Genomic DNA, 57,671 nt, shown 5'->3' with positions numbered 1-57,671 from the left:
TGGACGAAACCACTTCTTTTCCGAATCAAAAATGTTTCTATAACTTTGTGAACGTTTTGAAAATATGGTTTCATCGTTGCCATTTCCCAAAGCCCGGGCGAGCCGGGAGAGACACCAGTCGGAATAGGCGTATTCCAATGTTTTTGAAATGGATCCGGGGGTGAATCCTTTTTCTCCATTACCAAATTTTTCACAGGATTGACGAGCAAATTTATATCCTTTGATGATATCGAAATTTCTGATTCCTTTGGCATAGGCATCTGCTATAACAGATACGGCAGGATTGCCGATCATGCAACCGCTGTAGGCATTTAAAAATTCCCAGCGTTCCAAGTATCCCTTATCACTTTCATCGGCCAGTTCTACAAGTGAATTAATGGAGTCATTGACAATTTCAGGGTTTATGATTGTCTGTAGGGGGTATTGACTTCTAAAGACATCCCAACCGCTAAAAATAGTTCTTTTAACAAACCGATTATTTTTGCGCACTCTGCTATCTCCTCCAAGGTAGGAACCATTTACATCGGAAAAATTGCGAGGATCTATCATGGTATGGTAGAGGGCCGTATAAAAAACGGTCTTATCATCTTCCGTACCTCCTTGGACGATGATTTTATCCAGAACATCATTCCATAAGTTGCGGGCATTATTTCGGATATGATCAAAATCAAAATTTTTGATTTCTGACTGCAGGTTTTCTTCTGCTGCTTGCATGGATGTAAATGAGATTCCTGCTTTGATGAGAATTTGTTCTCCCTCTGCTGTTTGAAATTCAGAATAGAATCCTAGATGTTTACCTTGTTTTTCCCTACATCCTTTTTCGATTTCGGCTTGAGAAACGAGTTTCTGATAGGCTTTCGTTTCAACATTGTGACGTCTTCGTTCCATATCTTCGGAAATTTCCGCCTGCCAAACGCCGAATGATTGGAATGGTTTACTGAATTGGGCATAGAAATAAACGGTGTAATTAGGGTGACCGGCTCCATTGCCCCAGCCACCTCCTTCAGGCGTACATTTCATCCATCCTTTGATTGTGTGATCGTTAATGACTTGAATGTATTGCTCTGTGGATGTTCCTCCTACCCGTCTGGCCAAGTCAATCTGAATGCGGGAAGAGGAATTTTTCGGGAATGTAAACCTGAGGATGCCGCTATGTGGAGCTGCCGTTGCTTCTGCTCGAATTCCGTAATCCGTCAGGCTTGCTGCATAATAACCGGCTTGTGCTACTTCATCTTTTTTTGAAAATCGGGAACGATATCCCTCATTGGGTGATTGAGGTGTTCCGGCTACCGTATGCAATCTCCCTGTTGTCGGCATAACCAGAAAATTGCCGAGGTCTCCATACCATCCCACTCCACTCATCTGGGTGAATGCGAATCCTTCAATCGTGTTGTTTTCGTAACTATATCCGGATCCATTATCTCCTCCTGTAACCGTATTTGGACTGATTTGAGTCAATCCAAAAGGAGTGGTGGCTCCGGGAAACGTTTTGCCCAGACCGTGGCTGGATCTGGCTTGGGTCACACTTGTACTTGCTCCTATGAAGGGATTAACATAATCGACAGAAGGTTTTGCATATCCTGAAGGTAGATTACCAATAACTAGGGGAAACAATAGTAAATATTTTAGTGTTATGAAATTATGTTGTAGAGGAAAAACGATTAAAGTATCGGTGGCGATTCTTTTTTGAAATGGTGAATTCATGAAATGATACAAAAAATGTGATTCTAAACTAAGTATAAATCGCGAAAAGCAATAGATTCCTTTCATTTTTTTTACTATGAAAATGTCATGAAATGTCGCCCGATCATGGTGAGTCGGAATCTTGACATGATTGAGTCGGGAGGGGTGTCTTTTCCTCTGTCTCTTGTTCAAGAAGAGACAAAAGTGTAGGAAGGTGGGAAATAGGGTGAATCGACCTACCAGTCCCACCGGGTCATGGCACGGTATTCTGTGAGACGCTCATCGAAACGTTTTCTGTCCATTGTGAACAAGGCGGCGGCAGAGAAGGATTCACAGGTGAAGGAGGCTGCTACCGTGGCGTGGACAATGCCTCGCTTGATGTCGTCGAACGTAGGGGCAAGGCCCGGCAGGCAGGCAAGGTAGCCGGAAAGGGCGCCGAGAAACGTGTCGCCGGCTCCGGTGGGATCGACGACGGATCTCAAAGGCCAGGCCGGACAACGGAACATGCGCAGGCCGTCGCGTGCATTCCGGGCAAAGAGGCTTGCCCCGTATTCCCCCTGCTTGATGATGGCGTAGGCGGGGCCCAGGGAAAGGATGTGTTCTCCGGCTTCAAGAAGACTGTCGGTATGGGCGTACCCCTTGGCTTCATCTTCGTTCATCAGCGCGATGTGGGAGCGCTTCATGACGGCGTCGAGCATTTCCGGCTGACGCGTAATCCACTTGTCCATGGAGTCCGTCAGGACGAGTCGGGGATTACGGCACTGGTTCAGGAACTGGAGCTGGCGGGCGGGTACCATGCAACTTGCGACGATGACCGGGTGATCGCGCAGGACTTCCGGGACATCTACTTCCCAGTTGACCATAACTTCATCTTTGGCTGACACGGTACGCCGTTTGTTCATATTGTCGTAGTATTCTCCTGTCCAGGCGAAAGACGGGCCCTGGTAGCGGACGACATGGTCGAGATTGACGTGTTGCCGTTCGAGGGATTCCATCCAGTCTCCGGGAAAGTCGTTGCCGATGATACTGAGGATGTCCACCGAGTCGGCAAAGAGCCGTGCCGCAACTCCGGCGAAACAAGCGGAACCACCCAGGACGGAGTCCGCCCGGTCGGTAGGCGTAATAATCGTATCAATGCCGATGGTGCCGGAGAGAAGAATGCGGGCTGACATGGAAACAAAAAAAGCGGGAACGGCTTGCAACCGTTCCCGTCGGGTTGGTGAATGGATTACTTGTAGGATTTTTTGAGGATTTCCACTACGTCATCAATGGTGAAGCGGGGCACGTCGATGGCGAACAGGCTGCCCATGGTATCAAATGCCGTCTTGGCATAAGTACGGAATTTTTCCGGTACCAGTTTGTAGTCCGACATTTTCAGGGAATCCACTCCGCAGGCCTTTTGGAGGGCGACTAGCGCGCGGATGAAACCATCGACGGAGGGTTCTTCTCCCATGGCTACAGCCATTTGGGCATAGCGTTCCGGACTGGAGGGGCCGTAGGTTTCATGATAAGCCTTGGAGATCATGATGAGTCCGGCGCCATGGGGCAGGGAGGGATCATAGGCGCTCAGGGCATGTTCGATGGAGTGTTCGGACGAGCAGCAGGACGCGGTTTCTACAATGCCGGAGTAGGTGTTGGCCAGGGCGACATAGCTGCGGGCTTCAATGTTGCCTCCGTCGCGGACGGCCGTGGGGAGATACTTGGCAAGGTATTCGATAGCTTTGAGGGCGAACATGTCGCTGATGGGAGAGGCGATTTTGACGATGTAGCCTTCAACGGAGTGGAACAGGGCATCGAACCCCTGGTAGGCCGTCAGATGCGGAGGAACGGTTGTCATAAGTTCCGGATCGACAATGGATATTGTCGGGAACGTACCTTTGTAGCCGAAGCCTATTTTCTCATGAGTATCTTCCTTGGTGATCACCGTCCAGGGGTCGGACTCCGTGCCGGTCCCAGCTGTCGTGGTGATACAAATAATGGGCAGAGGTTTGTTCGGAACCGGGAGCGCCTTGCCGCTTCCTCCGCTGATGTAATCCCAGTAATGGCCGGGATTGGTTGCCATGACGGCGATGGATTTGGCGGAGTCCATGCTGCTGCCTCCTCCGAGGCCGATGACGAAATCGCATTTTTCCTCACAGGCGATGGCGGCGGCTTCCATCACGTGTTCCACGATGGGGTTGGGCTGGATTTTATCGTATACGATGGAGTCGGCGCCGTTTTCCTTGAGGAGGGCGCGCACCCGGTCGAGATAACCGAGCCTCTTGACGGAGGAACCGCCGATAACAATCATGGCTTTCGTACCGGGGAGTTCGATCTCGGCAAGTTTGTTCAGGGAACCGGGACCAAAATGAATATCCGCGGGCATCAAGAATTGAAAATTTTCGAACATGGACCAACCCTAGCAAGGCCTGCTGCAGTCGTCAAGCAGCCAGCCTGCCCGGTCGGTTCAGGGGGTGCAGGATGATGCGGACATGATTAATCGTGATTTCACAAGTCTTGTAGTTGATATGGGAAATGAATTGTGGCACAAATGCGCAAGGAAACTTAACGACTGGCTCCATGGGACATACGAAGATACACGTAGGATTGGAAATAGGGACTAGCAAGACTTGCATGGTCGTCGGGGAAGTGAAGCCCGACGCCACCGTGACGATCATTGGCGTGGGGGAGGTCAAGAGCTCCGGTGTGATCAAGGGCGAAATAGCCGATCCGGCAAAAGCCATCCAAAGCATTTACGATGCCTGGGTGCTTGCCCAGGATCATGCTGATGTGGACATTATGACGGTTTACCTCTCTGTGACCGGCTCCCACATCGTGGGAAAAACGAACCGCGGCACGTTCCGTCTTCCGGAGGATGAAAGTATCATTAGCCGCGAGCATATGGATGAGGTGACGGACATTGCCAAGGACTGTCCCCTTGGCCCGGATCAGTTTGTCCTGCACCGCGTGCCGGGACTTTTCTCCGTGGACGGGCAGGAGAATCTCAGCAATCCGGAAGGCTTGTCCGGACGGACTCTTGACATCGACTGCCATATTATTCACGGCATGAAGACTCGTATCACCAATTCCCTGCGTTGCGTGCGGGAAGTCCCTCTGGAAGTCGAGGATGTCGTTTTCGCGCCTCTGGCTACGGCTCAATACGTGCTGAGTCGCCAGAGCAAGCAGGCGGGAGCCCTCCTCATCGACATGGGGGGAGGTACGACCGATTATGCCTTGTACATCGAAGGCCAGCTTACCGCCTCCGGTTGCGTGCCGCTCGGCGGAGATCACATTACCAATGATATCCGCCAGTATACGGGTATTCCCTGGGTCAAGTCGGAGTTGCTTAAAAAGACGGAAGGAGATGCCTACGGCAGTCCCGGACGTTCGAGCGATATGGCTCGTTTGGTCGGCGACCCCGGCATGAAAGATTTCTCCGTTTCACGGACGGTTCTCAATGAGTTGATTCAGAACCGCCTTGTGGAAACCTTCAAGGTTCTCAAGAAATGCTTGCCCGACGATGTATTCAAGAAACACCGTTGCAGCGAGGTGTACCTGTGCGGAGGCGCCAGCCTGATGAGAGGCGTCGGCGAATTGGCTTCCCGTATGTTCGGAGTGCCGATTAACCAGCCGAGCATGTCCGAAGATCAGGGTTCGGCTACCTATCTGGACGATCCACGTTATGCGACGGCTATCGGCCTGATTCGGTATGCGCAGATTCTTGATGCGGAACTGCCTCGCAAAACCGGTTTTCTGGGATCCCTTAAAAATTTGATTATGAAGAAAAAACGTTGAACGGCAAACTCCTTCAAATGTTCCATTCTTTAGTTCTATCGATTTCATGCTGACTTATTCTCCTAGCGACGAACCGACTACTCCCCCTCGCGTTGCGATCATCGGGCTGGGTGGTGCGGGAAGCAATGTCCTTCACCTGATGGAAAAGAAGGAATTGCCGGGGTGTTCCCTCTATTCCGTCAATTTGGATATCCGTTTGCTGGAATCATCGGGCGCGCCTCATAAGATTCACCTCGGCAGCAGTGTGACGCACGGGCTCGGTTCCGGGGGCGATCCCCAGGTAGGCGCCCAGGCTGCCCGTGAAAGCGAAGCTTCGCTGGTGCGTGCGCTGGAAGGCTGTTCCCTGGCGGTGATGATCGCAGGGCTTGGAGGAGGTACCGGATCCGGTGCTGCTCCTGTCATTGCCCGCCTTGCCAAAGAACTGGGCGTATTTTTGGTGTCGGTCGTTACCATGCCTTTTGATTTTGAAGGCCCGCGCCGTTCCGAACAGGCTCGTGCCGCTTTGGCGGAATTAGCCCTGTATTCCGATATCCTGGTGCCGTTCGACAACGAAAAAATGGCGGATCTGGTCTCGGCGGACGGCAGTGTCCTCCGGGCGTTCGATGCATCCAACCGCCTGTTGATGCGTGCCGCCGAAGCTGTGCCGATGCTTCATGGCAATCCGGGGCTGGTCCGTTTGGGACTGGATGATTTGCGCACGGTGATGGCCGGTAGAAATCGCAGTTGCCTGTTCGGGTTCGGAACGGCTCGCGGCGGCAATAAGGCCGTCGAGGCTGCCCGCCAAGTCATGGAGTCACCTTTCCTAGCCGCGGCGGAATCCTTGCGTGGCGTCAGTGAAGTCCTTGTGCATGTGACGGGCGGTGAATTGCTGGGGCTGGATGACATCCGAAAGGCTATGGACGAAATGGCACGGCTTTTACCCGGAAGAATGCAGGTCCACTTCGGCGTATCCGTGTGCCCGGAAGCGGGCGATGAATTGCGGCTGGTACTCTTTGCCTCGACGGCGATGCGCGAGCATGTCCGCAAGCCATTGACCGAATCCGCGTTTTCCGCAGAAGCAACGGAGGTTGTCTCTCCGGTTCCTGCTCCCGTTTCCCTGCCGGCAGTGCCGGAAGATGCATTGTCCCACTCCGTCGTTGCCGAACTCCCCGCCGATGAACCGGTTGTTCCCGAATCTCCTGTCCAGGAACCGGTTATAATCATTCATTCCGATATTGATCCTGGTGCGGAATTGGAGCTTCGACAAGAGGATCCCGAGCCTCCTTCCGATGTTTCGTCTGTTCTGCATGTCGAGGTGCCTGCCTTTTCCTTTGAACCGTCAAACCGGACGATGGCTCCTTCTCCTCGCAGTGCGCCCCAGTCCCGCCGTTCCCGTTTCGAGAAGAAAGTCGAGGCTCCAGCGGTTACTCCTCCGGTGGCAGAGCCTCTGCCTGTCGAAGAGGAGGAAGATCCCTTTGACAAGCTCAAGGAGATTTTTGTCGAAAAGTCGCCCGCGGAAATTTTTGCCGGCGATTCCGGCGACTCCACATCTTCCGATGAGGCAATCGATCCCCTTCTTCCGGAAGAAGAGGAGGACGAAGACGGCAAGGGGCTGTTTTCCAATGTCGATGCCTTTATCGTCGACGGAGAAGACCTCGATCTTCCCCCCTTTATGAGAAAGAAAAAATAGGCAGCCCTGGTGGGCTGCCTGATTCAGTCTTTTGTTGTTAACTTCGGATGGGAAGAGAACCCAGGACGGAATTATTTTTTATTTGCTTCCGGCAGCAATAATTCCTTGTACAAGGCGATGGGAGCAAGCCCTCCCCAACCGCAAAAATCATTGCCGGCTCTATCTTTGGGATGATCGCATTGCTCCGGGGAGATATTCTCGAAGACAGTACCTGTTTTGCGCCACAGTTGCGCATTGGCATTGTAGTACCGGCGGGCAATGTCCAGCGCCAGATCGCGTTCGCCCAGCTTCATGAGCCCCCGGATGGCGACATAGGTTGTCGGAGGCCAGACGGAACCGTGCCAATACCCGTGTTCCGGGTTGTATTCCGGTTCATTGGCGGCCAGGGTCGGCAGAGGGACGGGGCGGTTGAATGTCGCGGGATCTTTCAGGGTGGCAACGATTTTCGGAACCCGTTCCTTGGGGACGATTTCCGCAATGAGTGCCCAGAATGCTCCGGCATGGAGACGGGGAATGGTTTCTCCCTGGTAGTAGTCGCAATAGAATCCGAGCTTCTCGTCCCAGCATTTTTCATTGATGAGTTTGGCCATTTCGGCATGCTGGGCACGGTATCGGGCCGCGTCGTCCTTGTTGCCGAGGATATCCGCAATCCTGGAGAGATTCAGGGCATTGAAAGCCATTTGAGATGAAATGTCGATCCACCCCATCTGCTTGTTCCAGCAGTAGAGAGGATTGTTTTTGACGACATTCCACATGCCCTTGCTGTCTGCGGTAATATGTTTTTCTTCAATATGGATTCCCCCGGCCATCGAAAATCCGGGTTTTTTGGGAAGGCGGGGCAAGTCGTCCATGCCTCCGCCGAGGGCATCTCCGTAAAACAATCCGTCGTCCCGGCGGTAAGCCTTCCAACAGAAATCATGATGCTTTTTCAGGTGAGGATAAACTGTGTGGAGGCGGGCCTTGTCCGTAACACCTGATTCGAACAGTTCCCACTCGGCCCAGCATAAAATAGGAGGATTGAACGAGATGGGATGCTCCCGACTCCAGTAAGGCTTTCCATCGCGTTGGAATTCCCGGCAGATAAAACCGTCAGGCTCCTGGAGCATGTAAAAATTGTCAAGCGATGTCGTGATGGGGAAATGATCCGGTGCGTGCTTGGCCCAGAGCGTACAGAAAACCGTGTCCCACAGGAACAGACCGGAGAAGCCGCCTCCGGTGGCGAGACGGGGTTTCAGCGGCACTTTGGGAGGAGACTGTTTGTCGGCTTCCTCGACTTGAGCAATTTTCCGGTCGGCGATTTTCAAGGCGCCTTCGTAAAAGGCTTTCATGAATTCCGGGGTGAAATTGTCGTTGTTGATGGCTCCGGGTTGAGAACTTGCAGGAGGAGTCTCAGGTCTTCCGCCTGCTCCTTCCGCATGCGCTGGCAATAGCGGCAGAGAGGCAAGGGCCAGGCCGGAGCAAAGAGCCAGAATTTTGAAATCCGTGGGGTTCATGGAATATCTCATTTCCTATTCATACGGGAATGAGGAGTTTTTTCTTTCTTTCATTTCCAAAAGGCAAAAGGAACTGGCGGATATTTATTGTTTAATAGCCGCCCCGAGAGTGTCCAAAGGGGACTCTTCGAGGTGCAATTCGCGGACGACGACTTGGAAGATGAACAGGCTGGCCGCTGCGTCGAACAGGGCATTGTGCCAGGTTTTTCCGGGCAGGAGGGCAACCAGGTTATCCGAGATACCCAGTGCGTCCGCTACGCTACGGAGGGAGTAGTCCGGCAGACAGGGCAGGCACATGCGCGCGAGCGCGAGCGTGTCGATCCACGGGCCGAACCCGTGACCGGGGAAATGCCGCAGAAAACGTCTTTCCGTAGCCGGATTGTGGCCGATGACGACGGTGTCTGCGAGATGGTTTTGGATGGTGCCCCAGAGGCTCAGGAAGGATGGAGCCCCGGCGAGCATTTCTGTGGTGATGCCGTGTATTTTAGAGGCGCTCCAGAGGACGGGTTTATCCGTTGCGATGTAGGACTCCCACAACAAGGGCTCTTCCTGCCAGCTTCCGATGCGGGCAATGCCGATCTGGACAGGCTGATCGGTTTCTCCCGGGGCGGCTCCCGCCGATTCGAAATCGATGGCGGCGAAACGGCATTCCTGAATGATGCGGGAGAGGGGTAGACGCATGAATGGGGCTGAAAGTGGGGGCTGCTAGAATAATTCCAATTGGGCCTGTTCGGCACGGGGCAGCGTGTCGTCCATATCCGTATTTTTAGCGCGCGGTTCCTCTTGAAGACGGGGAGATTTCTGCTTTTTGGCCGGACGGGTGGAGTTCATTTCCAGGTGGGAGAGGATTGCCTTGGCCCTGTCCACGATGGAGGAAGGCATGCCGGCAAGGCGCGCGACCTGGATGCCGTATGATTTGTCGGCGGCTCCCGGGATGATTTTGCGAAGGAAGACGATCTCGTCGTGCCATTCCCTGACGGCGACATTGCAGTTGGCGACTCCCGGGCGCGATTGCTCCAGATCGGTTAGTTCGTGATAGTGAGTGGCAAAGAGCGTGCGGGATTGCAGTTTGTCGTGCAGATGCTCGGCGACAGCCCAGGCGATCGAGAGGCCGTCGAATGTGGCGGTTCCGCGACCGATTTCATCGAGGATGACCAGGGAGTTTTCCGTGGCATTGTTGAGAATGAGGGACGTTTCGCTCATTTCCACCATGAAGGTGGATTGTCCGCGAGCCAGGTCGTCGCTAGCTCCCACGCGGCAGAAGATTCTGTCCACCAGGCCGATAATTGCTTCATCGGCGGGTACGTAGGAACCTATCTGAGCCATGAGGGCAATCAGGGCTACCTGGCGGATGTACGTGCTTTTTCCGGCCATGTTGGGGCCGGTGATGAGGATGAGGCGGGAATCCTCCGGAGTCATGTCCGTATCGTTCGGTACGAAAGACTGGTTTGTCAGCGTCTGCTCGATGACGGGATGGCGACCGTTGACGATGTGCAGGCGGCGGCTTTGTTCCAGCACGGGGCGGCAGTAGCGGTTGCTTTGGGCGCATTCCGCAAGAGCCAGGAGGACATCCAGCTCGGCCAGAGCATCGGCAGTCGACTGGATCGGGTCGATGTAGGCGGAGAGGCTTTCGCGGAGACGGACGAATTCCTCGTATTCGAGTTGGCGGGAGCGTTCGTCGGCGCCGAGGATGGTATTCTCCATCTGCTTGAGTTCCGGAGTGACGAATCGTTCGGCATTGGCGAGTGTCTGCTTGCGGGTGTAATCGTCGGGGACCTTGTCGTAGTGGGACTTGGTCACCTCGATGTAGTAGCCGAACACATTGTTGAAGCGGATTTTGAGCGAGTCGATTCCCGTGCGGATGCGTTCCTTTTCCTGAAGTTCCGCAAGCCAGAGTTTGCCATCGCGCGATGCGAGGCGCAGTTCGTCCAGATTGGGCAGGTAGCCGTCCTTGAGGATGCCGCCTTCCTTGATCGTGACGGGAGGTTCGTCCTCAATGGCGCGGTCGAGCAGGGCGACGAGGTCGTCGAAACTTCCCAGGCGTTCCAGAATTTTCCGGAGCAGGATGCCCTCGCCGTTCAGAGCGGTAAGATCGTCCCTGACGTCGGGAATGCGGGCGAGGGAGCACCCCAGGGCCTTGAGGTCGCGGGCGTTGCCCGTTCCCTGGGCAAGCCGGCCGGTGAGACGTTCCATGTCGCGGATATTCTTGAGACTCTCCCGTAGTTTGCTCATCAGGAAAGGTTCCGCGAGCAGGTTGGCGATCATGTCCTGGCGGGAGTGTAATTCGTCCAGATCGCTGAGGGGATGCAGCACCCAGTCCCTCAGTTTGCGGGCTCCCATCGGCGTGGATGTTCTGTCCAGCGTACCGAGCAGGGACAACTTGACCCCGTTGCGCGAATCGACGAGGTCGAGGTTTCTCTGGCTGGCTTGGTCGATCAGGACGGTACCGGAACCGGCGCGGACGGACAATCGGCGCAGGTGCCCCGTCGGTCGGCGGAGCTGGTAGGAAAGATAGTGGAGGATGGCGCCTGCGGCACCAAGGGCGCGATCCATGCCGGAGCAGCCGTAGCCGTCGAGAGAATGGACGCCGAAGTGGTCCAGCAGGGCGGGGATGGCCGTCGTGGGCAGAAACGTATAAGCGTCGTAGTAAAGAGTGACGGCCACGCCGGGAAACATGTCCTTTTGTTCGTCGCTGATGAGGAGTTCGGATGGATTGATACGGGCGATTTCATCCAGAAGGAGATTGATGTCTTCGAATTCGGCCAGCGAGAATTCCCCCGTCGTATGGTCGGCGCAGGCAAGTCCGAACGTTTTTTTGTGCTTGAAGAGGGCGACAATATAATTGTGAACCGAACTGTCCAGCAGATTGAGATCGGCCAGCGTTCCGGCGGAGATGATCCGGGTGATCTCGCGTTCGACGAGTTTTCCGGGAACGGGTGTGCTCATTTGTTCGGCAATGGCAATGCGTTTGCCGGCTTTGACGAGCTTGCCGATATAGGCTTCCGCAGCATGGTGAGGAACGCCGCACATGGGGATGCTTTGCCGTTTGGTGAGTGTCAACCCCAGGATGCCGGCCCCTTCCTTGGCATCTTCGAAGAACATTTCATAAAAGTCTCCCATGCGGTAGAAGAGGAACACGTCTTCTGGCAGGCCCTTCTTCATGCGAAGGTACTGCTCCATCATCGGAGTTACGCTGGAGGGCTGGTCGGTCATGGAACGGGAAATAATGTAATACGAACTCTTCCCGATGGCAAGGGCTCGCGCCTCCCATTTTAGAAATCCCAGATGTTGCGGACAATCATGTATGTAACGGTCAGCATGCCGAATCCATAGTATGTCCGTGCCCGGACAAGTTGCCACCACCTGGGCTGCGTATTCCCCCGGATCATATACAGGAAGGAATGTATGTATTCAATCAATAGGACTCCTGCGGCAGGTATCCAAAATATATTGTACCGGATGGCTTGGAGATAATCGCCCTGCAGACAGGCAAAATACGCACGCGTCCCTCCACACCCCGGGCATTTGAGTCCGGTATAATGGGCCAGGGGACAAAAGGGTACCAGATCCCGTACCCATTGAATGGTTGCCGGGCTCTGGTGTTTGAGAACGATAAAGAAAGTGAAGGCAAAAAGTGCCAACCCTGTCAGGAGCAAGAAGTACTTGCTGCGACTCCACAGGAATTTTCGTGTTTGTACACAGCCGCCATCTCCGGTGGTTTTGAGAAAGTGCCCGAACAAAAGAGTAGTGGGATATCTTGTCCTTCGGCAAAAGGTTTGGGCCGATCTTAGACGGAAATAACGAATAGGGAGATACAGATCGCGATGCAGGCAACCCCAATAATGGCGCTGATGATGCTCCATTTCTTGGCTTCGTCGGCCTTTTCTCTTGCTTCTTGCATTTTTCCGGCGATGAGAAGGACATCTACTTTAGAGGCGCAGATAATGGCGTAAATACCGGTCGGCTTTCATCGGGGACGGGTGCCAGTTCCCGTGCGAGGCTTTCCGGGGCGGGGATGGCTTCCGGGATGTCCTTTTTGGCGGGGATGCCCAGTTCTCTCAGTTTTCGGGCGCGGGGAAGGAGGCGGCTTTCGTAGGAAGCGACGGCTTTGTTGAATTGGGCAACGGTTCTGTTGAGGCTTTGGCCGACAGAGCAAAAATGCTCCGTAAGAGTAATGCAGCTGTCGTAGAGGTCGGCTCCGGCCTTGGAGATGGCGCGGGCGTTTTCGGCGAGTTGTTCCTGGCGCCAACCGTAGGCAACGGCCCGCAGGAGGGCAATGAGCGTCGTAGGCGTAGCCAGAATGACCCGGTTGTCGACTCCGGTCTCGATCAGGGTGGGATCCGCTTCCATGGCCGCCTGAAAGAACGATTCCCCGGGCAGGAACATGACGACAAATTCCGGCGTGTTCTCAAACTGGGAAAAGTAGGATTTGGAACCCAGCCGCGTCAGGTGGTCGCGTACCTGGCGGGCATGGCGTACGAGGAGGCTGCTCCTCTGGTCGGGATCTTCGGTGGCCATGGCTTCCAGGTAGGCGTTCATCGGCGCTTTGGCATCAACGATGATGTGGCGGTTGCCCGGGAGGTTGACGACGAGGTCGGGACGGATGGACGACTGATCGTCGTTGCGGCTTGTCTGGACGGTAAAGTCGCAGTATTCGACCATGCCTGCCATTTCGACGACGCGCCGTAGTTGGAGTTCTCCCCATTTGCCGCGCATGTTGTTGTTGTGAAGTGCCTGGGAGAGTCGGCTCGTTTCCTTGCGGAGCGTCGTGTTGCTTTCAGTGATAAGCTTGATTTGTTCCCGGAGCGAGGCGTAGGTGAACTGGCGGTCTTTTTCCATGTCTCCGAGTTTGTTTTGCACCTGGCGCAGGGTGTCGCCGACAGGCTGGAGGAGAGATGAAATGGCTTGTTTTCGGGAATCGAGTTCGTGAACTGCCTGTTGCTGTTGAGCTTGGAAATGGGTTTGCGCGAGGGTGAGGAACTGTTCGTTGGAGGCTTTGAGGGCACGTGCGCCTACTTCGGCAAAAGATTCCCTGAGTGTTTCGCGCGCCTGGGCAAGCAGGGCGTCTGTCTGGACGGAGGTTTCGCGGACGGCGTTCAGCTCGGCTTCGGCACGGATGACGCGTTCCCTGGTCCGGAACAATTGCACGGCGAGGACGGCGGCCAGGACAAGAAGCAGGATGACGAGGCTCCAGGGAAGAAGTTGAAAGATGAGTGAATCCGGCATAGGAAATTAAGAGGAAGTGTAATGGAGAAGAGAGTATTTTCAAGACAAGATCGTTGATAGTGCGTGCAGGAGGATATTTTGTCCATAATTCAACAAAGTTTGATTATAGACGATTTTGCCTGTGGGAAATGCGTATGAATAGACAAGACATATCTATGTCTTTGGGAGGTACTCCTTAAAAAATTAAACGATCAACAACGGTATGAATCATCAAAAATGCTATACACGTCGGAATAAGGGGATGCCCGAGGGGGGCTTCCATCGGTTCTTCAGGTTTGCAACTCTTGTTTGTTGCTTATACGGAACCGGGATGGTTGTCGGAGCGAATGTCCCCTCCCAAACTGCTTTCTTGCTGGATGCCAACGCTCCTTCCGGGACGGTGCCATGGAATGGGGCGCAGGTTTATGAATATGGGGAGGATAAGGTTCAGGCTCCGGCGGATCAGCGGAAAGTGTTTTTTGGGGAGATGATCAATCTTGGTTTTGACCAATTGCCCCAAGGCCAGGATTGCATCGTCCGGGCTACGTTTTTGTCTGACCAGGAACGCATCCTGTTGATAGGAGCCAACGGCATTGCTCTGGATGATTGCTTCAAGCCGGAACCCGGAAAAGTTGTCGAACGGGAGTGGACGGTTCCGGGGAAATACCTGAACAAGGGTTACCTGAATTTGACGGTCTACGCGATGGCTGGGCCGAATGCCGTTTTACAGAAGCTGGAAATCCTGACGACGGATGGCAAAGCGTTGAAAATGATTACCGGCAAGGATATTGTCCGCCTGTCGGATGAGGATATTGATCGTCTGGTTTTACCTACTCCCAGAATAACACCCAGACCCGACCGTGTGGAAGGGGTGGAACAAGCTGTCCTGAGTCTGAACGGCGTGTGGGAATTCTCTCCTGCGGAAGGCAAGGCGTTTTCCCCGATTCAGGTGCCGGGGGAATGGAAGATGCAGGGATTCGATGTGGCTCCCTATGCAAAGGCCGTTTACAGGAAGTCGTTTTCCGTACCTCAGGATTGGAAAGGGAAACGGATTAGGCTTCGTTTTGATGCCGTACATTCCGATTGCCGCATTTTGTTGAATGGCAGGGAAGCGGGGGGGCATCGGGGAGGTATGGTTCCGTTTGAACTGGATGTGACCGATCTGGTTTCGGTGGGAAGCAATCAGCTGGAAGTCCTGGTGCAGTCGGAATCCGTAGCCGATTCGATGAGTTGTATTTCCGAGTATGCCGCTCATCGGGTGGGGGGAATCCTGCGCAAGGTGACCATCTTTTCCATTCCGGAGACTTGCGTTGTGGATGAGTCGTTCAAGACGGATGTCGATCCGGTAGCGGGTCGTGCAGCAGTGCATTACCAATCATGTCTGGAGAATGCCGGCAAGCAGCCGTGCAAGGTGGAATTGACGACGCTTCTCCGGGATCCCCAAGGGAACATTGCCGGAGAACGAACGGAGCATCTGGAGCTTCAGGCCGGGGAATCGAAGTCGGTCAATATCCGTCTTGATGTAGACAAGGCGCAGCTCTGGACTTCGGAAACTCCTTCGCTCTATAAGTTGGAAAGCCGGATCAAAACGAACGGCAAACCTGCGTACTCGAAAGTGGTGAAAGTGGGACTCAGAGAAGTCGAAGTGAAGGGCAACGAACTCTTCGTCAATGGAAAACCAGTGAAGCTGATGGGTGTCAACAGGCACGAAGTCCATCCTCTTTCCGGGCGTTCCTTGTCGGGTGAACTGTGCCGCAAGGATGCGCAGATGTACAAGGATGCCAACGTCAATTTGGTGCGTACGTCTCATTATCCGCCCAGTGAGGAGTTCTTGAATGCCTGCGATGAGCTGGGGCTTTTTGTGGAATGTGAATCGGCTCTTTGCTGGGTTGGGCAGAATGGGGTTTGGTATGGGAAGTTTGATGTGAATGATCCCTTGTTTTTCCGGTATGCGCACCTGCCCAATATGGAACAGATCGTTGCCTATAAATCCCACCCCAGCATTGTGATCTGGTCGATGGCCAATGAATCGAACTGGAATCAGTGGTGGGGCCGGGTTTTGAATGTGAACAAAAAATTGGACTCCAGCCGTCCCTATACTTTCCACCACCAAAACATGAAGGGGGAAAAACTCAGAATCTGGGGTGTGGATATTGCCAACCAGCACTATCCCTCAGAACACAATTCCGATGAATGGAGTTCTCACAAAGAACCGTTATGGTTTGGAGAATACGCCCATTTGCAGTGCTACAATCGCCGTGAGCTGATGACGGATCCTTCTATTCACGAGGATTGGAGCCGTCCTCTGCAGAGGATGGTAGACTTAATGTGGAAACAGAAAGGTTGCCTCGGAGGAGCTATTTGGAGCGGTATTGACGACATCTTCATCCTGCCCGACGGCTCGGAATGCGGCTACGGCAGCTGGGGGCCGATTGACGGATGGCGGCGGGAAAAGCCGGAATACCACGGCATGCGGATGGCCTATACGCCGATGAGGCTCTTTTCTTCCTCTGTGAACCAGGAGGGGAAACTTGTCTTGAATGTGCAAAACAGATTCAATTTCAAAAATCTTAATCAATTTTCCCTGCGTTGGGAATGCGGGGGAAAATCAGGGGAAATGAAGGCGGATATAGCTCCGCATGCCCAGGGTGAGATTGTCGTTGGTCAGGAGTTGCCGAAAGGTGCTTCGGTGGATATTGTCCTTCGGGATCTCCAGGGAAAAGAACTGGCTCGTGAACGCGTGGTGGTTCCCGGAGGCCCGGAACGGAAAGTCAATGAACAGATTGTGGACAATCTCGTTGCCGGACGCATTGACCCGGACGGGAAAAATATTGTTTCGCCTGTGATCCCGGAATTGCCTTTGCCGGTACCGTTGGTCCAGAGTGTCAATGGAGAAGGCGGTACCCAACTGGTTGGACAAAAGATTACTCCCCTGACCGATTTGGGGGACTGGACATGGACGGGACATGCTGTTTCCGGCAAAACTCACTGTTTCGAAGGAACCGGAGACATGGGGACGGGGACTCTGTTTCTGACTCCGGAAGATAACGGGATGGTGAAGGTTAAGTACGAATTGACCGTTCCCATTGATGTCAACCCCAGACAATGGGGTGTGGTGTTCACTTTGCCGGATTCTTTCGATACGATCGAATGGGATCGCAATCCTCATTGGGCATGGTATCCGGATGGTCACATCGGGCGTGCCTGCGGAGAGGCTCGTGCCAATGTTACGGCTCCCGATCGGGGAAGCAGGCCGTCCGGCCCGCCTGCCGCTTTGTGGAAGGATGATTCCAATGAATTGGGGAGTAACGATTTTCGCGGAACAAAACTCGACATCAATTATTGTCGTATGAAGTCGCCGGAAGGTGGTTCCCTAGTCATTGTACCTGTGTCCGGAGGACCCAGGCAATCCGTACGTGCCTGGAAGGACAAGGGGAAAACCCGTGTGCTGGTATCCGGCTTTACGACGGGAGGTTCCGACAGATTCTTCTGGATCCATTATCAGAATGAATACAAAAATATCAAGAAAGGCGATACTATTTCGTCGGAATTCATGATCGGTCTGAAGCAAAAAGATTGATTTTCCTGCTTTGTTCCACCCGCAGATTCTTTTCGTCAGACAGGCAGGGCGAGGGGAATGCGGGTGGCGTTGTTGTTTTCATCATAGTCCCCTTCATCTTCATCCAGAGGAATCGCCTGTGGGATGTCCTCGTCTCCTCCTTGACCGGATGGCCCGACGGGAAGAGCCAAAGGCGGTTCTTCCTCATTGGGAGAGGCGTTGCCGGCCGGCAGCGCCGAAGGGATGGACTCTTCCTCCAGAGGTATAGCCAGGGGAATATGCTTGGTACACATTTTCGAGGGAGGAGTGACGCCCGGCATAGTCTCGTAATAGGCGGTTCTGGCTGCGATGCACCCCGAATGGGCAATCTGCCCGGATTCCCGGCAGAGCTGGACGGCGCGATTGTGGGAACCGGGGGACGTGCGGATTTTTCCGCATGGGTAGCCTTCCTTTTCTGCATGGATCATGATATCCGCCCAGATGGGGAGAGCCAGCGTGCCGCCGTAGCCGCGGTCGACGATGGTTCTCTGGCGGTCGAACCCCACCCAGACACAGGCGGTGAGACTGGATGTGTATCCGGCGAACCAGGCGTTCATGTACTTGTTGGTCGTACCTGTTTTACCGCCGCACGGGGCTTTGAAACCAAGCGTTTTGAGTTGTCCGGCGGTGCCTCCCGGCTGTGTCACCTGCTGGAGCAGAGCGGACGTCATGTTGGCGGCTCTCTGGGAAAAGGCTCTGCGACTCGTCTTGCGCGAGTAAAACAGAGTCTGATCCTCCGAGTCGGAAATCGTCTCAATGATGTAGGGAGTAGGACGAATGCCTCCATTGGCAAAGACGGTGTAGGCACTGGCTACATCCAGTGGGGATGCCTCCCACGTGCCCAGGTAAGTGGCGGGAGTTACGGCAATTTTTCCCTGGAATCCTGCGAGACGGGCATGGTCGATGACATTGCGGAGACCGGCCATGTGACCGATGCGCACGGACATGGTGTTGCGTGATTTGATCAGGCCGTAGGAGGCTGGCTGCATACCGCGGAAGGAGTTGTCCGAATTGCGGGGCGACCACTTCCCGGCCCCGGGGATTTCTCCGGGACGAATCGGACCGTCGGAAACGACGGTTGATGGCGAATACCCTTTTTCAAAGAATGTCGTGTAGACAAACGGTTTGAACAGGGAACCGACCTGACGACGGGATTGAACGGCACGGTTGAAGCGCGATTCTTCCGCATCACGCCCTCCGACGACGACGAGAAGTGCGCCGTTGGCATTGTCGATCGTGACGCAAGCGGCCTGGACGTAGTCGGGCCGGGTTTTCTCCCGGGTTTCCTTCGGCAGGGCAAGGTATTGGGCCCGTGTAGGATTTTTGTATCCTTTGGCGGTTTCTAGTTTTCCGAGGTGTTTGTTGATGGAATCGATGGCGGTGTTCTGAAGGTCAAGATCCAGAGTGGTGCGGACGATGAGTCCTCCGAGGCGGATGTTTTCATCTTCCAGAATGTTGTCGAGCTCCCGGCGGATCAGTTCCATGGCGTAATTCTCTTCGGAACGGGATTGGGGCCGCCGGGTGACGATAGGTTCCTTCAATGCGCTCTGGTAGTCGTCTTCCGTGATTTTACCATGATCTTTTAACAACCGTAGGACGATGTTGCGTACTTCTTCGGCGCCTTTGGGGTTTTTGTAGGGAGAAAACTCATTGGGACCATAGATGATACCGGCGAGAAGCGCGCATTCCGACAGGGTGAGCTGGGATGGTACCTTGTCGAAGTAGCCTCGGGAGGCGGCGGCAATGCCCATGAAGGTATGTCCCCAGAAAATACGGTTGATGTAGGCTTCCAGAATCTCGTCCTTGGAGTAGGTTGCTTCGATGCGTTTGGCGAGGGCTATTTCCACCAGCTTGGTATTGATGTCGCGCTTCTGGTGGTTAAAGGTTGTCTTGGCCAGCTGCATGGTCAGGGTTGAGGCTCCCTGCGTGGCACGTTTGTGCTTGATCAGTTGCTGGAAGGCTCGTCCGACACCGATCCAGTCCACCCCTCCGTGCGAGTAGAAACGGCTGTCTTCACGGGCAAGCAGGGCCTGAATGAAGATCGGGGGGATTTCACTTAACTTGACGCGGACGCGGTTTTCTCCATGAAGCCTGCCGATTTCCCGGTTTTTCCGGTCGAGGACGATGGTACGTTCCGGCATTTTCTGAACTTCGGAAATATCGTAGCGGTTGGCGATGGTACCGTAGAGAAATACGAGGATGCCTCCGGCGAAACAGGCGACGAAACAGACGCTTAGCAGGATGCGCAACGGCCATATGAGGAACCATTTGGCATTGCGCGTGATTTTGTAGATGATCCGGAAGGGCAGGGAGACCAGGCTCCATATGAGAAACAGGATGATTCCGAACAGTGAGAATTTTTTACCTTTTCTGCGGGGCAGGGATTCTGGGAGCAGAGGTTCGTCTTCAAAACGGAGCCTGGGTTCCGGCTGTCGCGGGGGAGGTTCGGAGATCTGGCGCGGGGCCGTACGTCTGCGGGAACGAGGAGGAGGGGCATCGAATTCTTCCTCGTCATAGTAGCTTTTCCTTCTGCGGGAGACAGGAGGGCGTTCGTCGTCGTAGTCGTTGTCTTCGTTCCGGGGTGGAGTGCTGCGGCGAGGCGATCTTCTGGAGGGCGAGGCTTCGGCGTATTCGTCAGAGTCGGGATCAAGATCTCCGGGCTTCTTTTTACGGGGACGAACATGGGACCAGTCCAGTTCTCCATTGCTGTTGCGGCGGGAACTTCCCGAATTGCCCTGTGGACGCTTGCTGGCCATGCAGGCATGTATGTACCATATCTTGACAGGTGGGTCTAAGAAAAAGAATGTGCGCCCGAATTCCTGGTATGACACGGGCGCATTTTTGCATGAACATATTGAACAGACACGTAGTCCAAAGAAAAAGCAACTGTCTGATAAACTATCCATGACGTTTCGTTTCCCTTATTTATTGACGCTCGCATTACTGGGGTGCCTGATGGTTCCTTCGGCTTGGTCTGTACCCGCCGGGTCGCTGGCGGAGTTGAAGCAGATTCAGGAGGAAGTCCACCGGGTGGAACGCAAAGTGACACCGGCAACGGTGGCCCTGCTTTCCGATCGTGGCGATACAGGCAGCGGGGTTATTGTTAGCCGTGACGGCCTCGTTCTGACTGCAGCCCACGTTGTCCAGGGGGATGAGGTGATGCGGGTTATTTTTCCTGACGGTCGTATGGGCAAGGCTCGCGTATTGGGCGCCAATTACACGCGTGACGCGGCCATGGTGCAGATCGAAGACGGAAAGAACCTGCCTTTTGTGGAATTGGGCGATTCGGATTCCATCAGCGTCGGGGATTTTGTTGTCGCCCTGGGGCATGCCAAAGGTTATGACCCGGCTCGCCGAGCACCCATCCGCCTCGGCAGGATGAACACGGACGGCAAGCAACGCTTCATGATTTCGGAATGCACGCTGATTGGCGGTGATTCCGGCGGTCCCCTTTTCAATATGCAGGGCAGGCTGGTAGGTATCCATTCGTCCATAGGTCCGCTTCTGAAGGTCAATAACCATGTTCCGGTCAATGTGTTCAAACAAGACTGGAAACGCCTCCTCAAAGGCGAACAATGGGGGGTTCTGGGCTTGCATCCCATGGCCGACCCGGATACGCCTGTCCTGGGTTTTTCCATGGCCTATATGCAGGGAGTGGACGGTGTCATCGTGGATGGCATCGTGGCCGATTCTCCCGCTGACCAAGCCGGGCTTCAACTGGGCGATCTGGTGACTCACTTGGGGGAACGACGCGTCAGCAATCCCCGGGATATGCTTCGGGAGCTGGGACGCCACCATCCCGGAGAGAGCGTCGATCTCGTCGTCATCCGCAAAGGGACGACGTACAAGGCTCCCCTGAAGCTGGGGAGGAGGGGAGATCTCTTGCAACCTTATTACAGACAACGTTAACTTTTTTGCGATACCGATGTTTTCGAAATTAATCGTTCCGATGTTTCCTTTGGCTTTGGGCGTTGCCTGCTTCGCCCAAGAGATTGTGAGTCCGCTGCCTCCTGAAGATTTGATTGCCGAACAGGATAAGGCGGTTCTTGATCGTCAGGCTGGAGAGATTTTCAAGCAATGGGATACTCTTGCCAAACCTCTTGCCGGTTCGGTTGTCCACATTATTTCCGGCAACCGCCTCGTGGCGGTGGGTACGGTCGTGGCGCCGGGAAAGGTGATGAGCAAATTCAGCGACCTGAAACTTGCCCGCGGCTTGCTCGCCGTGATGGACGCTTCCGGGCATGTGTACGACATGCGCCCTCTGGCCCGCGTTCCGGAACATGATCTGGTTCTGCTGGATGTACCGGGATTGAAGGTTCCTCCGGTCAAGTTTGCCGACAAACCGTCCGCGTTGAACGAAGGCGACCTGGTGGCTGCCGTGATGCCCGGCGGTCGAGTGACTGATTTCGGTGTTGTCTCTGTTGCCGAGCGTAGTCTGCGGGAAGAGGATCTCCCCTATCTGGGACTTGTCGTAGATCCTTCCTGGGAAGGCAAAGGGGCTCGAGTGGCGGACGTGGAGGCTGGCGGCGGTTCCCATCTCGCCGGGTTGGGGCGTGGCGATGTCATTACGAAGGTGAACGGAACGGTACTGGACGGTATTTTTTCCCTGCGCAAAGCACTTAACGGAGTCAAGCCCGGCGATACGGTTCCAGTGGAATATTCCCACGGCGACAAAAATGTGAAAACGAGCATTCGTACCGCTTCCCGGCCGACCGACAGGATGCGTTTTCCTCAAAAGCGGCTGGAGTTGATGAATTCCATGGGCAACCGGATGAATGCCCGGCGGGATGGTTTTCCTTTGGTCGTGCAGACGGACATGACGATTGCTCCCGAATTTGCAGGCAGCCCGGTCATTAACTTGAACGGTGAAGTAGTCGGCATGGCTCTTTCGCGTGCGGGGCGCATGGAAACCTACATTTTGCCCGGATGGCTCTGGAAGGATCTTACCAAGAGCATTCTTACTCAGCTCGAAGAAGCAAGACTGGCTGCGGAACGGGAATCCATCCCTCTGGCCGAACCCGTGGAGGATGAAGACAAATCCGATGCCGGTACGATGCAACCTCGCTTGGATGATATCCGCAAATCCTTGCAGAAGAAGGGCTACCAGCCTAAGGATTATTGAAGCGACCGTTGAAAATAGGAAAGAACCGAGGCGGTTTTTACCAGAATAGGATGGCGCAGGTCAATACGGCGATGCCGTAGCAGATGCCGGCAATGCAGAAAGCGTTCCACCGTTTGACGGATGCCGTTAGCCAGTGGGTCATGTCGCGGTACAGGTAAGGTTTGCCTACCCAGAACAGGCAAAGAATGACGACGACATAGCCCCACAGGGGAATAAGGATTCGCGTGGCCGGTTCCTTGAGAAAGGCCGCTGTCATGAACGGACTGACAGCCAGTAGTCCCAGCATGCCTAGAGCCCGAGGGAAGAGCAGTTCTTTTACCTGGGTGGCCAGCAGGAAGAAAAAGACCGGACAGGCAAGCTGAAGGAGCCAGCGGATGCTTTCGAATTCGGACAAATTGACGCGCATTTTGCTGAATATACCCATGTTCTCCGGACCGATCAGAAGGAAGAACCAGATGATGGCTATCCCCAACGTGATCTGGGCCAGCATCGTGTTGCGCGCGGATTTCCGGGTGAATTCCATGAACGCCTTATTGTTGATAAGTGCCAACAAGTGGCTCAGAATCAAACCCGTGCCGAGGACGTAGCCGGCTACGGCCAGGGGGATCATCTGGTAGGCGTGGAGAGGGGCTTCGTTCATGTTGCGTTTTAGCCTAATGATTCCGCGCTCCGGGTAAAGGAGAATCTCGGCATGAACGGTTGTAATTTGAGCGCGGGGAACCGTTTGGGAGTCATAGCTGCATGCAGGAAAAAGAAACGAATAGATTGGCCTCGTGGCTGATGACTCTTGCCGGCGGCATGGCAGGCGCAATGGCTTTGGGTAACGAGGTACCGGTGGATATTCCTCCTCCGGTGGCGGACATGTCGAAAAAACCGTTGACTCCCGAGGAAAAGAGAGTGATCGAGCAAAAGGGAACGGAGCGACCCTTCACAGGTAAATACGTTGATTTTAACGAGAAAGGTATTTACATCTGCCGTAAATGCGGGACTCCGTTATACCGTTCCGAGTTCAAGTTCAAATCTTCCTGCGGCTGGCCCAGTTTCGATGATGAAATCCCCGGCGCCGTGAAACGCGTTCCGGATGCCGATGGCAAGCGAACGGAAATTCAGTGTGCCCGGTGTGGCGCTCACCTCGGCCATGTATTTCTCGGAGAAGGCTTTACGCAGAAGAATACGCGCCATTGTGTCAATTCCGTGTCGATGGTGTTCGTGCCTGAACGGAAGGAGAAAGATCAAGAGTAAGGCTTCTTTTTCCTATCTTGGTTTCCACTGTTTGCGTGATGAACAGTTCTCTGGGAGAAATTGGTTCTTGATTCAAAGAAGTGGGTGGGAAAGGGAAGATCTCGGGACCCCCCAAGACAAAACCGCCATCGGGGAAAACCCGATGGCGGTTGAATGAGATATTGCTTGTACGGCTTCCGGTAGATTACCAGAAGATAGCGTACAGGACGACTGTAGCGGCAATGACGAACCAGCCGAAGAACTTCGCTTTGGGAGAGCTTTCGAGGCTGACTTCGTTCTTGGCGGGCAGCACGATGGCTTCACCGCCGCGCGAGGCATTGATGATCGTGAAGATGAAGCCGATGATAACGATGGTCACAAAGCAGATGGACATGCGGTTCAGGAACGGCAGGGACGGCCAGAAATACTGCAGGGCACCATACATGGCCGCGTTAATTGCAATCCCGAGCCAACCGAAAATACGCGGGCACTTCGGCACGAAGAAGCCGAAGAGGAACACGCAAAGGGCTCCCGGGCTCAGGTATCCTTGGAATTCCTGAATGAAGGTAAAGATACCTCCAAAGATCGGATTGTCCAGGAACGGAGCAAGACTGGTAGCGATGAGTACGCAACCCAGGACGCCTAGTTTGCCGACCGTGACGAGTTCCGAGGACGTAGCGTCCTTGCGGAGCTTGTTGTAGATGTCCATCGTGAAAATAGTCGATGCCGAGTTCAACATGGAGGCCAGTGAGGAGACTACGGCTCCAAACAGGGCGGCCAGCACGAACCAGGTGAGGCCGGTACCGGGCATGAGATTCTTCAACAGAGTCGGGAAAGCGGCGTCATAATCGAAACCGACGATCTTTTTGGATGTTTCAATTTTCTTGTCCTTGGCTGCCTGGAGGATGACTTCGTTGGCTTGTACGACAGGCTTGATCAGGCGGATGCGTTCCGTCTTGATGGTGTTTTCGTTGTTGATGTCGTCCCTCAGGGTCTTGAGAGCGTTGACGAGGTTGATTGACGTCTTGGCTCCGTTTTCCCCGGCGACTTCGATATTGGTCGGATCCATTCCCACGAGCTTGGCGTTGTGGAGGATGGATTCTTCGGCAAATGCGATTTGGGTTGTGGTGCCTTCTCCGCGAAGCTTGATTTCCTTGGCTTCAGGTTCGGCAGCCATCAGAACACTGGCGTCAATAAAGAACACGGTCTTGTCTTTCTGCCCGTTATTGACGATATTTGCGATGACTTCTTTTTGGTTGCTGTAAGCGGATTCACGGAGGTCGTCACGGTAGAGGTTGTAGGCAAGGATGCCGGGAATGACGACGACGAACGGGATGAGCAACTTCAGGAAAGCGGCGAAGATAATGCCGAGCTGGCCTTCAGCCAGGGACTTGGACGCTAGCGTGCGCTGCATGATGTACTGGTTGAGGCCCCAGTAGAAGAAGTTGGGAATCCAGAGGCCGAGGCAAAGAGCCGTCCACGGAATGGCGGAATCGGTGGCCGGGCGGATCATGTGGAATTTACCGCCGGCGCTGTTGACTCCGTCCACGGCTTCACCGGAGTTCAACTGAAGGAATCGGTCGATGGCATCGGCATTTTTCAGGGAATCGACGGTAGCGTTGGATGTTGCGGAGGCGGATTCAATCAAATGATGCGGGTCGGCACTTCCAATACCTTGGATGACGAGGTAGCAGACAACGCCGCCGCCGACGATCAGGCCGGCGCCCCAGATGAGGTCCGTCCAGGCGCAGGCTTTGAGTCCGCCGATGTATACGTACACGGAAGCGCAGAAGGCAATGATGATACAGCCTACGGTGAGATTGCCGAAGTCGATGCCCGCCAGGTGATAACCGGCAAAGAAGACGGAGATGACCTTGGCCCCTGCAAAGATAACGCCTGCCGTCGGAACGCCGACGAGGATCAGGAGCGTGCAGATAGCCATGATGGAACGGGCGCCGATGTTGTAGCGGTATTCCAGGAATTCCGGGATTGTATAGACGCCTCCGCGAAGGAGTTTCGGCAGGAAACAGAAGGCGACGACGACTAGCGTGATGGCGGCCATCCACTCGTACGAGGCGATAGCCAGGCCTAGCCAGTCGGCTGCTTGTCCGGACATGCCGACGAATTGTTCGGTCGAAATATTGGCGGCAATCAGGGAGAAACCGACAAGCCACCAGGTTAGACCGCGACCGGCAAGGAAGTAGTCGGAAGCGCCTTTTTCCTTTTTCTCTTCTTCCGTTTCTTTCGGATCGCGGCTTTTCCAGATACCGAGGAAAATAACGCCGACGACTACGATGCAGAAGACGATGGCTTCCCACGTGTCGATGGGAGCGGGTTGCAATGCTTTTTGACCGGGTTGGTCGGCTTTGGCCTGGAGATCCAGATCGGCGGCGAGAACGGTTTCCCCGGCGGCGGTACTATCCAGAACGGCGTTGGCCGCTGCCGGCTGAACGACTGCGGCAGGTGTGGCTCCGGGGGCATCCTGCGCCCACGAGCCACATAACATCAGGGCGCCTGCCCCGAGAATCATAGCTAATTTTTTCATAATATCAGGTGGTGGAGAGAGAAAATTGACTAATCTCTGGAAAGTATCTGGGTATCATTACCATGCTCCGATTGCCGCAGAGAATGCTTCTCCGGAGTGTGTTTAAAGAGAACCCGTGCGCCATCGCCGGGTCGTGTAATCAGGTAAGTCGTGTCAATACCGGTTTCCTGGCGGTAGGCCTGGAGGAGTTCCTGTGCTACTTTGTCTACATCTTCGGTTTTGACGAGGGCGACGATGCATCCCCCGAATCCGCCTCCCGTCATGCGGGAACCGTACACGGATGAAGCGGAAGGAATGCGGTCGCAGAGTGAAACGAGTGTATCGACTTCGGCGCAGGACACCTCGTAATCGTCGCGCAGGGAGGCATGGCTGCTGCGCATGGCGGAGCCGGCTTTCTCCCAGTTCTTGTCGGCAAGAGCTTGGGCGAAGCTGGCGACGCGGACGTTTTCCCCGATGACGTGGCGGGCGCGGCGGTAGCGGACGTCGCCCAGTTTGTCCTTGGATTCTTCAAGCATGTCGAGGGTGGCTTCACGCAGGGAAGGGACGCCCATGATGGCGGAAGCTTCTTCGCACTGCTTGCGGCGCTGTCCGTAAGCTCCGTCGGCCAAGGAATGTTTGACGGCGCTGTCGAAGACGAGGACGGACACTGCGGGGTCGTCCATGGGGATCAACTCATAGTTCAACGAGGCGCAATCGAGCTTGAGAGCATGACCTTTACGACCGTTGGCGGAAATGAACTGATCCATGATACCGCAGGGGACGTTGACGAATTCGTGTTCGACGGATTGACCGATCAGGGCCACTTCCTTCGGGTCGATTTCAACTCCAGCGAAAGCAGCCAGGGCCGTGCAGACGGAAACTTCAAGGGCGGCGCTGGAGGAAAGCCCCCCTCCGCGGGGGACATTGCTGTCGATCAGCATGTCTACAGGGCCGATTTTAATGCCGCGGCGGTCTAGGAGGGCGAGTACTCCTCTCACGTAGTTGGACCAGAAGGGTTCGCCGATAGACAGGGCGTCCTGCACGGGAATTTCATAGATTTGGTCCCCGAGGGAGCCGCAAAACCTGTGGTTCCCGGTAGGAGACGGGGCAACAGCCACAACGGTGTGATTTTCCAAGGCCATGGGCATGACGAAACCATTGTTGTAGTCGGTATGTTCGCCAATAAGGTTGACTCGGCCGGGAGCCGCCGCGATGTGCGTCGGCTTGTGGCCGAAATATTCTTCAAAGTACGGTGTGATTGTTTCTGCCGTGATTTCGCGTTTCACCAAATCCATAGTAACACTACTCTCTGCCTGAAATTGACCGGCACCTCAAGAATAAAGTCACTTTTCGATCTGGAAGGAAGTTCAAATCGGCAAATGATTACCGAAAAAAACGCGCCCCGGGGATAAAACCGGGACGCGTTGCGTAAAATAGATAATCGGGGGGACAATCCTTATTTCTGTCCGCCTTGCTGCTGCTGCATGAGCTGCTGGAGCTGTTCGGGCGTCAGGGACATCGGGGAGTTCGATGTCTTCGGAGCTTCCTTGATACCTTGGAGTTCTACGTAAAAAATCAAAGCCTGATTGGGCTGGATCTTCGGGCTGGGAGACTGTTCGCCATAGGCGAGTTCCGCAGGGATGAAAATCTGCCACTTGGCGCCGATTGGCATAGCCTTGAGAGCTTCCGTGAAACCGGGGATAAGTTGTAGCGGAAAGTCGACTGCCTTGTCGCCGCTGTCGTCAAAGACGACGCCTTCAGGAGTCGTTCCCTTGTATTTCACGGTGAAAAGGGGTTCCTTGTATTCCTTTTCGTCATATTTCTTGTCACCGCCTTTTTCGATGACTTTGTACTGGAGGCCGCTATCCGTGGTGACGATGCCTTCTTTCTTGCCGTTTTCTTCCATGAACTTCTTGCTGGCTTCAAGATTGGTCTTGGCCAGTGCGGCAAGGCGTTCATCGATAACGGTCTGGAATTGCTTGAGCGAATTTTCAAGCTGAGCTTCGGGGACGGGGCATGGATCACCCTTCATCCCTTCGGCGAGAGCCTTCATGAAGATATCCATGTCGAGGTCTTCGATCTTGAGGGTGGGGATGGAAGACATTTGGCGCCCGTTCTGGAAACCGAGGAAATAACTGATATCTTTTTTAAGTTGGGCGGGATCCACGGGTTTGGCTGCTTCTTCTTTGAGTTGTTCCTGAGTTGGAGGAGTGTCTGTCGGCGTATCCTGTGCGGTGGAGAGTCCGGCAGTCATGGCTGCTGCTGCGAGCATCAGCGAGATGGAGGTTTTCTTTTTCATTGTCTTCTATTCTTTCGGAATATGGAGTTGGAGTAGAATGGCACTAAAATCGTTCAAAGGGCAAGCCCGGAGAACGCAATCGATGTCATGCAGGTATCGGGCGGATGTTTTCCAATGCCTTGACAATCATTGCGGGATATAGTTTATGTTCCTCAATTTGTATTCTGGCATGGAGGGATTCCGGTGTGTCATCGGGGAGAACGGGTACCCTGGCCTGTCCGAGAATGGGGCCGGTATCCATGCCGTCGTCTACGTAATGTACGGTGCATCCGCTTTCGGTGGCTCCGGCCCGGACGGCTTGCGCCCAGGCTTCCAGCCCCGGAAAAGCGGGCAGCAGAGCGGGATGGATGTTGATGATGCGTGCCGGGAAAGCATCCAGCAAGGGATGGCGCACAAGGCGCATAAAACCGGCCAGGCAGACGAGGTCGACTCCATGGGCGAGAAGCGCATCGGCTACTTCCTTCTGGGATTCCTCCGGGAATTTGCTTTTGAATCCGCGGCAATCGATAACCTGGGCGGGGATGCCTCTTTGTCGGGCTCTCTCCAGAATATAGGCGTCCGGGTTGTCGGAGAGGACGATGGCGACTTCCGCCTTCAATGTTCCGGCGTCAATGGCGTCCATGATGGATTGACAGTTTGAACCGGAGCCGGAGCCCAGGATTCCCAATCGAGGCAGTGCGTCATTCATACTTGAGTGTTTGAACCATGTATTATTTCCTGTGGCAAGTCTGCGGCTTGACAATTTTGAACTTCCGTATGCCTAATGTCTGCATGAATGACGAACGTTATGAGGCATTAGCCGCCCAGATTGTGAACTATTCCCTCCATATCGGTCAGGGAGAGAAGGTGTTGATTGAGCTGGCCCTTGTTCCTGATGAAGCCGGGATCGCTTTGATCCAAGCAGTCCGCAAGGCGGGAGCACTCCCTTTCCTCCGCGTCAACAGGCCGCGCTTGAACCGTGAAATGATGGCCGGGGCTACGGATGATCAGTACGAAGCCATTGCCCGCCATCTGATGGCGGAAATGCAGGATATGGATGCTTACATTTCGCTGCGGGGCGACATGAACGCTTTTGAACTTTCTTCCGTCCCGGCCGATGCCATGGCAACGGCAATGAAACATCTGCGCCCTGTGATGCAACGGCGTGTCCAGCATACGCGTTGGTGCGTCTTGCGCTGGCCGACGGAAGGCATGGCTCAGCAGGCCGGTATGAGCACTGGCGAATTTGAGGATTTTTATTTCCGTACCTGTCTTTTGGACTATCGGGCGCTTTCTCCTGCGATGGAAAAGCTGGCGGAGATGATGCGGCGGACGGATCGGGTGCGCATTACAGGGCCGGGAACCGAACTGGCGTTTTCTATCAAGGATATTCCGGCTTTGCCGTGTGCCGGGGAATGCAATCTGCCTGACGGCGAGGTGTTTACCGCTCCGGTGCGTACGAGTGTCAACGGTGTGATTCAATACAATACGCCGACAGTGTTTCAGGGGATTCCCTTTGATTCCATCCGTTTCCGTATCAAAGACGGTCGTATTGTCGAAGCCGATGCCGGAGCCAAGACGGCTGCCCTCAACAAGATTCTGGATTCTGACCCGGGCGCCCGTTATTTCGGGGAATTTGCACTCGGTGTCAATCCCTGCATTCGCAAGGCCATGTGCAACATTCTTTTTGACGAGAAGATCGCTGGTTCTTTCCACTTGACTCCGGGACAGGCCTACCATGTGGCTGACAATGGCAATAGTTCCCAGGTACACTGGGATCTCGTGTGTATCCAGACGGAGGAATTCGGTGGAGGAGAGATCTATTTCGACGACGTCTTGATCCGCAAGAATGGTTTCTTTACGGATCCTGAATTGGCTCCGTTGAATCCGAGTCAGGATTAAACTACTTTCTCTCTTATCTCTCTCCATTCCGTCCATGCTTGTCCTGCTCGCTCATTCTTCGCCGAATCTTATTCCTCCGTTTTTTGTTTTGTTGACGTTGGTTTTCTTGACCGTCGTCGGCTTGTCCCTGTTATTGGCGCGGTTTCGCCAATCGATGATGGGGGGATATTTTCTGTGCGGAGCTATTCTGGCGAATTGCGGTATTTTGTCCGGGATACCCGGGGCGGAAGAGAGCATCAATTCGTTAGCAGAGATAGGGATCATCCTGCTGATGTTTGCACTGGGAATCGAATTTTCGATGGACCAGCTGCGACTTTTGCGCAAGACGGCTTTCATCGGCGGCAGTATCCAGATGGGACTCTGCATGCTGTTTTTTGGCTTCGGGTTGCATCTCCTCATGAAACTTCCCTTGGCGGATGCCTTGGTGATCGGCGCAATAATCGGGTTGTCATCGACAGCTGTTTCCCTCAAGTCGTTCCACGAATTCGGACTTTCGGGCACGTCCGGGGCACGCATGGCTTTGGGGATAGCCTTGTTTCAGGATATTTTTGCCGTAATGCTGGTCGCGGTGATGCCTCAGATTTTTGCACCCGGGGAAACCGTGATGGGGACCTTTGCAAATGTGGGTGTAGCCGCAGGCAAAGGAGTCGTGTTCCTGATTGGTGCATGGTTGATTGGCAAATACATTTTGCCCCGTCTGATGCTGGCAGTGTCACGGACGAAAAGCCGCGAATTATTCACGATGACCGTGCTGGCTATCTGTTCCGGCATTGCCATGATGGCTAGTTTGCTGGGGCTGAGTCTGGCTCTCGGCGCCTTCATTGCCGGGTTGGTGGTGAGTGGGTCGTATTATAGCCACCGCGTGTTGAGTGAGATCCTGCCGTTCCGCGACATTTTTCTGACTATTTTCTTTGTGTCGGCCGGTTTGTTGATCAATGTGAACGAGTTGTGGGAACATTTGGGGACTGTGACGCTGATTACCGTCAGCGTGCTCGTCATTAAGCTGGCTTCCTGCCTCGTGGCTTCGTGGGCGTTGAATGTTCCCGGGCGCATGGGGATCATGGCTTCTACATCGCTGATGAATGTGGGGGAATTCTCCCTGGTTCTGCTTCCGTTCATGAACAGGATCGAACCGGTGGCCCCGGCGATTACCAATAACCTTTTTGCCATTGCCGCCGTGTCGATGGGTTTGACTCCCGTTTTCATGAAAATAGCTTCCCGGTTGGCACCCGTCCTGACACGGGTGCCCGGTTTCGGTGGTTCCCGACGAAAAATGACTACGGAAACGCTGACCAGTAAACTTGCTACGATTCAGGATCATGCGATCATTTGCGGTTATGGCCCGGTTGGGCAGCGACTGCACCACGATCTTGAAAAATACGGCATTGCCTGCATTATCGTCGATCTGAACGCCGATACGGTCAAAAGGCTGCTCAACCAAGGGGTAACGGCTATTCTTGGGGATATCCAGCATTCCGTCACCATGGATTTGGCGGGAGTTGCCAAGGCCCGGCTGATAGCCTTTACGTTTCCGGATATTGCACCGGCGCTTTCGACATACCCGGTGTTGATGAGTGTGAATCCGGATATCCATGTGATTGCGCGCGCTAAATTCCCCTCGGAGGTGGCTCGCCTGAAAATCGAAGGAATTGCCAGCGTCATTCACGATGAAGTGGAAACAGGGGGCGCCGCTATTCGCAAGGCTCATCAGATTTTTGATATCATCCCGGAAGAGACGCAGGCGTAGTCCGGAGGTCCCGTGCAGGATGAGTACGCATTCTTCCTTGGACAAGACGCCTGTTTTGTCATATGGAATCAAGGCGAATGAAGGTACGACCGTCCATCCTGTCCGTTTTTGCCGTTCTTGCCGCCGGAATCTTGCCGGTAGGGGCCGATGTCGAGCAGGAAGAACCTGCCCCGGCCTTCGCCGATTTCAAATCCCCGGACGGAAGAAGCGTACCTCCGTTTGAAAAACTGGACGGAGGTCGCATTGGAATTGGCAAAGTCATCGTCGATCCCGCCCGAAAACAGGTTATTGTTCCTGCCCTTGTCAATATGGAGGAAGGGTTGATTGAGTATGTGTTGTGCTTGCCGAACGGCAAACTCCATGAATCTCTTCTGGTGACGGATGCGGATCCTTTCCACATGAGTCTGGCAATGAAAATGCTAGGGTTCAAGGCATTTGAAAATTTCTTCCCGGTTCGGGACGAAAACCTTGAGTGGCTGCCGTTTACTCCTCCCGAACCTCGTGATTTTGCCGATGCCTATGTGTCGTTGAAGCTGAAGTGGAAGGATGGGAAGGTTGACCGGGAGTCGGATCTGTCGGATCTTGTAATCAATGCCCGGACCAAACAACCCTTTCCGGCGGACAAGTGGCTCTATACCAATTCCTTTTTTTACAGTGGAGCCTATCAATGCAGTTTGTGCGGCAACGCCATTGCGATTTTTGCCGACCGTTCGTCCATGATCAATTACATCGGCGATTACAATGAAGGGGATAACGAGGCGGGATGGATCGTCCATTCCAAACATCCGTTGAAACCGGGGGATCCTGTCGAAATTGTGATTACTCAGCCGTTCCGTTCCGTTCGGGAATCTTCAAAACCACACATCCAACCAGCACCATGATTCTAAATCGTTTTATTCCGGTTCTTTGCCTGTTGACAGGCCTTCAAGCCCTTCCGGCGGTTGCCCAGACATCCGTTGCCTCGCCTGCGGATCCTGCTATAGCCCGGTATGCCTCTATTCGCCAGGAAATCCTGCACTCGATCGACAAAGGCAATGCCTACCTCAAAGCTCACCAGGCAGAGGACGGCACCTGGGGAGATCCTAGCTATCCGGCTTTGACGGCTCTGGCTGTGACTGCAGCCATGAGAGCTCCGGATCAGAAAGGGAAACCCGTGCCCGAGTATCTGAAGAAGAGTTATGAATTCCTCCTGAAGTCGCAGAAGGAAGACGGCAGTATTTTCAACAGGGGACTGGCCTCGTACAATACCTCCGTATGCATGCTGGCCCTTCTGGCCGCCGATAATGACGCCTATGACAAGCCGTTGTTGAAAGCCCGGGCCTACCTGATTCGCCAGCAGGAACATTTTGCTCCGGATAGTCCCTATCATGGAGGGATCGGTTATGGCGGAGCCGATGCTCCTCCCATCGCAGACTTGTCCAATACGTCTTTAGCTCTGGAAGCCGTTTATTATTCCAAAAAACTGGCCCAAGACGGCAAGTACGGTGAACAACCGGAATTGGACTGGCAGGCTGCTGCCGAGTTTGTCTCCCGGTGCCAGAAGGATCCAGACACGACTTCCGATCCTTCCCAGGCAGGCGGATTCATGTACCGTCCTGCCGGATCGGAACGGCAAGCTCCGCAAAAACAGGCAGCTCCTTCCGGCAAACCCGGAACCGATGCCTCCGCCAGAGGAAGCAGAGGCGGACGAGGTGGCCGCGGCGGCATGGGCGGAGGAAAAGCCATGGCGGAAGATTATGCCCATGCCTACGGCAGCATGACGTATGCCGGCATGCAATCTTTGATCTATGCCAACATGGGAAAAGACGATCCGCGCGTTAAGGCGGCGCTGGATTGGCTGTCCAACAATTATTCCGTGGATGAGAACCCGGGAGTCGGTATTCAGGGGCTTTATTACTATTACCAGTCGATGGCCAAGGCGTTGTCGGCAGCGGGTATCGACTTTCTGAAATTGAAAGGCGGAGATGAAGTGGACTGGCGCGACAATCTGGCGACCAAACTTGTAAGCATCCAGAACCCGGATGGTTCCTGGGTGAACACCAACAACCGTTGGTGGGAGGCGGATCCCGTCCTCGTGACCGCTTATACGGTATTGGCCCTGGAGCAGTTGTACAACTCTATCCCTATTCAGAAATAATGAGTTAAGGATTGGGCGTATCTTTTTCACTTGTATGCGTCCAAGTCCCGTGAGAGCATCCGCACGCATGACGGACAGCAATAAAAGGAAGAGGATTCGGGCATGTGAAAGTTGTGCATGCTTGGTGGCGGAAGTGTGGAGCTGGATCATTGATGAGGCGAAGAAGGCTCTTGTTGAAGAGCCGTCCATGCTGAGTCTGCTTAATGATGTATGCCTGACACGTACGTGTTTGGTGGAAGCCATTGTTGCCCGCCTGGCCCGCAAGTTGTCGCGCCGCGATATGGTACGCGAGGAACTGGAACCTGTCATTCGCGATGCCCTGGAAAGCGATCCTGCCATCATAGCGCAGATGGCGCATGACCTGGTTGCCATCGTGGATCGTGACCCCGCTTGCCATTCACCGCTGGAGCCTTTGCTCTTTTTCAAAGGTTTCCATGCCATCTCGACATACCGTATCGCCCATTGGTTGTGGTCTCAGGGCCGCCACTTGATTGCCTTGCAATTCCAGAGCGTTGCCAGTGAAGTGTTTGCTGTGGATATCCACCCGGCTGCCAGCATTGGATCCGGCATCCTGCTGGACCATGCTACAAGCTTTGTCGTCGGTGAAACGGCTATTGTGAAAGATAACGTTTCCATTCTGCATGAAGTAACTCTCGGTGGTACGGGCAAGGAGGAAGGAGACCGCCATCCCATTGTCGAATCGGGTGTTTTGATTGGTGCTGGTGCTAAAATACTGGGGCGCGTGACTATTGGACAGTGCGCCAAAGTAGCAGCCAGTTCCGTGGTGTTGTCCGACGTCCCTCCTCATACGACGGTTGCTGGCGTTCCGGCCACGGTCGTCGGCGATGTGACAGAATTTACCCCGGCTTTGGACATGAAGCAGGATCTGTGCCGATGATGAGGCTTGTTCGGGGAATTTGAAGGTGGAATCGGCAATATGGGATGGGGATTGCGTATTGACGACGCAATGCTGGAGATTCGGGTGTGACTTTAGGCTTTTATTTTGAATCTGGAGTCGCCATACTCGCCGCGCATGAATCTCGACATTCTCCAGAAAGCTGCCAACCAGGCCAGAGGACTTGCCATTGATGCCGTGTACGAATGTTCGTCCGGTCATATGGGACTCCCCCTGGGATGCGCTGAAATTGGTGCGGTTCTCTTCGGGGACCTACTGAATATTAATCCTTCCGAGCCTCGCTGGCTGAACCGCGATCGTTTTATTCTGTCCGGCGGTCACGGCTCCATGTTCCTGTATTCATGGTTGCATTTGACGGGATTCGACCTGAGTCTCGACGATCTCAGAGCCTTCCGTAAAAAAGGTTCCAAAACACCCGGACACCCGGAATTCGGCGATACGCCCGGAGTGGAATGTACGACCGGACCATTGGGGCAGGGCGTTGCCAATTCAGTCGGCTTCGCTTTGTCCGCCAAACGTGCCGCGGCGAGATTCAATACTCCCGAACATACGATTTTCAACCAGATGGTATACTGCCTGGCCGGCGATGGCTGTATGCAGGAAGGGGTCTGCCGCGAAGCCATGGCCTTGGCTGCCGTGCTGAAATTGGACAATCTCGTCGTTATCTACGATTCTAATGACATTACGCTGGATGCTCCGGCTGATAAAACCCAGCTTTCCGATGTGGATGGTTTATACTCCAGCCTGGGCTGGGAAGTCAGCACGATTGACGGACACAATATCTCCTTGATTGCCGACACCGTTGCCCGGCTCCGTTCCAGCAAGAACGGCAAACCCAAGCTTATCATCGCCAAAACGATCATTGCCAAGGGCGTGCCGGAAGTTGCCGGTACGACCAAGGGACACGGCGAAGGCGGGGCCAAATTCTGGCCGGAAGCTCACGCCAATTGGGGGCTGCCCTCCGACGAACGATTCTACGTTTCGGAGGAAGTTCGCTCCTACATGGCATCTCTGCGTGCCAGGCGTGAAGAAGCATGCCGGGCGTGGCACGCCACCTTTGATGCATGGAGCAAGGCCAACCCTGATCTTGCTGCCGAATTGTCTGCCGGGATGAAGGCATGTGCCGAAGGGATCCCCGCCGGGGAAACGGACAAGGCTATTCCTGCGTTCGACCCGTCTTTTGCCGATGCGACGCGTTCCGCCGGAGCCAAGGTAATTAACGACATAGCCAAGGCCGATCCCTTCTTCCTAACGACCAGCGCCGACTTGTACAGCTCCAATAAGAACTATCTCAAGGATGCGGGAGACTACTCTCCGGAAAATCCCACCGGACGTAATTTCTGGATTGGCATCCGCGAACATGCCATGGGCGCTATTTGCAACGGCATTGCTTATGACGGTCTGTTCCGTGTGAGTGCCGCAACCTTCCTGGTGTTTGTGGACTACATGCGCGGATCAATCCGTGTGGCCGCCTTGAGCGGATTGCCTGTGACATACGTGCTGACTCACGATTCCGTCGCTGTCGGTGAAGACGGTCCGACCCACCAGCCGACTGAAACCTACAGCAGTCTCCGCGTGGTACCGAACCTTGATGTCATTCGACCCGCTGATCCTGAAGAAACGGCAGGTGCCTGGATGGCAGCCATGGAACGCCACACAGGACCGACAGCTCTGATTCTTACCCGTCAGAAGGTGGCGACTCTTAACGATCTTCCTGTTGAGACGCGTCGGCAGGGTGTGCTCAAAGGCGGATATATTGTCCGCAAGGAAAAGGGAGACCTTAAGGCTATCCTGCTCTCTTCCGGTTCTGAACTTTCCCTCGCTCTTCAGGCGGCGGATCGTTTGGGAGATGGCATTCGCGTCGTTTCCATGCCGAGTTTCTATCGCTTTGATGCTCAGAGTCCCGCATATCGTGAGAGTGTTCTGCCTGCCTCCTGTGAGAAGCGGATATCCATTGAAGCCGGTGTAACATCCCTTTGGTGGAAGTATGTCGGACTGGAAGGTGAAGTCATCGGAATCGACCGCTTCGGCTTCTCCGCTCCCGGAAACCAGGTCCTCGAAGGACTGGGCATGACGGTGGATTCCGTCGTGGATGCCGCCAAGCGTGTGCTTGCCCGTTGAGGATTCCGAAATCGGACTTTCCTAGGGCTGTTCCTGCCATGTACAGGAACAGCCTTTTTGCTTGTCTTCCTCATCAAGAAAAAGGTATATAGTCAGGCCTATGTATCGGTTTCATCAATATGCGGGGAAACTCGCACTGACCGTAGGAATGGGAGCTGTCTTTGCAGCATCTTCGTGGGCTGGTCCAGAGGCTCCCAACAATGTCGAGCGCCCGGCGCCCACGAAAGGTGCTCCCGTTCAGTTTGGATTCGGAGGGGCTGACAATAGTGAATTCATGTTGAACGGCAAACCGTTCCAGATTCGTGGCGGCGAAATGCACCCCCAGCGTATCCCCAAGGAGTACTGGCGTCACAGAGTTCAGATGGCCAAGGCTATGGGGCTCAACACGATTGCTTTTTACGTGTTCTGGAATGATCTGGAAAAGCCCGATGGTACGTTCGACTTCAAAACGGGAAACCGCGACATTGGCGAATTCCTCAAAATTTGTCAGGAAGAAGGTATGTGGGTTCTCTTCCGTCCGGGGCCGTACGTGTGTGGCGAATGGGATCTGGGCGGTTTGCCTGCCTATTTGCTGAAGGATCCGAATGCGAAGATCCGTACGACGGAGGACGCCCATTTCATGAAGGCCCAGGAGCGTTATCTGAATGCCATTGCCAAAGTGGCAGAACCGTATCTGGCCAAGAACGGCGGCCCCATTCTCATGACCCAGTTGGAAAACGAGTATGGCAGCTACCAGCGCAAGGATCGCAAGTACATGGAATGGCTTAAGGATTTCTGGACGAAGAAAGGCTTTGCCCCATTCTATACATCCGATGGCGCCGGCGAAGGCTTTTTGCGTGGAGTCGTCTTGCCCGGAGTGGCTGTCGGTCTGGATCCCGGACTTAACGATGCTGCCTGGAATGTAGCCAATAAGTGTAATCCCGGTGTTCCCGTCTTTTCATCGGAAACTTATCCCGGTTGGCTTCGCCACTGGGGAGAAGGCAATTGGTCTCCCACCCCCGGCATTGTGGACAATGTCCAATGGTTCATGGACAAGGGGCGTTCCTTTAGCCTGTTTGTCGTACATGGCGGAACCAATTTTGGGCTGACCGCAGGTGCAAATACCGGGGGGCCGGGACAATATGAACCCGATCTGACCAGTTACGACTACGGATCTCCCATTGATGAACACGGCAGACCCAACGAATTCTACACGAAGATCCGCGATATCATTATTTCCAAGGTGCCGAAGGAAGCCGGCATTCCCGAGGTTCCTGCTGAAATCCCGTCCATGGAAATTCCGGAATTCAAGCCCGTCTTCCATGCCGGACTCTGGGATAATCAACCCAGGGCATTTGCGAAAAAGTATGATACTCCTCCCTATTTTGAAATGTGGGGACAGAATCAAGGGATGGCTATCTACAAAACGACTATCCCGGCAGGCCCTGCCGAAACCCTGACGCTGGATCATGCCAACGATTACGCCATGGTGTACCTCGACGGCAAACCGGTGGGTACCCTCGACAGGCGCGAAGGTAAAAAATCTCTGGAAATCCCTGCACGTAAGAAGACGGCCACTCTGGAAATCCTTGTGGAAGCCATGGGGCACGTCAACTTTACCATTGGTATGGAAAAGGACCGCAAGGGGCTTCATGGCGATGTCAAGCTGGGCGATAAAAAGTTGACAGGCTGGATCGTCAAACCCATGCCTTTGGCTCCAGAAACCATCGTGAATGCTCCTGCTACCAAAAAGGGGACCGGAGCCCGCAAGGGAGCTCATTTCCGTGCTGTGATCAATCTTGAAAAACCGCAGGATACTTTCCTCGACATGTCGAAGTACACCAAAGGCTACCTCTGGGTCAATGGCCACAACATGGGGCGTTACTGGAACATCGGGCCTCAGCTTCGCTTGTATGTTCCGGCTACGGTTCTGCGTTCCGGCAAGAACCAGATCGACATCCTTGATCTTGTTGAAACCGAACCTCAGCCCGTACGCGGCATGACCGAACGCAATAAGGAGCCCGGCAAGGTCGAGACGAAAAACCTGAATAACGAATGGTAATCAAGTAGACGAATCCGGATACGTTAGACAATTCCATCAGAGCCGCTTCTTCGGGAGCGGCTCTTTGATGTTCTATGGATTCATTTTCTCAAGTTGCTTGGTCGCAGATTCTGGTGGAGACGGCCCACGATAAAGGAGTATCGCCCGGCATGTCTATTATGAAGGGAACCCGTGAGTGCAGATTGACATCTGCACCGCATTTGACAAGGGATTGAGCGAGTTCATATTCTCCCATAGCGAGGGAGAATATGAGCAGGGAGGAATTATTTTCGTCCGTCAGACTGGCATTGCCGGTTTCTGCTGTTGACTTAATCATTTTTCGCGTGTCTCCTGTCAGGTATTCTTGCACAACTTGATGTGAGAAAGGATACAGGATGTCGTAAATTCCCAACAATACAGTATTGCCCCATTTGCTATCGAAATAATATTGGACGAACTCCCTGCTCGCCTCAGGGGTGATGAGGTCGGCGATTGTGATGAATCTGTTGTAGCATTGCTGGATTTGAGTTCGTTCTGCCTCGTTCCATGACGGATGAAAATCCAGTTGCGACCCCATATTCCCCTTGAAATAAAACGGGATAGCTAACAATGTAAGTACCAGAGTAAGACTGAGACCCAATTCGAATTTTCGCTTTTTCCCATATTCGATTCTCAAATGAGTAAGGAAATCCCGTCATGGAGTAAAGGAGATTATCCCTTGAAAACATCATGGGCAACCGCCTGGCGAGAGGAGATTGCCCGTGATCGGAGAGATTGAATGCGATTCCGTTAGCTTAAGGCGGATGCTTTGTTAATGGCGGCGCGGGCACGGATGATATCGTCCTTGTGCTGGTTGCCGGAGCTGCGTTTGACGGTGAAGAGTTCCTTGAGAAGAACGTTCATGTCTGAAACAGCCTTTTTGAATTCGGCGCTGGCCTTGGGAGATGCTGCCTGCTTTCTGAGGATTGTGATTTTCTCGAAATCTTCGAGACCGTCACGGAGTTTTTCAAAACGCAGAGAACTGCGGTTTCCTGGATAGACGAGGTAACAGTCGCCTGGCTTCCAATTGCCGAAATCGGTGGTTTCCAAGGGGTTTCTGCCCCAGGAATTATAAGCCCATCTCAGGATGCCGTCCAGATTGTTGGCGGCGGCGAAGATACCGAGCCATTCCGATTCGGCTAGTGAGGATTTAGTGAAAGTATTGGGCTTGGCTGGCGAGCAGCAGATATAAAAAGTCGTCTTTTGGCCTTTCTTCTTCCGGGCTTCAAGTACTTTGCCGACGGTATCCGCATGGGTGATACTGATGGAGAGATCATAAACCCTATCCGTCATGGAGGTAGGGTGGTTGAAGGCGGAAACCATACGCATGCCCGGGGTGTATTGATCAAGCAGTTTCTGAGCTGCGGCGACCATTTTGTCGGGGCGTTCATCAAGGCCGATGCAGGTACGTTCCAGCCAGCCTTTCTGTTTGAGGTGTTTGACGAAATCGGTGAGAAATGGTCCCCAAATGGCTTCGTATTCGGCATTGTCGGGGTTGAGTGGTTGTTCCTTGTATTCACCGCTGGCCTTGTCGAGGTAGCGGAGCTTCATCGACCAGGGAACCATGGTGTAGCAGTTGATGAAGGCGTCTTTCATGCCGATGTCGTTGCTCATGAAGTCGACCCACTTGTCGAAATTGGTGTAGTCGTAGCTCATGGTGCCGTCTGTATTTTTGATCCATTCGATCATGGAGGGCCACCAGTCGTAGGTTTGCTCGTTCCATGCTTCATGGATCAGGGAACAGGTGATGGTCTTTTGTCCGGCATCCGCCAGGCGCTTCATGAGAGGTCGCATCAGATCGAAATGTTCCTTGGACCATGGTTTGACGTCATGCCAGCGGGCGACTGCTTCCGGGTGCTGCCAGAGATCAAGGTGCATAGTCCAGTCTTTGGCTGGCGGAAGTGCCGCCTTCATGACATTGATCTTGATGGGGATGTCAATGGATTTCTGCCCTTGGGAATGGACGGAAACGACGCCTTTATATGCACCGGGAACTGTTTGAACCGGGATATCGGCCTGGACCCATACAGAGCGGATTTGCCCGGCCGGGATGTCGATTCTGTCCCAATCCGGATCAATAATGTCGGCGATAGCATCTTTGTCGGCTCCGGTGAAGCGCACGAATGAGGCGGAAACAGGAATTTGAGTTCCATCCGGTCCGATAAGAGGCTGTGTCGAGAGGCGAACTTGTTGTAACCCTCCGTCTCCGGAGATGGCAATTTGTCCATTGACTCGTTCTCCCCTCCAGGCCGTGTCGATGATACCCGGCTGGATACGGGAAGGGTCGATTGGACGATCTCCCGGTTGGCGTTCGTCGGCTGAGATGGGAATAGCCTGCAGTCCGGCGTGATCGGATTCGGCAAAGCCTTGAATTTCGACGATATGTCCGCCGGATTGTTTGCCGGCGGAGTTGTTGGTGATTGTCGTGCGGACGTACCGGACAGTAGTGGCAGGGAAAGTGTAGGTACTGCCGTCCGCCGTACCGGAAATGGAATTGGCGCTTTGGTCGACGAGTGTTTTCCAAACTTTACCGTCTTTGGAACCTTCGATTTTAAATTGGTAGATGCGTCCGTCGGCCCAATAAGGCCAGAATCGGATGGAGGAAAGAGATTGGGGTTTCCCCATATCGACCTGAAGCCAGACAGGAAGGTTTTCGCAACCCCAGTATTTGCCGCTGTCGGATGCATTGCCGTCGACGGCCAGTTCCGGAAGAAAATCTTTGTAAACTCCGCTCGCCGTAACTTTGGCATGCTGGAAAAGGTTGGTCGAGAGGGAATTATTTGTCTGGGGCAGTGTAGGTTCCGGGACAGGATGGCGATTGGGAGAGTAGGCGGCCGCACTTAGAAGCGACAGGGAAACTGCGGCATACGTGATCAGAAAACTCTTGGGATTCATGGTAATTACTAGTACGTGAAGAAACTTGCTTTCTTTCAGTGGAACTTGGGGGGGATGCTGTTTATGAGGAGAGGAATCCTCACTCGGACTGGGGCGGGAGAGGGGGGCTTTTCCTGGTGACTGTCCGGAACATCGGCTGATGGGATGGCAGGTTCCAATTCCAATGGATGGAGGCAAGGCGTACGAGCAGGGTGATCCAGAAACCGGTGATGAAACAGACGGAATTATCGACGTTGAACATGTCCAGCAATACATAGGTGGCCGATCCCAGGAAGGCGGCCGTGGCGTACAGTTCGCCGGGACGGAAGACGTACGGCACATTGCCCGTGAGGGCATCTCGCAGAAGCCCCCCGGCTATCCCCGTACAGATACCCATGACGATGGAAACAGCCGGACCGAAACCGTTCAGAATGGATTTTTCCGTCCCGATAACGCCGAAGAGGGCCAGGACGATGGCGTCTGCAATGCGGATGGTGCCCAGGGGAGGAGGATATTTCTGGGCGGTGAAGAAGGTGATGAAACATGTGACGCCGGAAATAAGCAGGAAATTTTCACCCGTGGGCACAGTCCAGTAAACGGGCAATCCGAGCAAAATGTCACGGATGGTACCTCCTCCCAGAGCGGCTATGGTTCCTGTGACAATGACGCCGAACAGATCCATTTTGACGCGCGACGATGCAATGGAGCCGGCGATGGCTGCAACAATCGTGCTGATGATTTCGCAAGAGCTCAGGAACATCTGGAAAAAGGAAGGAGGAAAAGTAAAAGGCTGATTACCCGACGGAAATCCAGGGAAGGATTTCGTGTTGGCGGGAACAACTGAGGGTAGTATCGGAGAATCCTGTCCTGGTTATGGTTCGCGCCATGGTTTCCATGGCGATTTCCTCCGTGTTGCTTTCGCCGCTCAAATGTCCCAGGATGATGTGGCGAAGTCCGCCATGAGCAATTTGTTCAACGAACTCGGCGGCTTGCTGATTGGAGAGGTGGCCGTGGCGTGATGCAATGCGCTGTTTGAGAGGCCAGGGACGCTTGGGTGTAGTTTCAAGAAGATGGGGATCGTAGTTGGATTCGATGTAGAGGGCATCGACATGTTCCAGGCTACGGGCAATGGCTGTATTGCAGCAGCCTGTGTCGGAGAGGAATCCGAGTGTACCGTCCGTGGTTGCCATTCTGAACCCGACCGGATCTACGGCATCGTGTGATGTGGCGAATGGCATGACGGTGATGTCGCCGATCTGGAAGCTGGAGCCCTTTTCAAAATTGATCCACGAAGCGTTCGGGGCTTTTTCCTTCAAGTACATGCATGTGTGCCGCGTTCCCATGACGGGAATTTTATACTTTTTAGTAATCTGTCCGAGGGCTTGGCTGTGATCGGTGTGTTCGTGAGTCAGAAGGATGGCACTGATACTCTCTAGGCCGATACGTAATTCTTCCAACTTTTTTTTCAGACGAAGGGCGCTGAAACCGGCATCAATCAGTATCATTGTGTTTTGGGTACGAATGACGGAGGCGTTCCCGGAACTACCGCTGCCCAATACACAGAAATCCAACATGGGCGCGATTTTAGCAGAGCTTTGCGGAGTCGCAAGCGCCCAAATCGTTCTTCCCGGATTTTTTTTTGCCTAAAACCTCTCTTTTTTAACATGCGTGATTGACTTTTGACAGGTATTGAAGTGTATTGAAATGCACTGAAGTGTATCTCATGTGATGCTTAAAGGTATTTCCAGTGAACTGCGTAGCAAGTTTATCCACAAACTCGACCCCAAGAATCGCGTTGCGATTCCCTCTGAATGGGAGCCGGGCGAGGGGTGCCCCTTGCTGTTGCTGGAAGCCAAGAAGGAAGGACTGAAGATGATCAAGGCCCTGACTCACGCGAAGTTCGACGAGTATGTGGCGATGGTACGTAGTTCGGACAAGACTCCCGCAATCAAAGAAATGGTGATCGGGCGCCTGTATGCCGAATGTGTTGAGACGGTGATTAGTGCCCAGGGCAAAATGCTGATTCCTAAAAAAATGTGCGAACAGGCGAATTTGTCCGGAGAAGTCAGACTTGTCGGTCGCGGATCCTACTTCGAAATCTGGAGACCGGATATTTACGACGAATTTGAATGCCTCGAAAAAGCCAGGCTGGAAGAGTTCAGTGCAGAATTTGGAATTTTCCAATGAAGACCCCCGAATACAAAACGATGTCCCTCCAGGACGCGGAATTATTTCAGCGTCCCGGGTGGATCGTGGGGGCGGATGGCATTTGTATCGTGACGGGAAACGAGCTGGAAACTCCGGGATATCTGGTGACGTTCTGGACGGATGGTGCTCTTTCTCCTGAAGATGTCTCGGCTTGGAATGCCGCCAAGGCTGCCAATGCTGAAGAAATGAGTCGGGCTGGACAGAAAGGAGCCTACGGGAAACTTGCCGAATTGGGGGAACGCTTGAACGGAACGTTTGAGACGATTGTGGAACGCGTACTGGCGGAAGGCCGTCATGGAGTGGAGTCCCCCTCTGAACGCCTGGCTCTTCTGGAGGCTCTGGAAGCCGGAGAAGGCTATCAGTTGATTGCCGCAGGCATGTTCGGGAACCATGCTCATGTGTTGATGGGATTGACCGGGGAATGCGGCATCGACGCATGCGTGCGCATGTGGAGGCTGGCTGCTCCCTCTATGGGTGAGAACTTCTATGGACGTTCCGTTCGTCCGGAAGAACAGAAGCGGTTTATAGACTCATTGGTTTCCGAAGCCGGAGAAGTGATCGCTCCTGCTGTGCAGGATGGGCATGAATTCTCCAGTAAAGAACTTGCTTTCAGTCATGTAACCGTACTTTTGGAGGAGACTGTCAATCTTGTTGATCCGGAGGAAGGAAAGTTGATTGTTGATGCGACTCTTGGCGGTGGAGGCCATACGGAGTTGATGCTGGAACGAGGCGCTACCGTCTGGGGCATTGATCAGGATCCGGATGCCCGACGCGCGGCAACTCTGCGCCTGGCGCGCTTCGGCGGCAGATTCAAGACTTTGGCCGGCAATTTCCGGGATATGGAAGCTTTGCTGACCGAACAGGGAGTGGACAAGGTAGACGGTATTATTGCCGACCTCGGTATATCCTCTCATCAAGTGGACACGGCTGAACGCGGCTTTTCTTTCCGGGAAGATGGGCCGCTTGATATGCGTATGGGGCCGGAGTTGAGAAAATCCGCTGCGGATATCGTCAACTCCGCTCCTGAAGAAGAAATCGCCGGAATCCTGTGGGAATACGGCGAGGAACGCGCTTCCCGCGCGATCGCACGGGCCATTGTCAAAGCCCGTTCCGCAGCTCCGATCACGACGACGCTCCAGCTTGCCGGTATTGTTTCTTCCGTATTGCCTCGCAAGGGCAAGCAGCATCCTGCCACACGCACATTCCAGGCATTACGCATTGCAGTCAACGACGAGTTAGGCGCCCTGGACGATTTACTGGATGCTTCCGTCAAACTTCTCCGGAAAGGGGGGAAGATGGCTGTCATCACCTTCCACAGTCTGGAAGACCGCCGTGTCAAGCAGTTCTTCGATCTGCACAGCCGCCGTGAAATCGACCGCAAGGAATGGCCGGAACCAAGGCCCAATCCCGATTACTGTTTTCAATTGTTGACCCGTCGCCCGATTGTGGCGGATGAACGGGAATTATCTCTTAACCCCCGATCCCGCAGCGCCAAGTTGCGCGGTGTAGAAAAAACAACCGACTAATTTATTTATTATGAGCCGCTTCAATTCCCGTCGCAAAGACCACCAGGTAAGTCTGGGTTTCATCGTCTGGCTGGTTTGTTTTGCCGTTATGTTATGTTCCGCAGGAGTATGTATCGGCGTGTTAAAAAACGAACAGATAGATACCCAGCGCGATATTGAACGCATGAATGTTGAAATAACTTCCTGTGAACTGAACATGAATCATTACCGGGCCAAAATCGCTACGAATACAAGTCGTTGGGCGATACGTGACCGGCTTGCTCAGAACAAATCCATTCTGCAGGAAATCCAACCTGGGCAGATTGAGTCCATCCGCCGCGACAACAGCCAGCCGGCTATGGCCGCTAAATAAGTACAATTCCTTTTCCCCTTTGTTCTCCTATTCGTGCCTTCTCCGACAAAGTCCTTTTTTGCGAATCGTTGCCTCGTCCTTTGTTGCGTGGCCGGGGGGGTCGTTTCGTTGTTGGGGATGAAGTTGGTGGATATTCAGATTGTCCATGCCTCGGATAATGGTCCGTATTATGGCCGCAGACTTGCTGAAATAGAAGAATTTCCTGCGAGGAGGGGATTGATCATGGATTCCCAGGAGGAAGTTCTGACGACCAACGTCCAGACATCGGAGTTGGTTGCCGATGTTTATCATTTGAACGACCCCAGGCTCATCACATGGGGGCTGGCCTACTCCAAGGCGGTCCATTCGGACAAGTGGGCGACGCTGGATGAAGCCGGTCGCGAGAAACTGGTCTCCAAATACCGTTCCCGCCTGCTTGCCCAGGCTGCTACGAAAAAAGACGGAGATCCGGAATATAAGCTTGCCCAATTACTTCTTTCCGACGACTCCAAGGCCAATTCCATCGTAAAAGCGGAGGATGTCAAAACGACGATTCATGAACGGCTTGAGAAATTGTATGACTGCGATATTGCCGAGTCCTATATCCGGGAGCATATGAGTTATGCCGCTGCCGTGATTGCGCCCTTTCTGGAGGGTGTTACATATGAGGAACTATTTGCCAAGTTGAGGCAGGACAATGTCGGAAAACAGCAGATGCGTCTGGTTATTGCTCAGAATCTGCCGGAAGAAAAAGCCGAGTTGATCAAGCAAGCCCTTCAGGATGCACGCGTGCAGGGCTTCAAATGCGAGACGATCTGGAAGCGCGTTTACGTGGCTCCGACGTGTTTGACGCATATTCTCGGTTATGTTGGTCAATTGACGGAAGGTTCTCCCTTGCTGAACGGTGTTGCCGGACTGGAAAAGACGATGGATCCCTACCTGGTGGGACAGAAGGGGTTTCGCGAATCCCGCCGTAACAACCGCGGACAGATTATCCCCTCCAAGGACGACAGGTTCAAACCTCCGGTCGATGGGCTGAACATCAAGCTGACCATCAATATGGAACTTCAGACGATCGTTGAGGAGGAATTGGATAAGGGACTTGCTTATTACCATGCTCCCCGGGGTACGATCATCGTTGTAGAACCGCACACGGGAAATATTCTCGCCATGGCCAGCCGTCCCCAGTTCAACCTCAATACCAAGGAGAACATGCAGGAAGGGGCGCTCAATTTTGCTGTCCAGGGACTGTATGAACCGGGTTCGACTTTCAAGCTCGTTTCAGTTACTTCTGCAGTGGATACGGGTAAGTTGACGTTTAATTCGATGATTGATTGTTCGACTGCGCCCGTACCGGGATCGAAACCCGTATCGGATGCTCCCCGGCATTATGGCATGTTGTCTGTGGCGGACGTTTTGAAGAAATCCAGTAACCCCGGTGCTTTCCGCATCGGGTGCCGGGCAGGTGGCTGGAATGTGTATAAGAAGTATCTGGAAGCATTCGGGTTCCGCAAGAAAACGGGAATCGAATTGCCTTCGGAAGCACAGAGCCAGTGTCAGGATGGAAATAACTTCTCCAACTTCTCCCGAATTACCTACGGTTATTCCGTCATGGTGACTCCGCTTCAGGTTGCTATGGCTTATGCGGCCGTGGCTAACGGTGGCGTTTTAATGAAACCGCGGCTTGTGGATGTCATTTACGATAGCGACGGTACTATTGTCGAACGCCGCCAGCCGGAGGAAGTAAGGCGGGTGATGAAGGAATCGACTTCTCGCGCCATGAGAGATGCCCTTGCCCGCGTTGCAGGGGAGGGGGGAACCGCCCATCGCGGAAACGTACCCGGATACCAGATCGGCGGAAAGACGGGGACTGCCCACAAGGTTAAGGAACATGGGGGGTATTATGACAACCGCTATACGGTTTCTTTTGTAGGATTGCTGCCTGCCGCTGATCCGGCATTCGTCTGTCTTGTCGTTGTAGATGATCCGCATCCGACGGATTGCCATCCGGGCGGCGGTACTGTTTGTGCTCCGATTTTCAAAAATGTTGCAGGAAGATTGGCTGCGGCATTGAATGTTCCTCAAACCACCCCTATACAAGGCACGGGCCGAATGGCCCGGACGGATGCTCCTCCGGCAACGCCGGCGGTTACGCCTCCTCCTGTGAAGAAACGGCAGTTGAAAAAAACGGTAGCTTCTTCCAGCAGAAAAAAAGTTAAAAAAACCTTATCGCCCTCACCCCGTACCAAGAAACGTAGCGCATGAAACTGAAGACATTGTTAAAATCCCTGCCCGGTTGCCGGGTTGCCGGTTCCGAAGAAGTCAACATTTCACGCGTTGAAGTGGACAGCCGCAAGGTTCAGCCGGGAACATGCTATATTGCCATACCGGGAACCAGGGTGAACGGGGCGGATTTTATCCCTGCGGCAGTACGCCAGGGAGCCCGTGCCGTCATTTCCGAAAAAGCAGCTCCTGCCGATTTGGATGCCAAGGTCTCTTGGGTTCGTGTCACGGATGCCCACAGGGCGGCAGGCGTGCTTGCCGCGGCTTGGCATAAATTCCCCTCTCGGGCTATGAAGGTAGTCGGAGTGACGGGAACGAACGGAAAAACGACAACTTCTTATATGGTGCAGGCCTTGTTCCGCAAGTGCTGGGACCGTGCCGGATTGATCGGTACTGTCGTGTGCGACAATGGCTGCGAACGCTATCCTTCCGTGCAGACGACTCCCGGTCCCCTGGAACTTGCGGACATGATGGAACAGATGGTGGATAACGGGTGCCGCGGCGTTGTCATGGAAGTTTCTTCCCATGCCTTAAGCCAGCAGCGTGTGGCCGGAGTGGAATTCGATATAGGCATTTTCACCAATTTGACCCAGGATCATTTGGACTACCACAAGACCATGGAGGATTACTTTATGGCGAAAGCGTCCCTTTTCGAACAAATGGCATCCCAGGGCGGTCGGAAAAAACCTGTTGCCTTGGTCAATGTGGATGACGCCTATGGTCGCAGACTGGTTGAGATGTTTTCTTCCAGACTGACGGTTAAAACGTTTGGTTCGTCTTTTGCTGCCGATTTCCGGATGATTCCTCATCATATTTCCGCGAGGGGCAGTGAATTCGAGCTGGTTTACAAAAACAGGTCCTATTTGGTGCGTTTGCCTTTGATCGGACGGTTTAACATGTACAATGGCCTGGCTGCTCTTGCCGGAGCCGTTTGTGCCGGAATCCCTGTTCGCGAAGCGGTTGCAGCTTTGGTCGACTGTCCGCAGGTTCCAGGAAGAATGGAGCTTGCCGGCAACCGCGAAAACGTACATGCGTTTGTCGATTATGCCCATACGCCGGATGCTTTGGAGAATGTCTGTAAGACGCTCAAGGAACTTTGCACCGGTAAGTTGATTACCGTGTTCGGGTGCGGAGGCGACCGCGACAAGGGCAAACGTCCCCGGATGGGAGCTGTGGCTGCCCGCTATTCGGATTTTTGTATTGTGACTTCCGACAATCCCCGGAGCGAGACTCCGGAGGACATCATCCGCGACATCATTTCCGGCATGCCGGAGAAGGGCGTTGTCGCGATTGCCGATCGTGCCGAAGCCATCAAGCAAGCTGCGGCACTGGCTGCCAAAAGCGATATTATCCTGATCGCCGGCAAGGGACATGAAACCTATCAGGAATTTGCCGATGGACGAATTGACTTCAACGATTTTGTCCATATCCGCCGTGCTCTGATGCCCGAAACCGGGACTCTGGAGCAATAATGATCCCTCCCTTTTCCCATTTATGTATAACCTGACCTCCTCGCAATTGGCCTGCATCATCCAGGGAACTTTGTTCTCGGGAGCGGGAGATTGCGTCCTTGGCGGTACGGTTGGTACGGATAGCCGGGTTGTGGAGAAGGGAATGATCTTTTTTGCCTTGAGCGGAGAGAAGTTCGACGGTAACGCATTTGCTTCCGAGGCTGCATCCAGGGGGGCTTCGGCCGTTGTGGTAAGCCGTCCCGTCGAAGTGGATTCCTCGGACTGCGCGGTGATTGTGGTGGAAGATACGCTGGTTGCCTTGCAACAACTGGCCGGTTGGTGGCGGGATTGCCTGTCTTCGCTGGTGGTCGTCGGCGTGACAGGTTCCAGTGGTAAAACATCGACGAAAGATCTGACACTTGGAGTCCTTTCCCAGGCTTTCCGGGTGACGGCGACGAAGGGTAATTTCAACAACCATATCGGCGTTCCTCTCAGCATTTTGAAGGGATCTCCTCAGGATACCGCCGCCATTTGGGAGATGGGGATGAACCACGCAGGGGAATTGTCTCCTTTGTGTGCGATGACCCGCCCCTTCGTCGGCTTGATTTCGTCGATTGGTTCGGCCCATATTGAATTTCTCGGTTCCCGGGACGCCATTGCGGAAGAAAAATGTACGTTGGCGCGGAGCTTGCCTGAAGACGGTGCCATGATTTATCCGGCGGATTGCGATTATGCCCGGTTGATTCGTTCCTCGACGAAGGCTCGTTGCATTGCCGTCGGGATAGGAATGGGCGATGTCCGGGCGGAAAATGTTTCCTTTGATGAACATGGGTCGCGCTATACCTTGGTTATTGACGGATTCTGCCGCCGGGAAGTGCGGTTGAATGTCCATGGCCGCCATATGGTGTCCAATTCTCTGCTGGCTGCGGCAACGGGTTGGTTTCTCGGAATGGAGGCGGATGCGATTGCCAGAGGGCTTGCCGAAGCCTCATTGACAGGAGGGCGCCTGAGATGTTTTGTCGACCGCGGGGTTCTTGTCGTGGATGACACCTACAATGCCAATCCGGAATCCATGGTTGCCGCCTTGGATACCCTGTCTATGATGAATGGGGTGAAGGGACGCCGCTGGGCTGTTCTTGGCAGGATGGGAGAGTTGGGCGACTTTGCCGATGAAGCCCACCGCCGTGTCGGCGAGCATGCTGCACAATGTGGTTTGGACGCATTGGTTTGCGTCGGTCCGGAAATGTCCGGCATGGCGGAAGCCGCCCGTGATATGCCCGTGTCCGTACAGTTCGATACCCGTGAAGCCGCCGCCGCGTGGCTGAAAGACCAAATCTTACCTGGGGATACCGTTTTGTTCAAAGGGAGCCGCTCTTCCAGCATGGAACTTGTAATGAACCAAATTTTCAGTGACCAACCATGACTTCATCTCTCATTCAAATCACTTTTGCCGGATCGGACTTCATGGGAAGTCCTTTGACTCGTTCTTTGCTGGCTTGTGCGATTTCTTTCTTGTTCGTCATCCTCGTCGGTCCTCGCGTCATACGCGAGTTGATTTCCCTGAAGGTCGGACAACCGATCCGTACGGCGGAAGAAGTTCATAAACTGGCGGAATTGCACGGGGCCAAAGCCGGGACTCCGACAATGGGCGGTGTCCTGATTCTGGGAGGAACCCTGCTGGCAACTATTCTGTGTGCGGAATGGAACAGTGTGTTGGGCACCAGTATGGCGGTGATGCTGGCTTTGGGTGGATTGGGATTTTGGGATGATTACATGAAGGTTAAGAAGAAGAACTCGGACGGTGTTTCCGCCCGGGTGAAGCTGGCATACCAGTGGGGTGTGAGTTTACTAGCTGCCGCTTTCCTGTATGTCTGGCCCGATGCCGGTTCCCGTCTCCCTTATCCCGAACTGATCAGTCAGCTCTATATCCCGTTTTACGGAGCTATCGACATGGGCTGGCTTTGCATACCGTTTTGCGCCCTGGTACTGGTATCGGCATCCAACGCTGTCAACCTCACGGATGGTTTGGACGGATTGGCATCAGGTTGTGCGGTTACGGCGGGCGTTGCCTATGCCATGATTGCCGTTATTGTGGGGTATCCTCCTCTGGCTGCATCGTTTTCCCACTTGCCAAATCACCCGATGGTGCTGGAAATGAGCGTGATGATGATGGCTCTTGTCGGAGCTTGCCTGGGCTTTCTGTGGTATAACTGTTATCCGGCCAGGGTTTTCATGGGAGATACGGGATCTCTTGCGATTGGGGGTGCATTGGGTATGGCGGCCATTTGTACGGCTCAGGAATTGTTGTTTGTTGTTATTGGCGGGGTTTTTGTGATGGAAGCCACATCCGTCGTTTTGCAGGTGGCCTGCTTCAAATCGCGTGGGAAACGCATTTTCAGGATGGCTCCTATCCATCATCACTTCGAATTGGGAGGCTGGAAGGAAACGCAGGTTATCGTCCGCTTCTGGATGATCGGGCTGATTCTGGCCATAATCGGTTTAACTTGTATCGTTATTCAATAATTCCATGAATCTTCAATCGTTAAAGGTTGCCGTGCTCGGCGCGGGCCGTAGTGGAAAAGCCGCCGCACTTCTGGCCAAGAGCCGGGGTGCGGATGTGTGCGTTTTTGATTCTGCTTCCGTGAGTGAGTGGCATGAAATTGTACCGTTGGTCGAACATGCCGGAAATGAGGACGCCGAACGCTTTGGCGCTGATTTGGTGGTCATGTCTCCCGGAGTGGAACCCGACTGCCCATTTGCCTTGGCTTTTTCCAGCCGTGCCGGAGAATGTATTGGAGAATTTGAATTTTCCGCCCGTTTTTACCAAGGCCGCATTATTGCCATTACCGGTACGAATGGCAAAACGACGACGACGGCGCTGATTGAGAAAATTCTGCTTTCCGCCGGGTTGAAAGCCGTAGCTTGCGGTAACTACGGGATCCCGGTTTCGGAATTGCTTTTGCGGAACGAAATACCGGAAGTTCTGGCATTGGAATCGAGTTCGTTCCAGTTGGCCGGTATCCGCGATTTCCACCCCGATGTGGCCGTCTGGCTGAATTTTGCTCCGGACCACATGGACCGGTATCGATCCGTTGAGGATTACCGCAACGACAAATTGCACATATTCGATAATCAGACGGAAGCCGACTGGGCTGTCGTCCGTGCCGGAGAAAATCTCCCGGCACTGAAAGCCCGTACGCTGACTTTCTCTACGGAAGGTTTGCCTGCAACGCTGACCTGCCGCGACGGTGTCGTTATGGAAAGCGATTCCATTGTCGTGGATCTTACGGAAACCCTGATGAATCAGACGCACAACACGGAGAACGTGATGGCTGCCTTCCTGGCCTGCCGTGCGCTGGGTGTGGATGAGGACGTTATCCTTGCCGCCATCCGCGGATTTACACCTCCTGGACACCGTTGCGAATTGGTTCGTTATCTGGACGGAGTGATGTGGCTGAATGATTCCAAGGCGACCAATCTGCATGCTCTTGTGGCGGCGATCAAGTCGCAGAAAGCGCCTGTGGTGTTGATTGCCGGAGGCAAAGACAAGGGGCTGGATTATGTGTCGCTGCTCCCCTTACTCCGTGAAAAAGTCCGTGCGGCAGTTGTATTCGGGCAGATCCGGGAACAGTTGTATTCTGAGTTTTCTCCGGTCGTTCCTACTTACCGGGAAAGCGATGTCGAAGCCTGCGTCCGGCGGGCTCAGAAACTTGCACAGCCGGGAGACATTGTTTTGTTTTCCCCGGGAACCTCTTCATTTGATATGTTTACCGGATACGTCCAACGCGGACAGGTATTCCGGACCGCCGTATTAGCATTAACCTCTCAACAGTAGAAACACGATTTCCATGCACAAGAACACATCCAAAGATAGGACTGTTGTTAAAAGGGTTCCCCCGAAAAGGGGATTTTCCAAAATGTTTCAGGGCAAGGTAACCCGTTACCGAAGCCGTATTTCCGAGTTTGAGGACGATACTCCCAGCAGCACGATTGTGCGTATTCTGGTGGGCGTGTTGCTCATCCACTTGATCGTGATCGGCGGCGTCTGGTTGCGCGGTTCCTTGAAGAAAGACGAAGCCGAAACCCGGGTCAATATTCCCGTTGCCCAGAATACGGCTACCCAGACGCAGGAGCAGCCTCAGCAAAACCAGCCGCTTCAGCAGCAACAGACGACAGCCCAGACGCAAACTCCGACCGGGGCACCTCTGATCACAGATAAGAATTCTATGGCGGAAGTTCCTCCTGCCGTATCCCAGCCGCATTCTTCCTCCGGACAAGAGCAAATCCCTCTTGCCCTGCCCGTGGATGGAACATCGGGCGGACAGGCGGTTCAGCCGTCCGTTGCCTCGAATCGTCCGGCAGTGTCGGCTCCAACTGTTTCTCGGAATGATCAGCCGGCTTCGTCCGGTTCGGTTGCCGTGATCGAACCTGGCCCTGCCCGTCATATCATCGCAACGGGGGATACCTGGGAAAGTATTGCCAGGGATAATAACTGCACGGTTGAAGGCCTCAAAACCGTCAACCCCGGTGCTGTTCTCGCAAGTGGAGCAACTCTTGTGATTCCCATGAAGCCGGGAGAACGTGAAAAAGTGATCCAAGCGCGTCAGGAAGAAGCAATTCGCAATGCCGATGTCGTTTATGTCATGAAAAGAGGCGATACTTTGTCCAAGGTTGCCCGGCAGTACAAGGTGAGCGTGGCTTCTCTCCAAAAATACAACAACATTACCGATCCCCGCAAGGTGAAGATTGGACAGGAGATTAAAATCCCCAAGCAATAAAAAACTGTTTTACGGAACTTTTTCATGTCATCCAAGGTCAGCATTATTCTTGTTTGGTTTTCTGTCATTGTCCTGCTTGTGGTAGGACTGGTGATGGTTGCCAGTACGGGAGTTTGGGTTGAACCCGAGGACGATCAATACGGAATGTTGTACAAACAGATGCTCTTCTCCGGTTTCGGTTTGATTGGAGCTCTTCTGTTGGCTCGCATGAATTATGAGTTCTTCCGCAAATATATCTGGCTAATTATCGGATTTGCCTGCTTGTTGCTGGCATTGTGCTATGTCCCCGGCATTGGTCGGGAGATTAACGGGGAACGCCGCTGGATTAACCTCGGCATCCAGTTCCAGCCGAGTGAATGTGCTAAGATCTGTACGATGATGCTACTGGCTCACTGGTATGCCTTGCACCGGGATGTCGCTTCCAAGTTTATTGGCGGGTTCATCAAGCCGGGCATTCTATTCGGTATTCCCTTGTTGTTGATCTTTTTTGAAAAGGATATGGGGACTGCCTCGGCTTTGGGAGTTGCCGGATTATGCGTCATGTTTGCCGCTGGAGCCAATGTCTGGTATCTGTTGGGGACAATTGTAGTCGGATTCGGAGGTCTTTACTACATGGTGCAGACCAACGCCAACCGGTTGGAGCGTATTAGAGCCTGGACGGATTTGGCCGCTTATAGTGACGGAGCGGGACTTCAGCAATTCCGGGCGATGCTGGGAATGCAGCGCGGTGGTATTGAAGGGATTGGTCTTGGTAATAGCGTGGAAAAGCATGGAACACTTCCTTTTGCTCATACCGATTTTATTTTTGCTCCTTTGGGCGAGGAATTCGGGTTGATCGGCACGATGACCGTGCTGTTGTGTTTTTCCCTGTTTGCTTTTGCCGGCATGTCCGTGGCCATGCAGACGAACGACCGTTACGGTCGCTTGCTGGCGGTGGGCATTGTTGCTCTTGTTTTTTGTCCGGCCATGTTGAATATCGCTGTGGTGACGGCTGCCTTGCCCAATTCCGGCCTTCCTTTGCCATTTATCAGTTTTGGCGGGACGAACTTGATTTTTACACTGGGAGCCATCGGTATGTTGACGAGTATCCAGAGGCATTCTTATACGCCGCCTCCTGCGTATGAATTTTCGAGAAGAGATGACAGATCCGTAGACCTAAGATTATGAATGAGAGCCAAGGAAAAAATCTAAGTGTCGTGATAGCCTGCGGAGGAACCGGGGGCCATCTGTTCCCTGGTATTGCCGTCGCGCAGATACTGAAAAAGAAGGGATATCGGGTGACTCTGCTCATTTCCCGCAAGAAAGTCGATGCCCAGGCGACGGAACAATATGGGGATTTGGATTTCAAGACGGTGGAAGCCGTCGCCATGCCTAAGATCCCTTCGATCGGCATGTTCAAGTTTTTCTTCCTCATGTGGAAGACATGGCGCAGTTGTAAGGCTATATTGAAGGAAGTGCAGGCAGATGTCGTCGTCGGCATGGGCGGTTTTACTTCTATGCCTCCGGTCGTGATTGGCAAAAGAATGGGATTGAGGACGTATGTCCACGATTCCAATGCCCTGCCCGGAAAAGCGAACCGGATGACCTCCCGGTGGTGTGACAATGTCCTGCTGGGGATGGAGGAGGCGTGTCACTATTTCGACAAAGGAAAATCTATCGTGACGGGTACTCCCGTCAGAATGGAACTGGAAAAAGTCCTTCCCAGGGAACAAGCTTACGAACAACTCGGTTTTCGTCCCAAGGGGAAACTCGTTTTGGCGATGGGCGGTTCCCAGGGGGCACGCAATCTCAATACCTTGACGATTGAAGCTGCCGGAGAATGCCGTGATTTGTGCGAATTTCTCGTGATTACGGGGACGTCTGATTATGAACGGGTCAAGGAAATGTGTGCGGGATTGGACAATGTTCACCTGATGGCCTTCTGTTCCTGCATGGGGGCGGCGTATAGCGCGGCGGATGTGGTGATTTCGCGTTCGGGGGCTTCCAGTTTAACGGAACTGGCCCATATCGGAAAAACATCCCTGCTGGTTCCGTATCCATTTGCCGCTGATGACCACCAGGCTCATAATGCCCGGGTCTTTTCATCCCACAAGGCTGCTCGCGTTTGTCGTGAAGAATCGCTGACGAGTGAAACGATTGTCGGATTTTTGAAAGAATTGTTGACGGATGACAAGCTCCTGTGCGAGATGGAGTCCGCCGCAAAGCGGCTTGATGTTCCCGATGCCGCCGACCGCATCGTTGCCGTGGTTGAAAACAATAATGCCCCAGAGAAGAATGATTGATGAATTGAGAAAAAGGCTTTTGGATCGTGATCATCCCGCCCGGATCCACTTGATTGGCGTAGCCGGATCCGGTATGTCCGGTCTGGCTTTGATCCTTCTGGAGATGGGGCATCAGGTGAGTGGTTCCGATAGGGTAACCAGTGCGGAAACGGAACGTCTCCAAGGTTTGGGGCTGATTTTCTCGACTCCTCATACGTCAGTTGTTCTCGACGGAGTGGAAATGGTTATCTACTCCAGTGCTATCCGCCCGGAAAATGCTACATTCAGCGCTGCCCGGGAGAAAGGCATTCCTTGTTACCGCCGTGCCGAATGCCTGGCCGCTGTCTTGAATGCCAAGAAAGGCGTCATCGTTTCCGGTACGCACGGGAAAACGACGACTTCTTCATTATCTGCCCATTTGCTTCGCGAGGGGCGCATGAGGCCCTGCCATTACGTCGGAGCAGAAATCCCCGTTCTGGGTGCCAATGCCCACTGGAATGAAAACAGCGA

43 protein-coding genes and 1 pseudogene (2 of these 44 cut by a window edge) are annotated in these 57,671 nt (G+C 53.8%); 25 read left to right on the top strand and 19 right to left on the bottom strand.

Annotation, left to right across the window (positions count from 1 at the left end; translation table 11 throughout):
• From QET93_RS12835 to QET93_RS12825, 3 genes are all read right to left on the bottom strand, one after another.
• A protein-coding gene (locus QET93_RS12835) for a GH92 family glycosyl hydrolase (protein ID WP_280132496.1) crosses the window boundary here: on the bottom strand, positions 1-1,704 show its 5' portion. It extends 702 nt beyond the left edge of the window; 1,704 of the gene's 2,406 nt are visible here — the first part of the coding sequence; it begins with the start codon at positions 1,702-1,704; its stop codon lies beyond the left edge, outside the window.
• 215 nt (positions 1,705-1,919) lie between these two features.
• Positions 1,920-2,855, bottom strand: a complete 936-nt coding sequence (locus QET93_RS12830; protein WP_280132495.1) for a PfkB family carbohydrate kinase — start codon at positions 2,853-2,855, stop codon at positions 1,920-1,922.
• A gap of 56 nt (positions 2,856-2,911) precedes the next feature.
• The gene (locus QET93_RS12825) at positions 2,912-4,072 is read right to left on the bottom strand and encodes an iron-containing alcohol dehydrogenase (protein ID WP_280127474.1); all 1,161 of its coding nucleotides are present in this window, start codon (positions 4,070-4,072) and stop codon (positions 2,912-2,914) included.
• Positions 4,073-4,197: 125 nt separating this feature from the next.
• Between QET93_RS12825 and ftsA the strand changes: the two genes are divergently transcribed.
• Positions 4,198-5,457 (top strand): cell division protein FtsA, encoded by a 1,260-nt coding sequence (gene ftsA, locus QET93_RS12820; protein ID WP_322190014.1) that lies wholly within the window; start codon positions 4,198-4,200, stop codon positions 5,455-5,457.
• A 46-nt stretch (positions 5,458-5,503) separates the two neighbouring features.
• On the top strand, positions 5,504-7,126 hold the full coding sequence (locus tag QET93_RS12815; protein ID WP_280132494.1) for a hypothetical protein: 1,623 nt from the start codon (positions 5,504-5,506) through the stop codon (positions 7,124-7,126).
• 71 nt (positions 7,127-7,197) lie between these two features.
• Here QET93_RS12815 and QET93_RS12810 read toward each other — a convergent pair whose 3' ends face one another.
• The 6 genes from QET93_RS12810 to QET93_RS12785 form a co-directional block, all read right to left on the bottom strand.
• On the bottom strand, positions 7,198-8,619 hold the full coding sequence (locus QET93_RS12810) for a trehalase family glycosidase (RefSeq protein ID WP_280132493.1): 1,422 nt from the start codon (positions 8,617-8,619) through the stop codon (positions 7,198-7,200).
• 84 nt (positions 8,620-8,703) lie between these two features.
• A complete protein-coding gene (locus tag QET93_RS12805) occupies positions 8,704-9,300 on the bottom strand; it encodes a 3'-5' exonuclease (RefSeq protein ID WP_280132492.1) in 597 nt (198 codons plus the stop codon).
• Positions 9,301-9,324: 24 nt separating this feature from the next.
• Positions 9,325-11,832 carry a DNA mismatch repair protein MutS gene (gene mutS / locus QET93_RS12800; RefSeq protein WP_280132491.1) on the bottom strand — a complete coding sequence of 836 codons (2,508 nt, stop codon included), beginning with the start codon at positions 11,830-11,832 and terminating at the stop codon, positions 9,325-9,327.
• Between the two features lie 59 nt (positions 11,833-11,891).
• Positions 11,892-12,275, bottom strand: a complete 384-nt coding sequence (locus tag QET93_RS12795) for a DUF2752 domain-containing protein (RefSeq protein ID WP_322190013.1) — start codon at positions 12,273-12,275, stop codon at positions 11,892-11,894.
• Between the two features lie 131 nt (positions 12,276-12,406).
• Complete coding sequence (locus tag QET93_RS12790) at positions 12,407-12,532, bottom strand: CD225/dispanin family protein (protein ID WP_280127516.1); 126 nt, start codon at positions 12,530-12,532, stop codon at positions 12,407-12,409.
• An 11-nt stretch (positions 12,533-12,543) separates the two neighbouring features.
• Positions 12,544-13,845, bottom strand: coding sequence for a DNA recombination protein RmuC (locus QET93_RS12785; protein WP_280132489.1), 1,302 nt, complete (start codon positions 13,843-13,845; stop codon positions 12,544-12,546).
• Positions 13,846-14,047: 202 nt separating this feature from the next.
• On the opposite strand from QET93_RS12785, the gene QET93_RS12780 reads away from it, so the two are divergent.
• A complete protein-coding gene (locus QET93_RS12780) occupies positions 14,048-17,404 on the top strand; it encodes a glycoside hydrolase family 2 TIM barrel-domain containing protein (RefSeq protein ID WP_280132488.1) in 3,357 nt (1,118 codons plus the stop codon).
• A 35-nt stretch (positions 17,405-17,439) separates the two neighbouring features.
• On the opposite strand, the gene QET93_RS12775 is transcribed toward QET93_RS12780, so the two are convergent.
• Positions 17,440-20,178, bottom strand: a complete 2,739-nt coding sequence (locus QET93_RS12775) for a transglycosylase domain-containing protein (RefSeq protein ID WP_280132487.1) — start codon at positions 20,176-20,178, stop codon at positions 17,440-17,442.
• Between the two features lie 148 nt (positions 20,179-20,326).
• Here QET93_RS12775 and QET93_RS12770 point away from each other — a divergent pair, with 148 nt between their 5' ends.
• Entirely contained in the window at positions 20,327-21,331 is a 1,005-nt protein-coding gene (locus QET93_RS12770; RefSeq protein ID WP_280127465.1) for a trypsin-like peptidase domain-containing protein, read from the top strand.
• Between the two features lie 16 nt (positions 21,332-21,347).
• Entirely contained in the window at positions 21,348-22,544 is a 1,197-nt protein-coding gene (locus tag QET93_RS12765) for a PDZ domain-containing protein (protein WP_280132486.1), read from the top strand.
• A 37-nt stretch (positions 22,545-22,581) separates the two neighbouring features.
• Here QET93_RS12765 and QET93_RS12760 read toward each other — a convergent pair whose 3' ends face one another.
• Positions 22,582-23,184 (bottom strand): hypothetical protein, encoded by a 603-nt coding sequence (locus tag QET93_RS12760; RefSeq protein WP_280132485.1) that lies wholly within the window; start codon positions 23,182-23,184, stop codon positions 22,582-22,584.
• 170 nt (positions 23,185-23,354) lie between these two features.
• Between QET93_RS12760 and QET93_RS12755 the strand changes: the two are divergent.
• Positions 23,355-23,762: pseudogene (locus tag QET93_RS12755) on the top strand (methionine-R-sulfoxide reductase); the annotation flags it as partial.
• A gap of 208 nt (positions 23,763-23,970) precedes the next feature.
• On the opposite strand, the gene QET93_RS12750 reads toward QET93_RS12755, so the two are convergent.
• The 4 genes from QET93_RS12750 to purN all read right to left on the bottom strand — a co-directional run bounded on the left by QET93_RS12750 (position 23,971) and on the right by purN (position 29,276).
• A complete protein-coding gene (locus QET93_RS12750) occupies positions 23,971-26,313 on the bottom strand; it encodes a sodium/solute symporter (protein ID WP_345786084.1) in 2,343 nt (780 codons plus the stop codon).
• Positions 26,314-26,339: 26 nt separating this feature from the next.
• Entirely contained in the window at positions 26,340-27,584 is a 1,245-nt protein-coding gene (galK, locus tag QET93_RS12745; RefSeq protein ID WP_280132483.1) for a galactokinase, read from the bottom strand.
• A 161-nt stretch (positions 27,585-27,745) separates the two neighbouring features.
• Complete coding sequence (locus QET93_RS12740; protein ID WP_280132482.1) at positions 27,746-28,588, bottom strand: FKBP-type peptidyl-prolyl cis-trans isomerase N-terminal domain-containing protein; 843 nt, start codon at positions 28,586-28,588, stop codon at positions 27,746-27,748.
• A gap of 85 nt (positions 28,589-28,673) precedes the next feature.
• Positions 28,674-29,276, bottom strand: coding sequence for a phosphoribosylglycinamide formyltransferase (gene purN, locus QET93_RS12735; protein WP_280132481.1), 603 nt, complete (start codon positions 29,274-29,276; stop codon positions 28,674-28,676).
• An 83-nt stretch (positions 29,277-29,359) separates the two neighbouring features.
• Between purN and QET93_RS12730 the strand changes: the two genes are divergently transcribed.
• The 7 genes from QET93_RS12730 to QET93_RS12700 all read left to right on the top strand — a co-directional run bounded on the left by QET93_RS12730 (position 29,360) and on the right by QET93_RS12700 (position 39,431).
• Entirely contained in the window at positions 29,360-30,469 is a 1,110-nt protein-coding gene (locus QET93_RS12730) for an aminopeptidase (protein WP_280132480.1), read from the top strand.
• Between the two features lie 34 nt (positions 30,470-30,503).
• Positions 30,504-32,216 carry a cation:proton antiporter gene (locus QET93_RS12725; RefSeq protein ID WP_280132479.1) on the top strand — a complete coding sequence of 571 codons (1,713 nt, stop codon included), beginning with the start codon at positions 30,504-30,506 and terminating at the stop codon, positions 32,214-32,216.
• Positions 32,217-32,293: 77 nt separating this feature from the next.
• Positions 32,294-33,097, top strand: a complete 804-nt coding sequence (locus QET93_RS12720) for a YdjY domain-containing protein (RefSeq protein ID WP_280132478.1) — start codon at positions 32,294-32,296, stop codon at positions 33,095-33,097.
• Entirely contained in the window at positions 33,094-34,353 is a 1,260-nt protein-coding gene (locus tag QET93_RS12715) for a terpene cyclase/mutase family protein (protein ID WP_280132477.1), read from the top strand. The genes QET93_RS12720 and QET93_RS12715 overlap by 4 nt, the downstream gene beginning before the upstream one ends.
• Before the next feature lie 49 nt (positions 34,354-34,402).
• On the top strand, positions 34,403-35,251 hold the full coding sequence (cysE, locus tag QET93_RS12710) for a serine O-acetyltransferase (RefSeq protein ID WP_280127453.1): 849 nt from the start codon (positions 34,403-34,405) through the stop codon (positions 35,249-35,251).
• 135 nt (positions 35,252-35,386) lie between these two features.
• Entirely contained in the window at positions 35,387-37,390 is a 2,004-nt protein-coding gene (gene tkt / locus QET93_RS12705) for a transketolase (RefSeq protein WP_280132476.1), read from the top strand.
• A 100-nt stretch (positions 37,391-37,490) separates the two neighbouring features.
• Positions 37,491-39,431 carry a beta-galactosidase gene (locus QET93_RS12700; RefSeq protein ID WP_280132475.1) on the top strand — a complete coding sequence of 647 codons (1,941 nt, stop codon included), beginning with the start codon at positions 37,491-37,493 and terminating at the stop codon, positions 39,429-39,431.
• 88 nt (positions 39,432-39,519) lie between these two features.
• Here the strand turns inward: QET93_RS12700 and QET93_RS12695 are convergent, their stop codons facing one another.
• From QET93_RS12695 to QET93_RS12680, 4 genes are all read right to left on the bottom strand, one after another.
• The gene (locus tag QET93_RS12695; RefSeq protein WP_280132474.1) at positions 39,520-39,987 is read right to left on the bottom strand and encodes a hypothetical protein; all 468 of its coding nucleotides are present in this window, start codon (positions 39,985-39,987) and stop codon (positions 39,520-39,522) included.
• A gap of 212 nt (positions 39,988-40,199) precedes the next feature.
• Positions 40,200-42,344 (bottom strand): glycoside hydrolase domain-containing protein, encoded by a 2,145-nt coding sequence (locus tag QET93_RS12690; protein ID WP_280132473.1) that lies wholly within the window; start codon positions 42,342-42,344, stop codon positions 40,200-40,202.
• Positions 42,345-42,423: 79 nt separating this feature from the next.
• Entirely contained in the window at positions 42,424-43,083 is a 660-nt protein-coding gene (locus QET93_RS12685) for a trimeric intracellular cation channel family protein (RefSeq protein ID WP_280127448.1), read from the bottom strand.
• A 34-nt stretch (positions 43,084-43,117) separates the two neighbouring features.
• Positions 43,118-43,897, bottom strand: coding sequence for an MBL fold metallo-hydrolase (locus tag QET93_RS12680; protein WP_280132472.1), 780 nt, complete (start codon positions 43,895-43,897; stop codon positions 43,118-43,120).
• A 154-nt stretch (positions 43,898-44,051) separates the two neighbouring features.
• Here QET93_RS12680 and QET93_RS12675 point away from each other — a divergent pair, with 154 nt between their 5' ends.
• The 12 genes from QET93_RS12675 to murC all read left to right on the top strand — a co-directional run.
• Complete coding sequence (locus QET93_RS12675; RefSeq protein ID WP_280127446.1) at positions 44,052-44,510, top strand: division/cell wall cluster transcriptional repressor MraZ; 459 nt, start codon at positions 44,052-44,054, stop codon at positions 44,508-44,510.
• Positions 44,507-46,057, top strand: coding sequence for a 16S rRNA (cytosine(1402)-N(4))-methyltransferase RsmH (gene rsmH / locus QET93_RS12670; protein ID WP_322190012.1), 1,551 nt, complete (start codon positions 44,507-44,509; stop codon positions 46,055-46,057). Before QET93_RS12675 ends, rsmH begins: the two co-directional genes overlap by 4 nt.
• Before the next feature lie 10 nt (positions 46,058-46,067).
• Positions 46,068-46,409, top strand: a complete 342-nt coding sequence (locus QET93_RS12665; protein WP_280127444.1) for a hypothetical protein — start codon at positions 46,068-46,070, stop codon at positions 46,407-46,409.
• A gap of 117 nt (positions 46,410-46,526) precedes the next feature.
• The gene (locus QET93_RS12660; protein ID WP_280132540.1) at positions 46,527-48,653 is read left to right on the top strand and encodes a penicillin-binding protein 2; all 2,127 of its coding nucleotides are present in this window, start codon (positions 46,527-46,529) and stop codon (positions 48,651-48,653) included.
• Complete coding sequence (locus tag QET93_RS12655) at positions 48,650-50,143, top strand: UDP-N-acetylmuramoyl-L-alanyl-D-glutamate--2,6-diaminopimelate ligase (protein ID WP_280132470.1); 1,494 nt, start codon at positions 48,650-48,652, stop codon at positions 50,141-50,143. Before QET93_RS12660 ends, QET93_RS12655 begins: the two co-directional genes overlap by 4 nt.
• Before the next feature lie 22 nt (positions 50,144-50,165).
• Positions 50,166-51,545 (top strand): UDP-N-acetylmuramoyl-tripeptide--D-alanyl-D-alanine ligase, encoded by a 1,380-nt coding sequence (gene murF / locus QET93_RS12650; protein WP_280127442.1) that lies wholly within the window; start codon positions 50,166-50,168, stop codon positions 51,543-51,545.
• Positions 51,542-52,645, top strand: coding sequence for a phospho-N-acetylmuramoyl-pentapeptide-transferase (gene mraY / locus QET93_RS12645; protein WP_280132469.1), 1,104 nt, complete (start codon positions 51,542-51,544; stop codon positions 52,643-52,645). The genes murF and mraY overlap by 4 nt, the downstream gene beginning before the upstream one ends.
• A 4-nt stretch (positions 52,646-52,649) precedes the next feature.
• Positions 52,650-53,957: a UDP-N-acetylmuramoyl-L-alanine--D-glutamate ligase gene (gene murD, locus QET93_RS12640; protein ID WP_280132468.1), complete on the top strand. Its 1,308-nt coding sequence runs from the start codon at positions 52,650-52,652 to the stop codon at positions 53,955-53,957.
• 82 nt (positions 53,958-54,039) lie between these two features.
• Positions 54,040-54,900: a LysM peptidoglycan-binding domain-containing protein gene (locus QET93_RS12635; RefSeq protein ID WP_280132467.1), complete on the top strand. Its 861-nt coding sequence runs from the start codon at positions 54,040-54,042 to the stop codon at positions 54,898-54,900.
• A gap of 24 nt (positions 54,901-54,924) precedes the next feature.
• Positions 54,925-56,067: a putative peptidoglycan glycosyltransferase FtsW gene (locus tag QET93_RS12630; RefSeq protein WP_280127438.1), complete on the top strand. Its 1,143-nt coding sequence runs from the start codon at positions 54,925-54,927 to the stop codon at positions 56,065-56,067.
• Complete coding sequence (murG, locus tag QET93_RS12625) at positions 56,064-57,182, top strand: undecaprenyldiphospho-muramoylpentapeptide beta-N-acetylglucosaminyltransferase (protein WP_280127437.1); 1,119 nt, start codon at positions 56,064-56,066, stop codon at positions 57,180-57,182. The genes QET93_RS12630 and murG overlap by 4 nt, the downstream gene beginning before the upstream one ends.
• Positions 57,175-57,671, top strand: the start of a protein-coding gene (gene murC / locus QET93_RS12620) for a UDP-N-acetylmuramate--L-alanine ligase (protein ID WP_280132466.1). The gene runs 1,807 nt beyond the window's last position; 497 of the gene's 2,304 nt are visible here — the first part of the coding sequence; the start codon lies at positions 57,175-57,177; the stop codon falls past the right edge of the window. Before murG ends, murC begins: the two co-directional genes overlap by 8 nt.

Origin of the sequence: Akkermansia sp. N21116 (assembly GCF_029854705.2) — a bacterium.
In the GTDB taxonomy this organism is placed as follows: Bacteria; Verrucomicrobiota; Verrucomicrobiia; order Verrucomicrobiales; family Akkermansiaceae; genus Akkermansia.
Note: the sequence above shows the minus strand (reverse complement) of the source record. Positions and strands in the feature narration are given on the sequence as shown.

Bases quoted from the DNA above. Each gene is read 5' to 3' on its own strand.
- QET93_RS12805 (WP_280132492.1), bottom strand. From the start codon at position 9,300: ATGCGTCTACCCCTCTCCCGCATCATTCAGGAATGCCGTTTCGCCGCC.
- QET93_RS12700 (WP_280132475.1), top strand. From the start codon at position 37,491: ATGTATCGGTTTCATCAATATGCGGGGAAACTCGCACTGACCGTAGGA.
- QET93_RS12775 (WP_280132487.1), bottom strand. From the start codon at position 20,178: ATGGCCAGCAAGCGTCCACAGGGCAATTCGGGAAGTTCCCGCCGCAAC.
- murD (WP_280132468.1), top strand. From the start codon at position 52,650: ATGAATCTTCAATCGTTAAAGGTTGCCGTGCTCGGCGCGGGCCGTAGT.
- murF (WP_280127442.1), top strand. From the start codon at position 50,166: ATGTATAACCTGACCTCCTCGCAATTGGCCTGCATCATCCAGGGAACT.
- QET93_RS12720 (WP_280132478.1), top strand. From the start codon at position 32,294: ATGAAGGTACGACCGTCCATCCTGTCCGTTTTTGCCGTTCTTGCCGCC.
- QET93_RS12765 (WP_280132486.1), top strand. From the start codon at position 21,348: ATGTTTTCGAAATTAATCGTTCCGATGTTTCCTTTGGCTTTGGGCGTT.
- ftsA (WP_322190014.1), top strand. From the start codon at position 4,198: ATGAATTGTGGCACAAATGCGCAAGGAAACTTAACGACTGGCTCCATG.
- QET93_RS12690 (WP_280132473.1), bottom strand. From the start codon at position 42,344: ATGAATCCCAAGAGTTTTCTGATCACGTATGCCGCAGTTTCCCTGTCG.
- QET93_RS12655 (WP_280132470.1), top strand. From the start codon at position 48,650: ATGAAACTGAAGACATTGTTAAAATCCCTGCCCGGTTGCCGGGTTGCC.
- QET93_RS12680 (WP_280132472.1), bottom strand. From the start codon at position 43,897: ATGTTGGATTTCTGTGTATTGGGCAGCGGTAGTTCCGGGAACGCCTCC.
- QET93_RS12665 (WP_280127444.1), top strand. From the start codon at position 46,068: ATGAGCCGCTTCAATTCCCGTCGCAAAGACCACCAGGTAAGTCTGGGT.
- QET93_RS12685 (WP_280127448.1), bottom strand. From the start codon at position 43,083: ATGTTCCTGAGCTCTTGCGAAATCATCAGCACGATTGTTGCAGCCATC.
- QET93_RS12815 (WP_280132494.1), top strand. From the start codon at position 5,504: ATGCTGACTTATTCTCCTAGCGACGAACCGACTACTCCCCCTCGCGTT.
- QET93_RS12695 (WP_280132474.1), bottom strand. From the start codon at position 39,987: ATGGGGTCGCAACTGGATTTTCATCCGTCATGGAACGAGGCAGAACGA.
- QET93_RS12810 (WP_280132493.1), bottom strand. From the start codon at position 8,619: ATGAACCCCACGGATTTCAAAATTCTGGCTCTTTGCTCCGGCCTGGCC.
- QET93_RS12780 (WP_280132488.1), top strand. From the start codon at position 14,048: ATGAATCATCAAAAATGCTATACACGTCGGAATAAGGGGATGCCCGAG.
- QET93_RS12785 (WP_280132489.1), bottom strand. From the start codon at position 13,845: ATGCCGGATTCACTCATCTTTCAACTTCTTCCCTGGAGCCTCGTCATC.
- QET93_RS12770 (WP_280127465.1), top strand. From the start codon at position 20,327: ATGACGTTTCGTTTCCCTTATTTATTGACGCTCGCATTACTGGGGTGC.
- QET93_RS12635 (WP_280132467.1), top strand. From the start codon at position 54,040: ATGTTTCAGGGCAAGGTAACCCGTTACCGAAGCCGTATTTCCGAGTTT.
- tkt (WP_280132476.1), top strand. From the start codon at position 35,387: ATGAATCTCGACATTCTCCAGAAAGCTGCCAACCAGGCCAGAGGACTT.
- QET93_RS12715 (WP_280132477.1), top strand. From the start codon at position 33,094: ATGATTCTAAATCGTTTTATTCCGGTTCTTTGCCTGTTGACAGGCCTT.
- QET93_RS12760 (WP_280132485.1), bottom strand. From the start codon at position 23,184: ATGAACGAAGCCCCTCTCCACGCCTACCAGATGATCCCCCTGGCCGTA.
- QET93_RS12825 (WP_280127474.1), bottom strand. From the start codon at position 4,072: ATGTTCGAAAATTTTCAATTCTTGATGCCCGCGGATATTCATTTTGGT.
- QET93_RS12830 (WP_280132495.1), bottom strand. From the start codon at position 2,855: ATGTCAGCCCGCATTCTTCTCTCCGGCACCATCGGCATTGATACGATT.
- galK (WP_280132483.1), bottom strand. From the start codon at position 27,584: ATGGATTTGGTGAAACGCGAAATCACGGCAGAAACAATCACACCGTAC.
- QET93_RS12630 (WP_280127438.1), top strand. From the start codon at position 54,925: ATGTCATCCAAGGTCAGCATTATTCTTGTTTGGTTTTCTGTCATTGTC.
- QET93_RS12725 (WP_280132479.1), top strand. From the start codon at position 30,504: ATGCTTGTCCTGCTCGCTCATTCTTCGCCGAATCTTATTCCTCCGTTT.
- mraY (WP_280132469.1), top strand. From the start codon at position 51,542: ATGACTTCATCTCTCATTCAAATCACTTTTGCCGGATCGGACTTCATG.
- QET93_RS12675 (WP_280127446.1), top strand. From the start codon at position 44,052: ATGCTTAAAGGTATTTCCAGTGAACTGCGTAGCAAGTTTATCCACAAA.
- rsmH (WP_322190012.1), top strand. From the start codon at position 44,507: ATGAAGACCCCCGAATACAAAACGATGTCCCTCCAGGACGCGGAATTA.
- purN (WP_280132481.1), bottom strand. From the start codon at position 29,276: ATGAATGACGCACTGCCTCGATTGGGAATCCTGGGCTCCGGCTCCGGT.
- mutS (WP_280132491.1), bottom strand. From the start codon at position 11,832: ATGACCGACCAGCCCTCCAGCGTAACTCCGATGATGGAGCAGTACCTT.
- murG (WP_280127437.1), top strand. From the start codon at position 56,064: ATGAATGAGAGCCAAGGAAAAAATCTAAGTGTCGTGATAGCCTGCGGA.
- QET93_RS12740 (WP_280132482.1), bottom strand. From the start codon at position 28,588: ATGAAAAAGAAAACCTCCATCTCGCTGATGCTCGCAGCAGCAGCCATG.
- QET93_RS12660 (WP_280132540.1), top strand. From the start codon at position 46,527: ATGAAGTTGGTGGATATTCAGATTGTCCATGCCTCGGATAATGGTCCG.
- QET93_RS12730 (WP_280132480.1), top strand. From the start codon at position 29,360: ATGAATGACGAACGTTATGAGGCATTAGCCGCCCAGATTGTGAACTAT.